The 57241-nt window shown below is 73.1% G+C and carries 49 protein-coding genes, 1 pseudogene and 1 riboswitch (1 of these 51 cut by a window edge); of the genes and pseudogenes, 24 read left to right on the plus strand and 26 right to left on the minus strand.

All coding sequences use genetic code 11. The features are described from left to right. Window positions 1-1019, plus strand: a 1019-nt coding sequence (locus LZ495_RS20440; protein WP_235053934.1) for an aldehyde dehydrogenase family protein, incomplete at its 5' end; no start/stop codon positions are given. 130 nt (window positions 1020-1149) lie between these two features. On the opposite strand, the gene LZ495_RS20445 is transcribed toward LZ495_RS20440, so the two are convergent. Both LZ495_RS20445 and LZ495_RS20450 read right to left on the minus strand, forming a co-directional pair. Further along, window positions 1150-2097: a hypothetical protein gene (locus LZ495_RS20445; RefSeq protein WP_235053935.1), complete on the minus strand. Its 948-nt coding sequence runs from the start codon at window positions 2095-2097 to the stop codon at window positions 1150-1152. Window positions 2098-2157: 60 nt separating this feature from the next. Next, entirely contained in the window at window positions 2158-2853 is a 696-nt protein-coding gene (locus LZ495_RS20450; RefSeq protein ID WP_235053936.1) for a hypothetical protein, read from the minus strand. A 287-nt stretch (window positions 2854-3140) separates the two neighbouring features. Between LZ495_RS20450 and LZ495_RS20455 the strand changes: the two genes are divergently transcribed. The 4 genes from LZ495_RS20455 to LZ495_RS20470 are packed head-to-tail and all read left to right on the plus strand — an operon-like array spanning window position 3141 to window position 6684. Beyond that, entirely contained in the window at window positions 3141-4355 is a 1215-nt protein-coding gene (locus tag LZ495_RS20455; RefSeq protein WP_235053937.1) for a sensor histidine kinase, read from the plus strand. 34 nt (window positions 4356-4389) lie between these two features. After that, window positions 4390-5133: a response regulator gene (locus tag LZ495_RS20460; RefSeq protein WP_235053938.1), complete on the plus strand. Its 744-nt coding sequence runs from the start codon at window positions 4390-4392 to the stop codon at window positions 5131-5133. A gap of 50 nt (window positions 5134-5183) precedes the next feature. Further along, complete coding sequence (locus tag LZ495_RS20465) at window positions 5184-6047, plus strand: alpha/beta fold hydrolase (RefSeq protein WP_235053939.1); 864 nt, start codon at window positions 5184-5186, stop codon at window positions 6045-6047. Between the two features lie 55 nt (window positions 6048-6102). After that, window positions 6103-6684 carry a nuclear transport factor 2 family protein gene (locus tag LZ495_RS20470; protein ID WP_235053940.1) on the plus strand — a complete coding sequence of 194 codons (582 nt, stop codon included), beginning with the start codon at window positions 6103-6105 and terminating at the stop codon, window positions 6682-6684. A gap of 5 nt (window positions 6685-6689) precedes the next feature. Here LZ495_RS20470 and LZ495_RS20475 read toward each other — a convergent pair whose 3' ends face one another. Then, the gene (locus LZ495_RS20475; RefSeq protein ID WP_235053941.1) at window positions 6690-7583 is read right to left on the minus strand and encodes a hypothetical protein; all 894 of its coding nucleotides are present in this window, start codon (window positions 7581-7583) and stop codon (window positions 6690-6692) included. Window positions 7584-7847: 264 nt separating this feature from the next. Then, window positions 7848-7938, plus strand: a riboswitch (cobalamin riboswitch). Between the two features lie 151 nt (window positions 7939-8089). On the opposite strand from LZ495_RS20475, the gene cobN reads away from it, so the two are divergent. From cobN to cobM, 3 genes and pseudogenes are all read left to right on the plus strand, one after another. Further along, window positions 8090-11734 carry a cobaltochelatase subunit CobN gene (gene cobN / locus LZ495_RS20480; RefSeq protein ID WP_235054199.1) on the plus strand — a complete coding sequence of 1215 codons (3645 nt, stop codon included), beginning with the start codon at window positions 8090-8092 and terminating at the stop codon, window positions 11732-11734. Between the two features lie 76 nt (window positions 11735-11810). Further along, window positions 11811-12395, plus strand: a pseudogene (gene cbiT / locus LZ495_RS20485) (precorrin-6Y C5,15-methyltransferase (decarboxylating) subunit CbiT); the annotation flags it as partial. Beyond that, window positions 12392-13147: a precorrin-4 C(11)-methyltransferase gene (gene cobM, locus LZ495_RS20490; RefSeq protein WP_235053942.1), complete on the plus strand. Its 756-nt coding sequence runs from the start codon at window positions 12392-12394 to the stop codon at window positions 13145-13147. The pseudogene cbiT and the gene cobM, both read left to right, overlap by 4 nt. A 56-nt stretch (window positions 13148-13203) precedes the next feature. Here the strand turns inward: cobM and LZ495_RS20495 are convergent, their stop codons facing one another. Both LZ495_RS20495 and LZ495_RS20500 read right to left on the minus strand, forming a co-directional pair. Next, window positions 13204-14382, minus strand: a complete 1179-nt coding sequence (locus tag LZ495_RS20495) for an agmatine deiminase family protein (RefSeq protein ID WP_235053943.1) — start codon at window positions 14380-14382, stop codon at window positions 13204-13206. Beyond that, a complete protein-coding gene (locus LZ495_RS20500) occupies window positions 14379-15935 on the minus strand; it encodes a purine-cytosine permease family protein (RefSeq protein WP_235053944.1) in 1557 nt (518 codons plus the stop codon). Before LZ495_RS20500 ends, LZ495_RS20495 begins: the two co-directional genes overlap by 4 nt. A 292-nt stretch (window positions 15936-16227) precedes the next feature. Here LZ495_RS20500 and LZ495_RS20505 point away from each other — a divergent pair, with 292 nt between their 5' ends. After that, window positions 16228-17046, plus strand: a complete 819-nt coding sequence (locus tag LZ495_RS20505; RefSeq protein WP_235053945.1) for an MOSC domain-containing protein — start codon at window positions 16228-16230, stop codon at window positions 17044-17046. Window positions 17047-17099: 53 nt separating this feature from the next. Here LZ495_RS20505 and LZ495_RS20510 read toward each other — a convergent pair whose 3' ends face one another. Next, entirely contained in the window at window positions 17100-18191 is a 1092-nt protein-coding gene (locus LZ495_RS20510) for a cobalt-precorrin-5B (C(1))-methyltransferase (RefSeq protein WP_235053946.1), read from the minus strand. A gap of 104 nt (window positions 18192-18295) precedes the next feature. Here LZ495_RS20510 and LZ495_RS20515 point away from each other — a divergent pair, with 104 nt between their 5' ends. Beyond that, complete coding sequence (locus LZ495_RS20515; RefSeq protein WP_235053947.1) at window positions 18296-19069, plus strand: cobalt-precorrin-6A reductase; 774 nt, start codon at window positions 18296-18298, stop codon at window positions 19067-19069. Window positions 19070-19171: 102 nt separating this feature from the next. On the opposite strand, the gene cobJ is transcribed toward LZ495_RS20515, so the two are convergent. From cobJ to cobG, 3 genes are all read right to left on the minus strand, one after another. Next, window positions 19172-20662, minus strand: coding sequence for a precorrin-3B C(17)-methyltransferase (gene cobJ / locus LZ495_RS20520; protein WP_235054201.1), 1491 nt, complete (start codon window positions 20660-20662; stop codon window positions 19172-19174). Window positions 20663-20887: 225 nt separating this feature from the next. Then, window positions 20888-21523 (minus strand): precorrin-8X methylmutase, encoded by a 636-nt coding sequence (locus tag LZ495_RS20525; protein ID WP_235053949.1) that lies wholly within the window; start codon window positions 21521-21523, stop codon window positions 20888-20890. Next, window positions 21508-23070 carry a precorrin-3B synthase gene (cobG, locus tag LZ495_RS20530; RefSeq protein WP_235053950.1) on the minus strand — a complete coding sequence of 521 codons (1563 nt, stop codon included), beginning with the start codon at window positions 23068-23070 and terminating at the stop codon, window positions 21508-21510. The genes LZ495_RS20525 and cobG overlap by 16 nt, the downstream gene beginning before the upstream one ends. 103 nt (window positions 23071-23173) lie before the next feature. On the opposite strand from cobG, the gene LZ495_RS20535 reads away from it, so the two are divergent. After that, window positions 23174-23695, plus strand: coding sequence for a Fur family transcriptional regulator (locus LZ495_RS20535; RefSeq protein ID WP_235053952.1), 522 nt, complete (start codon window positions 23174-23176; stop codon window positions 23693-23695). A gap of 74 nt (window positions 23696-23769) precedes the next feature. Here the strand turns inward: LZ495_RS20535 and LZ495_RS20540 are convergent, their stop codons facing one another. From LZ495_RS20540 to LZ495_RS20550, 3 genes are all read right to left on the minus strand, one after another. Beyond that, window positions 23770-25284 carry a hypothetical protein gene (locus LZ495_RS20540; RefSeq protein WP_235053954.1) on the minus strand — a complete coding sequence of 505 codons (1515 nt, stop codon included), beginning with the start codon at window positions 25282-25284 and terminating at the stop codon, window positions 23770-23772. Beyond that, entirely contained in the window at window positions 25281-26174 is an 894-nt protein-coding gene (locus tag LZ495_RS20545) for a SigE family RNA polymerase sigma factor (protein WP_235053956.1), read from the minus strand. The genes LZ495_RS20540 and LZ495_RS20545 overlap by 4 nt, the downstream gene beginning before the upstream one ends. 81 nt (window positions 26175-26255) lie before the next feature. Continuing rightward, window positions 26256-27434 (minus strand): serine hydrolase domain-containing protein, encoded by a 1179-nt coding sequence (locus LZ495_RS20550; protein ID WP_235053958.1) that lies wholly within the window; start codon window positions 27432-27434, stop codon window positions 26256-26258. Between the two features lie 267 nt (window positions 27435-27701). Here LZ495_RS20550 and tsaD point away from each other — a divergent pair, with 267 nt between their 5' ends. The 3 genes from tsaD to LZ495_RS20565 all read left to right on the plus strand — a co-directional run bounded on the left by tsaD (window position 27702) and on the right by LZ495_RS20565 (window position 30442). Then, window positions 27702-28760 (plus strand): tRNA (adenosine(37)-N6)-threonylcarbamoyltransferase complex transferase subunit TsaD, encoded by a 1059-nt coding sequence (gene tsaD, locus LZ495_RS20555; RefSeq protein ID WP_235053959.1) that lies wholly within the window; start codon window positions 27702-27704, stop codon window positions 28758-28760. A gap of 73 nt (window positions 28761-28833) precedes the next feature. Next, window positions 28834-29850, plus strand: coding sequence for an aminoglycoside phosphotransferase family protein (locus tag LZ495_RS20560; protein WP_235053960.1), 1017 nt, complete (start codon window positions 28834-28836; stop codon window positions 29848-29850). 49 nt (window positions 29851-29899) lie between these two features. Beyond that, window positions 29900-30442, plus strand: coding sequence for a DUF1697 domain-containing protein (locus tag LZ495_RS20565; RefSeq protein WP_235053961.1), 543 nt, complete (start codon window positions 29900-29902; stop codon window positions 30440-30442). Between the two features lie 24 nt (window positions 30443-30466). Here the strand turns inward: LZ495_RS20565 and LZ495_RS20570 are convergent, their stop codons facing one another. Beyond that, window positions 30467-31033, minus strand: a complete 567-nt coding sequence (locus LZ495_RS20570; RefSeq protein WP_235053962.1) for a DUF5134 domain-containing protein — start codon at window positions 31031-31033, stop codon at window positions 30467-30469. Between the two features lie 216 nt (window positions 31034-31249). Between LZ495_RS20570 and LZ495_RS20575 the strand changes: the two genes are divergently transcribed. Beyond that, window positions 31250-32380, plus strand: a complete 1131-nt coding sequence (locus tag LZ495_RS20575) for a S1 family peptidase (protein WP_235053963.1) — start codon at window positions 31250-31252, stop codon at window positions 32378-32380. A gap of 41 nt (window positions 32381-32421) precedes the next feature. Here the strand turns inward: LZ495_RS20575 and LZ495_RS20580 are convergent, their stop codons facing one another. Beyond that, a complete protein-coding gene (locus LZ495_RS20580) occupies window positions 32422-33084 on the minus strand; it encodes a response regulator transcription factor (RefSeq protein WP_235053964.1) in 663 nt (220 codons plus the stop codon). After that, entirely contained in the window at window positions 33081-34445 is a 1365-nt protein-coding gene (locus LZ495_RS20585; RefSeq protein ID WP_235053965.1) for a sensor histidine kinase, read from the minus strand. The genes LZ495_RS20580 and LZ495_RS20585 overlap by 4 nt, the downstream gene beginning before the upstream one ends. Before the next feature lie 248 nt (window positions 34446-34693). On the opposite strand from LZ495_RS20585, the gene LZ495_RS20590 reads away from it, so the two are divergent. From LZ495_RS20590 to LZ495_RS20600, 3 genes are all read left to right on the plus strand, one after another. Further along, window positions 34694-35503 carry an ABC transporter ATP-binding protein gene (locus LZ495_RS20590; RefSeq protein WP_235053966.1) on the plus strand — a complete coding sequence of 270 codons (810 nt, stop codon included), beginning with the start codon at window positions 34694-34696 and terminating at the stop codon, window positions 35501-35503. A 200-nt stretch (window positions 35504-35703) separates the two neighbouring features. Continuing rightward, a complete protein-coding gene (locus LZ495_RS20595; RefSeq protein ID WP_235053967.1) occupies window positions 35704-38235 on the plus strand; it encodes an ABC transporter permease in 2532 nt (843 codons plus the stop codon). 13 nt (window positions 38236-38248) lie between these two features. Beyond that, entirely contained in the window at window positions 38249-38761 is a 513-nt protein-coding gene (locus LZ495_RS20600; protein WP_235053968.1) for an NUDIX domain-containing protein, read from the plus strand. 114 nt (window positions 38762-38875) lie between these two features. Here the strand turns inward: LZ495_RS20600 and LZ495_RS20605 are convergent, their stop codons facing one another. Both LZ495_RS20605 and LZ495_RS20610 read right to left on the minus strand, forming a co-directional pair. Continuing rightward, window positions 38876-39433 carry a YceI family protein gene (locus LZ495_RS20605; RefSeq protein WP_235053970.1) on the minus strand — a complete coding sequence of 186 codons (558 nt, stop codon included), beginning with the start codon at window positions 39431-39433 and terminating at the stop codon, window positions 38876-38878. A gap of 104 nt (window positions 39434-39537) precedes the next feature. Then, on the minus strand, window positions 39538-40821 hold the full coding sequence (locus tag LZ495_RS20610) for a PucR family transcriptional regulator (protein WP_235053971.1): 1284 nt from the start codon (window positions 40819-40821) through the stop codon (window positions 39538-39540). A 216-nt stretch (window positions 40822-41037) separates the two neighbouring features. Here LZ495_RS20610 and LZ495_RS20615 point away from each other — a divergent pair, with 216 nt between their 5' ends. The 4 genes from LZ495_RS20615 to LZ495_RS20630 all read left to right on the plus strand — a co-directional run bounded on the left by LZ495_RS20615 (window position 41038) and on the right by LZ495_RS20630 (window position 45576). After that, on the plus strand, window positions 41038-43110 hold the full coding sequence (locus tag LZ495_RS20615; RefSeq protein WP_235053972.1) for a hypothetical protein: 2073 nt from the start codon (window positions 41038-41040) through the stop codon (window positions 43108-43110). 222 nt (window positions 43111-43332) lie between these two features. Next, window positions 43333-43635: a hypothetical protein gene (locus LZ495_RS20620; RefSeq protein ID WP_235053973.1), complete on the plus strand. Its 303-nt coding sequence runs from the start codon at window positions 43333-43335 to the stop codon at window positions 43633-43635. After that, a complete protein-coding gene (locus LZ495_RS20625; RefSeq protein WP_235053974.1) occupies window positions 43632-44153 on the plus strand; it encodes a DUF1203 domain-containing protein in 522 nt (173 codons plus the stop codon). Before LZ495_RS20620 ends, LZ495_RS20625 begins: the two co-directional genes overlap by 4 nt. 193 nt (window positions 44154-44346) lie before the next feature. Continuing rightward, a complete protein-coding gene (locus tag LZ495_RS20630) occupies window positions 44347-45576 on the plus strand; it encodes a hypothetical protein (protein ID WP_235053975.1) in 1230 nt (409 codons plus the stop codon). 37 nt (window positions 45577-45613) lie between these two features. Here LZ495_RS20630 and LZ495_RS20635 read toward each other — a convergent pair whose 3' ends face one another. Continuing rightward, the gene (locus LZ495_RS20635; protein ID WP_235053976.1) at window positions 45614-46924 is read right to left on the minus strand and encodes an amidohydrolase; all 1311 of its coding nucleotides are present in this window, start codon (window positions 46922-46924) and stop codon (window positions 45614-45616) included. A gap of 130 nt (window positions 46925-47054) precedes the next feature. On the opposite strand from LZ495_RS20635, the gene LZ495_RS20640 reads away from it, so the two are divergent. Next, on the plus strand, window positions 47055-47813 hold the full coding sequence (locus LZ495_RS20640) for an enoyl-CoA hydratase-related protein (protein WP_235053977.1): 759 nt from the start codon (window positions 47055-47057) through the stop codon (window positions 47811-47813). Window positions 47814-47881: 68 nt separating this feature from the next. Continuing rightward, window positions 47882-48625 (plus strand): hypothetical protein, encoded by a 744-nt coding sequence (locus LZ495_RS20645; RefSeq protein ID WP_235053979.1) that lies wholly within the window; start codon window positions 47882-47884, stop codon window positions 48623-48625. Between the two features lie 199 nt (window positions 48626-48824). Here the strand turns inward: LZ495_RS20645 and LZ495_RS20650 are convergent, their stop codons facing one another. From LZ495_RS20650 to LZ495_RS20685, 8 genes are all read right to left on the minus strand, one after another. Next, entirely contained in the window at window positions 48825-49718 is an 894-nt protein-coding gene (locus LZ495_RS20650; RefSeq protein ID WP_372498613.1) for an SGNH/GDSL hydrolase family protein, read from the minus strand. Window positions 49719-49969: 251 nt separating this feature from the next. Continuing rightward, window positions 49970-51820 (minus strand): LVIVD repeat-containing protein, encoded by a 1851-nt coding sequence (locus LZ495_RS20655; protein WP_235053981.1) that lies wholly within the window; start codon window positions 51818-51820, stop codon window positions 49970-49972. Between the two features lie 227 nt (window positions 51821-52047). Continuing rightward, window positions 52048-53310 (minus strand): kynureninase, encoded by a 1263-nt coding sequence (gene kynU, locus LZ495_RS20660; RefSeq protein WP_235053982.1) that lies wholly within the window; start codon window positions 53308-53310, stop codon window positions 52048-52050. Continuing rightward, window positions 53307-54350: a 4-hydroxy-2-oxovalerate aldolase gene (gene dmpG / locus LZ495_RS20665; protein WP_372498615.1), complete on the minus strand. Its 1044-nt coding sequence runs from the start codon at window positions 54348-54350 to the stop codon at window positions 53307-53309. The genes kynU and dmpG overlap by 4 nt, the downstream gene beginning before the upstream one ends. 110 nt (window positions 54351-54460) lie before the next feature. Then, entirely contained in the window at window positions 54461-55402 is a 942-nt protein-coding gene (locus LZ495_RS20670) for an acetaldehyde dehydrogenase (acetylating) (RefSeq protein ID WP_235053984.1), read from the minus strand. Continuing rightward, complete coding sequence (locus tag LZ495_RS20675) at window positions 55399-56433, minus strand: amidohydrolase family protein (RefSeq protein WP_235053986.1); 1035 nt, start codon at window positions 56431-56433, stop codon at window positions 55399-55401. The genes LZ495_RS20670 and LZ495_RS20675 overlap by 4 nt, the downstream gene beginning before the upstream one ends. After that, window positions 56430-57089 carry a 3-hydroxyanthranilate 3,4-dioxygenase gene (locus LZ495_RS20680; protein ID WP_235053988.1) on the minus strand — a complete coding sequence of 220 codons (660 nt, stop codon included), beginning with the start codon at window positions 57087-57089 and terminating at the stop codon, window positions 56430-56432. The genes LZ495_RS20675 and LZ495_RS20680 overlap by 4 nt, the downstream gene beginning before the upstream one ends. A gap of 53 nt (window positions 57090-57142) precedes the next feature. Continuing rightward, a protein-coding gene (locus tag LZ495_RS20685) for a RidA family protein (RefSeq protein WP_235053989.1) crosses the window boundary here: on the minus strand, window positions 57143-57241 show its 3' end. The gene runs 357 nt beyond the window's last position; 99 of the gene's 456 nt are visible here — the last part of the coding sequence; its start codon lies beyond the right edge, outside the window — the gene reads right to left on this strand; its stop codon occupies window positions 57143-57145.

Here is a 57241-nt window from a genome sequence, read left to right on the forward strand (position 1 = left end):
ACACGGTGGTGTGGAAGCCGTCGCCGACGCAGACGGTGGCGGCGTGGCATCTGATGCGGTTGCTGGAGGAGGCGGGGCTGCCGCCGGGGGTGATCAACATGCTTCCGGGCGACGGCATCGCCGTCTCGGACGTCGTGCTCGAGGACCCGCACCTGGCCGGCATCCACTTCACCGGATCCACCGCGACCTTCAGGCACCTCTGGTCGCGCGTCGGCGCGAACATCGACCGCTACCGCGCGTACCCGCGGATCGTGGGGGAGACCGGCGGCAAGGACTTCATCGTCGCGCACCCGTCGGCCGACCCGGCGGTGCTCAAGACCGCGATGGTGCGCGGCGCGTACGAGTACCAGGGCCAGAAGTGCTCCGCCGCCTCCCGGGCCTACATCCCGCGTTCGCTGTGGAACAGCAGCTTCCGCGACGAACTCGTCGCGGAGATCGAGGGCCTCTCGATGGGCGACGTCACCGACCTGTCGAACTTCATGGGCGCGGTGATCGACGACCGCTCCTTCGCCAAGAACAAGGCGGCCATCGACCGGGCGCACGCCGACGACCGCGTCGACGTGGTCGCGGGCGGCACCTACGACGACAGCGTCGGCTACTTCGTCCGCCCGACGCTGCTCGTGTCCGACGACCCGGAGCACGAGATCTTCCGGGACGAGTACTTCGGCCCGATCCTGGCCGTCCATGTCTACGACGACGCCGACTGGGAGCCGATGCTGCGCCAGATGGAATCGGTGTCGCCGTACGCGCTCACGGGTGCGGTGATCGCGCAGGACCGGGCCGCGCTGGCGCAGGCCACCGAGCTGCTGCGGTTCGCGGCGGGCAATTTCTACCTCAACGACAAGCCGACCGGTGCGGTGGTCGGGCAGCAGCCGTTCGGCGGCGGGCGGGCGTCCGGCACCAACGACAAGGCCGGGGCCGCGCAGAACCTGATGCGCTGGACCAGCACGCGCACCATCAAGGAGACCTTCGTCCCGCCCACCGACTACCGCTACCCGCACATGGGCGGCGGCAACTGATCCAGCCGGCAGGCCGGTTCGCGGCTGGCGGCCGCGAGCCGACCGGCGCCGCAACGCGCTGATGCGGGGAGGATGCCATGGGCATCCTCCCCGCATCAGCGCGTTCGGCTGTTCCGCAGCGGACCGGCTGCTACCCGGCGGCCTTGAGGTACGTGATGCGCAGGGACACGCTGAGCACGGACGTACCGAGAGGGCGGTTGTCGTTCGAGACGACGTCCGTGGCGTCCGGCTTCTCGATCGAGTCGGCCGAGACGACATCGAACTGCAGGGGACGCTGGCGGCCGTCGAACGGCACGCCCACGGACACGTAGTCGCGCAGCTGGGCGTCGAGTTGGCGCTCCATGACCTGCGCCCCGTTGGTGGACGGGGTGGGCTTCTTCGTCGGCCGGCCGGCCGCCTTGGCGGCGGCGATGGCCTCGGCCCGGGATATGAACTCCGCCTCGGGGGAGGTCTCGGTCAGGCGGCAGCCGGGCTCCCGGATCTTCTTCGCGTTCGCGTTGAGCCGGTCCGTCGCCACCGGCAGGCCGGAGACGGCCGAACCGGGCCGCGGCGGGCAGTCGCTCGCGTCGATGTCGTGCTCGGCCCGGTCGTGCGCGTACAGGCCGAGGGCCTGCAGCGCGTCCGCGACCTGGCCGATCTTCTCGGCGCGCGGTCCCGGGCCCACGTAGTACTGCACGACCTCGCGCTGGCAGGTCACCACGTCGTAGCGGGCCCCGGAGGCCAGCCAGCCGCCGAGCCGCTCGCTGCCGCAGACGTCCGAGACGCTGCCGGTGCGCGCCTGGAAACCGGCCGCGGCCAGCTCGCGGGCGAGCTTGGCGAACGCCTCGTCGATGTGCAGGGTGGCGGCTTCCCGGGCCTGCTTGGCGGCCGCCGACCGGGCCACCTGCTCGACGTCCGGCGGCGACTCGTCGGCCTGCGACTCCGGCAGGGAGAACAACCCGTAACCCACGAACGCCGCGATGGCCACCAGCATCGCGACAATGGCGCCGGTGGCACCTCGGGCGAAGCGGAGTTTGAGGCGGAGGTGTTCGTCGCGGCCCTTCGATTCAGGTACCGCGCGGTCGGCGTCGTTCACCATGGCATCCTGACATGCCGCCGTCCCTGGCGGGCCAGGGCCCCCGGACCCGGAAGGCCGCGGTCACCGCAGAAACCGGTCCGCCTTGCGGCGCTCCTGCTCTTGCCCCTGGCCCTGCTCCAGTTCCTTCTCGTGCCCTTGCCCCTGCCCCTGCCCCTGCCCTTGTCCCTGCTCTTGCTCGCGGTCCGGGCCCAGGTACACGTCCAGGTCCGGATTCTGCGGCGGGGCGGGGTCCTCCTTGGGCCACAGCGTGTACGTGAGCGCGATCAGGCCGTTGATGCCCGCGATGTAGAGCGTGCGCACCTGGGTCTCCGACAGGGCCTCGGTCCGCGACGCGTCGCCGACCATCCAGATCGCGCCTTGCAGCAGGGTCAGCGCGATCGCCGCGGCGAGGGCCGTCATACCGGCCAGCTTCCATTCGTGCTTGGCCCGGGCGGAACCGTAGCGCGGCGGCTTGGCCGGCTTGGGTCCGCCCGCGAACCGGTACGCGAAGTGCCGGTCCGCCCATTGCACCAGGTAGTGCCCGTACGCCACCGAGAAGCCGATGTACGCCGCGGCCAGCCCGTGCGTCCAGTCCGCCGTGGCCCCGCGGCGCAGGTCGGCGACCGTCGCCGCGAGCAGCACGACGTCGACGACCGGCACCGATGCGAGCACCACGTTGCTGACCTTGCGCAGCCGCAGGACGTAGCGGACCACCAGCCCGAGCGCGAGCAGAACCCAGAAGCCCACCTCGCATGCCACCACCACACTGACCAGCATCGCGGGACTCCTTGATCCATCGGGTTGCTCGGGTTGCTCGGGTTGCCCGGTCGGCGAACCGTTCGCCGTCCTGCTCTTCCAGGCTTCCGTCCGGACCGCCCCGCGGCGTCGTCGGCGGCGACGATCGTGCGCTGCATACTTCGATGTACGCCGCGTCACCTCGGACACGCCCCGCAGAGGACGGCCCGGCATGCCGGGCCGTGATGCGATGGGACCCGCACCGAACGGGAGCAAACGGGAGCACCGGACCGCAGCGCGCGGCGGCGGCACGAGACGAAAGAAGGGGCATGGCACGCACACGCCCGCATCGCCACGACTTCGCCATCGCCGCGGCCGGCCTGGTCGGCGGCCTGGCGCTGTGGGCGTTCGACATCATCAACGAGCAGACCGGCCTTCCGACCTCGTGGACGCTCCTGCCGCTCGGCGCCATGACGGCCGCCGAGGTGATGCGCCGCGCCGCCCCCCGCACGGCCCTCGGCATCGGGTTCGCGGCGCTCATCGCCGACCAGTTCCTCGGCTCGAACGTGGCGACCATCGTGATGTTCACCGACGTCGTCTACGCCGCCACCCTGTACGGCCCGATCAAGCTGGCCCGCCGCCTGGCCCCCGCCTCGGTGATCGTCACCGTGGTCGCCACCGTCGTCACGCTCGGCGTGGTGCGCAGCCCCAAGGGGCTCATCGTCGGGGTGTTCGCCGGGCTGGTCACGCTGACCCCGTGGTGGACCGGCTGGGTCGTCCGCTCGCACCGCGATGCGGCCGCCGCGGAGCGCCTGCGCGCCGAGCAGATCGCGCTGCTCGCCGAGATGGACCGCCGGGCCGCGGTCGAGCAGGAACGCGCCCGGATGGCCCGGGAGCTGCACGACGTGGTGGCCAACCACCTCTCCGCGATCGCCATCCACTCCACCGCCGCCATGTCGGTGGCGGCCGGCGACCCGGACGCCACCGCGCGGGCGCTCGGCGTGATCCGGGAGAGCAGCGTGCAGGGCCTGGCCGAGATGCGGCGGCTGATCGGGCTGCTGCGCACCAGCGGCGGCGGGGAGGCGGCGTTCGCCGGGGACACGGACGGCCCCGCGGCCGCCGTACCGCGGCTCGACGCACTCGACGGACTCCTGGCCCGTGCCTCGCGCAGCGGCGCGGACAGCGGCCTGCGGTTCTCCCTCGACGACCGGCGGCCGAACGGGCGGCCGCTGCCCGCGCCGGTCGAGCTGGCCGCCTACCGCATCGTCCAGGAGTCCCTGACCAACTGCCTCAAGCACGCCGCGCCCGGCCAGGTGACGGTACGCCTGACCGAGGGCGGCGGGGACCTGGTCGTCGTGGTGGAGAGCCCGTACGCACCGGGCCCGGTACCCCGCGCGCCGGGTGCGGGTGCCGGGCTGGCCGGCATGCGCGAGCGGGTCACGCTGCTGCGCGGCGCGTTCGAGGCCGGCCCGGCCCGGCTGGATTCCGGGGCCTGGCAGGTCCACGCCCGGTTGCCGCTGGGCGATCCCGAGGAGACGGCATGAGCCGCACGGGCACGGCAGAGGGAGAGGGGAAGGCATGAGCACCGCCGCGGAGGGAATCGTGCGCGTGGTGGTCGCCGACGACCAGGCCGCGGTCCGCGCGGGCCTCGTCATGATCCTGGGGGCGGCCCCCGGGATCGAGGTGGTCGGCGAGGCCGCGGACGGCGAGGAGGCGGTCCGGCTGGCCCGCGAGCTGCGGCCCGACGTGGTGCTGATGGATGTCCAGATGCCCCGCATGGACGGCGTGGCCGCGACGCGCGTGGTGGCCTCCGAAGCCCTTGCCGATGTGCTGGTGCTGACGACCTTCGACCTGGACGAGTACGTCTTCGGGGCGCTCCGCGCCGGTGCGGCGGGCTTCCTGCTCAAGGACTCCGATGCCGCGACGCTGACCGAGGCGGTCCGCCTGGTGGCCCGCGGCGAGGGGATGATCGCGCCGGCCGTCACTCGGCGGCTGATCGCCGCCTTCGGTGCCGAGACGGGCCGCGGCGGCGGCCGCGCCCGGGCCGAACTGACGGCAGCGGTCGCGGCCCTGACGCCGCGTGAGCACGAGGTCCTGGTGTGCCTGGGCCGCGGGATGTCGAACCTGGAGATCGCCGAGCACCTGGCGATGGCCGAGGCGACGACCAAGACGCACGTCAGCCGGATCCTGCCCAAGCTCGGCGTGCGCAGCCGCGCGCAGGCCGCGGTGGCCGCCCACGAACTGGGCCTTCTCGACGGCGCCGACGACACAGCCGGCACCCCCGGCATCTCCGCCGGCCCGGAGGAGCCCGGCCGGCCGTGAGCTGCCGGGCGGCGTGATCATCGGCCGACCCGAGATGGTTGACTGTGTTTATGAAACTGCCTGCCTCGGGCGAGGGTGACGTGTCTCCGGCCGTGCACCACCTGGTGAAGGGTTCCGCGGGCGGCGTGACCGCGTTGTTCGCGCACGCCACCGGCTTCCACGGACGCGTCTGGGAACCGACCGCACGCCGGCTCCCCGGCATCGACGGCCATGCCCTCGACCTGCGCGGACACGGGGACACCGTGATGCCGGAGGGCTACGACTACCCGTGGGCGGCGTTCGGCGACGACATCCTCGCGGCCGTCGACGGTCTCGGCCGCTCCGGCGCCGGCACCGGCTCGGGTCCCGTCGTCGGCATCGGCCACTCCTGCGGCGGCGCCGCGCTGGTGCTCGCCGAGGCGGCGCGGCCCGGCACGTTCGCGGGCCTGTGGCTGTTCGAGCCGGCCGCCTTCCCGCCGCCCGCGCCCGGCGAGGTCCAGCACAACCCGCTCGTGGAGCCGACCAAGCGCCGCCGCCCGGCGTTCCCCGACCGCTCCGAGGCGCTGCGCAACTACACGTCCAAGTCGCCGATGGACGCATTCGACCCCGAGGTCCTCGCCGCCTACGTCGAGCACGGCTTCACCGACGAAGGCGACCACGTCCGCCTCAAATGCCGCCCGCTCGACGAGTCGCAGGTCTACGTGTCCTCGCTGGTCGCGAACGTCTACGACGCGATGGCCGAAGTCCGCTGCCCGGTCCTCCTCGTCCAGGGCGCCGAGACCCCGTCCGGCCGCTTCGGGAAGCTCACCTCCCAGTTCCCGGACGCCCGGCTGGAGGCGCATCCGGACCTGTCGCACTTCGGGCCGCTCACCCACCCGGAGCGCATCGCCGCGTCGATCCGGGTGTGGCTGGAGGGGCTCGGCACCCGGATCTGATGGTGTGTCAGACTCGGGCGGTGGAGCGACGGGGGCCGAGCACGAGGAGTACGCGATGACGCCGACCAGCGCCGAGTCCCCGCAATCCCGACCGGGCGCCGCGGCCGCCGACGGTCCGGCCCGACTGGCCCGCCTGGAGGCTTACGAGGACATCAGGCAGCTCGCCGCCCGCTACGCCCTGGCTCTCGACAGCCGCGACGTGACCGCACTGACGTCGCTCTTCGTCGACGACGTGCAGACCGGCGACGGCGGCGTGGGGCGCGAGGCGCTCGCGACGTGGTTCGACCCGGTGCTGCGGCCGTACGGCATCACCTTCCACCTGATCGGCAACCACGTCATCGACCTGGTCGACGAGGACCACGCCACCGGCGTGGTCTACTGCCGCCCCGAGCACGAAGTCGGCGACCTGTGGGTGGTCATGCCCATGCAGTACTGGGACCGCTACGAACGCCGCGACGGCCGCTGGTACTTCCGCAGCCGCAAGCCCAAGGTCTTCTACGCCGCGGACGTCCTCGAACACCCGCTGCAGGTCCCCGGCCGCTACAACTTCCCCGGCAACCCGCTGATCACCGCCGCCGAGCTGCCCGAGAAGTGGGCGTCGTGGCAGGAGTTCTGGTCCCGCACCGGCAGCGAGTAGGCGCCTTACGCGACCCCGTCGTCCGGCTCACGCGGCAGTTCGCGGCCGGTGAAGTCGCGGACCGGGCCGTACCGGTGCCGGGCGGCGGCCGCGGCGCCGTCCGCGGCCGCGCGTACCCCGGCCGCCAGCAGCAGCGGGTCCCGGCCGGCCGCGCGCACCATGTGCAGGCCTACCAGCGTGGCCGCGTCCGGTAATTGCCCGGCCGGCACCTCGGCGCCGGCCGGCACCGCGGGCAGCAGGCCCCGTGTCAGGGACAGCCAGCTGCCGGCTATCGCCCGCACCATCAGCGCCTCGGGATCGACGCGGTCGGCCGGCCGCCGCGGCCACAGCCGGGTCTCCAGGATCGGGACATACGGAAGCGTCAGATGCCCGGCCGGCAGCCACGGCCCCACATGCGCAAGACCGGTCCGTGCCTCGGCCTCCGACAACCGCCCCTCGCGCACTTCACGGGCGGCGGCCGCCGCGGCGTCGAACCACCAGGTGAGCCACACCCCGGCGTACTGCGTCGCCAGACTCGGCCCCCAGGTCGCCGCGGTGAGCGGTGTGACCCGGTCGGACGGGTCGATGCCGACCGGGAGTTCGAACATCAGAAGCCCGCGCGCGGCGGGCAGCACCTCCGCGGCAAGGGGCAGGCGAAGGTCCACCGATGCGGACAGCAACGCGCGTACGGCGACATCGTCGAGGGCGTACGCCGGCCCCTCGGCGACCCGCTGGACCTGCACATGGGCCATGCGGGCGGCCTGTTCGGCAGGGGAGGCATCGCGCCATTCGGCCGGGGCCATCGACCGGGCGCCGTGCGCGATCATCGCGGCCCAGTGCCGGGGCGCGCGCTCCACCAGGTAGGCAAGGAAGCGCGCGCGCCGGTCCGCACACCGTTGTGCAGTCCAAGTACCGGGCATATCTATGAAGTTAGACCCAGATAGTTGCTCACGGGTAGTTTTCGCCCAATTTTCCTAATCGTTAGGCAAATGTAGGCAGTGCACGGCGGAACGGTCGTCGACTCCCGCCCACCGGGTCCTCCGCCCCGCCCGCACCGGGATCGGCCGGAATCGACGCCTCGTCCGTCGACTCGGACACATCGGGCGCCGGCGACTTGCAGGAGCGTCGCGGGCTACGCGATGCTGACCCCGCACCGGCCACCGCCGGTGCGGGGAGGGCGTGGCCAGGAAGCCGGTGCAAGTCCGGCACGGTCCCGCCACTGTGACCGACCGTGCGGCGTCCTCGGACGACCGCCCGGACGGGAGTCAGGAACTGCGCGTCCTACCCCTGTTGTCCGATGGGGCGAGGACCCCGGAGAGGCGCGCACAGTGACGGCTTCGTCGTGCCCGCAGGCCCGTATCCGCGTACGCATATCCGCGTGCCCGACCCGCACGGCCACCGCCGCCCGCGGCGCGGGGGTGGCGAAGTGATCCTGCTGCTCTCCACCTCCGACACCGACCTGCTGAGCGCCAAGGCGAGCAGCGGTGACTGGCGCCTCGCGAACCCCTCCCGGGTAGGCGTCGCCGACCTGCCCGCCCTCGTCGAGGGCACCGACCTCGTCGTGGTGCGCCTCCTCGGCGGCCGCCGGGCCTGGGAGGAAGGCCTCGACGCGCTGCTCGCCGGGCCGCGCCCGGTCGTCGTCGTGTCCGGCGAACAGGCCGCCGACGCCGCGCTGATGGAACTCGCCACGGTGCCCGCGGGCGTCGGCGCGCAGACCCACGCGTACCTCGCGCAGGGCGGCGCGGACAACCTCACGAACCTCTACCGGTTCCTCTCCGACACCCTCCTGCTCACCGGGCACGGCTTCGACCCGCCGGTCGAGGTGCCCAGCTGGGGACGCCTGGAGCGGACCACCCGCAACCCGGGCGCACCCGGCGTCGGGGTGCTCTACTACCGGGCCCACCACCTCGCCGGGAACACCGCCTTCGTGGCCGCGCTGTGCGATGCCGTCGAGGACGCCGGCGGCCGGGCCGTACCCGTGTGGTGCGCGTCCCTGCGCGGCGCCGACCCCGAACTGTTCACCGCACTCGCCGAGGTCGACGCGCTCCTCGTGACCGTCCTCGCGGCCGGCGGCGCCCGGCCCGCCGAGGCCTCCGCGGGCGGCGACGACGAATCCTGGGACGTCGGCGCGCTCGCCGCCCTCGACATCACCGTCCTGCAGGCCCTCTCGCTGACCACCAGCCGCGCCGAATGGGAGGCCGGCGACGCCGGGCTCTCGCCGATGGACGCCGCCACCCAGGTCGCGGTCCCGGAGTTCGACGGGCGCCTCATCACCGTGCCGTTCTCCTTCAAGGAGACCGGCGCCGACGGCCTGACCTACTACGCCGCCGACCCCGAACGCGCCGCGCGCGTCGCGGGCATCGCGGTGCGGCACGCCCGGCTGCGGCACGTCCCGGCCGCCGAGCGCCGGGTCGGCGTGGTGCTGTCCGCGTACCCGACCAAGCACGCCCGGATCGGCAACGCGGTCGGCCTGGACACCCCGGCCAGCGCCGTCGCCCTGCTGCGCGCGATGCGCGAGGCCGGCTACGACGTCGGCCCCCTCGACGGCCCGGACGCGCTGCCCGGCCTCGAACCCGCGGACGGCGACGCGCTCATCCACGCGCTCATCGCGGCCGGCGGCCAGGACCCCGAATGGCTGACCGAGGCCCAGCTCGAAGGCCAGCCGGTCCGCATCCGGGCCGCCGAGTACCGCGAGCGGTACGCCAAGCTCCCGGTCGGCCTGCGCGCCAACATCGAGGAGCACTGGGGCCCGCCGCCCGGCGAACTGTACGTCGACCACTCGCGCGACCCCGAGGGCGAGATCGTCCTGGCCGCGCTGCGGGCCGGCAACATCGTGCTGATCATCCAGCCGCCGCGCGGCTTCGGCGAGAACCCGGTGGCGATCTACCACGACCCCGACCTGCCGCCGAGCCACCACTACCTGGCCGCGTACTGGTGGCTGGACGCCGACCAGGCCGACGCCGACGGCGGGTTCGGCGCGCACGCGCTCGTCCACCTCGGCAAGCACGGCACCCTGGAGTGGCTGCCCGGCAAGAACCTCGGCCTGTCCGCCGAATGCGGACCGGACGCGGTACTCGGCGACCTGCCGCTGGTTTACCCGTTCCTGGTCAACGACCCCGGCGAGGGCGCCCAGGCGAAGCGCCGCGCGCACGCGGTCATCGTCGACCACCTGGTGCCGCCGATGGCGCGCGCCGAGACGTACGGCGACCTGACGCGCCTGGAGCAGCTCCTCGACGAGTACGCCAACGTCTCCGCACTCGACCCGGCGAAGGCGCCCGCCGTCCAGGCGCAGATCTGGACGCTGGTCCAGGCCGCCCGGCTCGACCACGACCTCGGTATCGACGACCGGCCGCACGAGGCCGAGTTCGACGACTTCCTGCTGCATCTCGACGGCTGGCTCTGCGAGGTCAAGGACGCGCAGATCCGCGAGGGCCTGCACATCCTCGGCACCGCGCCGACCGGCGAAGGCCGCATCAACCTGGTCACCGCGATGCTGCGGGCCCGGCAGGTGTGGGGCGGCCGCACCGCTGCCCTGCCCGGCCTGCGCGAGGCCCTCGGGCTGGTCGAGGGCGGCAGCGCGACCCGCCGCGAGACGGACGACGCCGAGGCCGCGGCGCTGGCCCTGGTCACCGCGATGGAGCAACACGCCTGGGACCCGGCCGCGGCACCCCGCGTCTGCGCGGAGGTCCTCGGTGCGGACACGACCGCCGGGCTCGACGCGGTCGCCGACGTCCTGGTGTTCGCGGCCACCGAGGTCGTCCCGCGCCTGGACCGCACCGGCGACGAGATCGGCGCGGTGCTGCACGCCCTGGACGGCGGATACGTGCCGGCCGGCCCGTCCGGCTCGCCGCTGCGCGGCCTGGTGAACGTGCTGCCGACCGGCCGCAACTTCTACACCGTCGACCCCAAGGCGGTGCCCAGCCGGCTGGCATGGGAGACCGGCCAGGCGCTCGCCGACTCGCTGCTCGCGAAGTACCGTGCGGACACCGGGGATTGGCCGCGCTCGGTGGGCCTTTCGGTGTGGGGCACCAGTGCCATGCGCACCAGCGGCGACGACGTGGGCGAGGTCCTCGCGCTGCTCGGCATACGTCCGGTGTGGGACGACGCGTCCCGGCGCGTCACCGGCCTGGAGCCGATCCCGCTCGCCGAACTCGGCCGCCCGCGCGTGGACGTGACGGTCCGCATCTCCGGCTTCTTCCGCGACGCATTCCCGCACGTTGTCCTCCTGCTCGACGACGCGGTCCGCCTCGCCGCCGGGCTCGACGAGGCCGACACCGACAACTACGTGCGGGCCCATGTCGGCGCCGACCTGGCCGCGCACGGCGACGAGCGCCGCGCCACCACGCGCGTCTTCGGATCCCGCCCGGGGGCCTACGGCGCCGGCCTGCTGCCGCTCATCGACGCCCGTACGTGGCGCGACGACGCCGACCTTGCCGAGGTCTACGCCACGTGGGGCGGCTATGCCTACGGGCGCGGCCTGGACGGGGTGTTCGCCCGCGAGGACATGGAAGGCGCGTACCGCCGTATCGCGGTCGCGGCCAAGAACACCGACACGCGCGAGCACGACATCGCCGACTCGGACGACTACTTCCAGTACCACGGCGGCATGGTCGCGGCCGTCCGCGCGCTGACCGGCACGGCGCCCGCCGCGTACATCGGCGACTCCACGATGCCCGACGCGGTGCGCACCCGGACCCTGGAGCAGGAGACCGCCCGGGTGTTCCGGGCCCGCGTGGTGAACCCGCGCTGGATCGAGGCGATGCGCCGGCACGGGTACAAGGGCGCCTTCGAACTCGCCGCCACCGTGGACTACTTGTTCGGCTACGACGCCACCACCGGGGTCGTGCAGGACTGGATGTACGAGAAGCTCGCCGCCGAGTACGTACTCGACCCGGAGAACCGCGAATTCATGCGCACCTCCAACCCGTGGGCGCTGCGCGGCATCGCCGAACGCCTCATCGAGGCCGCCGACCGCGGCCTGTGGGGCAAGCCGGAGCCCGCCACGCTGGAGGGCCTGCGCGAGGCGTACCTGGAGGTCGAAGGGGACCTCGAAGGCGGCGAGGATGTCTGACGGCCCGGCGATACCGGTGGTCACCGCGACGGCCGTGCCCGCGCCGGAATCACCGGCGCGGCCGGGCGCCGAGGTGACCGTCCCGGGCCTGCCCGACGAGGCGTACGACCACGACGGGCAGCTCACCAAGCGGGAGATACGCGCCGTCACCCTGGCCGCACTGGCGCCGCGGCCGGGGGAGTTGCTGTGGGACATCGGCGCGGGCAGCGGCAGCATCGCCATCGAATGGCTGCGCTCGCACGCGTCGTGCCGGGCGGTCGCGGTCGAGGCGCAGCCCGACCGAGCCGAGCGCATCCGCGGCAACGCGGCGGCGCTCGGCGTCCCGGCGCTCGCCGTGGTGGCCGGCTCCGCACCCGCGGTGCTCGACGAACTCGCCGCCGGACAAGCCCCCGACGTGGTCTTCGTCGGCGGCGGACTCACCATCCCCGGCGTGGTGGAACGCTGCTGGGCCGCGCTTCGTCCCGGCGGGCGCCTCGTGGCCAACGCCGTCACCGCCGAGACCGAAGCCGACCTCGTCCGCCACCGGGCGTCCCTGGGCGGCGAGTTGACGCGCATCCAGATCAGCCGGTCGACCCCGGTGGGCCGCTTCACCGGCTGGCGCACCCTCATGCCGGTGACCCAGTGGACCGCCGTCAAGCCGACCCCGGAGGAAATCCCGTGACCGTCCACTTCGTCGGCGCCGGCCCCGGCGCCGCGGACCTCGTCACGGTGCGCGGCCTGCGGCTGATCGAGAACGCCGCGGTGTGCCTCTACGCCGGCGCCCTGATCCCGCGCGAACTCCTGGACGCCGCACCGCCGCACGCGCGCCTCGTCGACACCGCGAACCTCACCCTCGACGAGATCGTCGCGGAGATCCGGACCGCCCACGAAGCGGGCTTGGACGTCGTGCGCCTGCAGTCCGGCGACACGTCCTTCTTCAGTGCGATGGCCGAGCAGATCCGTCGGCTCGACGCCCTGGGGATCCCCTACGACGTGACCCCGGGCGTGCCCGCCTACGCTGCCGCCGCGGCCGCGATGGGCCGCGAACTCACCGTCCCCGGCGTCGGCCAGACCGTCGTCCTCACCCGGGTGTCCAACAACTCCACCGCGATGCCGCCCGGTGAAGACCTCGCCACCCTCGGCCGTTCCGGCGCCCTCCTGGTCCTCCACCTCGCGGTCCGCGAAACCGCCCGCATCGTCGCCGAACTGACCCCGTCCCATGGCGCCGACTGCCCGGTCGCCGTCGTCGCCCGCGCCTCGCGCCCCGACGAACAGATCGTCCGAGGACGCCTCGCCGACCTGGAGTCCATGGTCCGCGACAACGGCATCAAGGCGGTCGCGGTCATCATGATCGGCAGGGTCCTGGAGGACAGCACCCCCGGTTTCTGCGAAAGCCACCTCTACTCGCCGCAGCGCAGCCGCGCCGAGAACTGAGAAGGGCGCCCGCCGCGGCGTGGTGCCGCGGCGGACGCCCCCTCGGGGGTTGTGCGTCAGACCTTCGGCTCCTGCATGGTGACGCAGTGCGCGCCGCCGCCGCCGTTGCCGTAGAGGGCGTCCAGGTTCAGCTGCACGACCGGGCGGCCGTAGGCGGCCGCGATCGCGGACTTCGCCGCGGCGTCCCGGGCGGTGTCGCCGAACTGGGTGGTGATGATGGCGCCGTTGGTCACCGTCCAGTTCATGTACGAGCTGAGGAAGTCCGCCCACTTGCCGCGCGAGATGCGGGGCAGGGTGTCCGGGCCCTGGATCGTCAGCACCTGGAGGCGGCGGCCCTTGGCGTCGGTGGCGTTCGCGAGCACGTTGCGGATCGCGTCGGCGTTGCGGTTCCAGACGTCCTCGCGGGCGGCGCCGCCGAGTTGGACCATCACCACGCCGGGCTTGATGTACCGCGCGGTGCCGTCGATGTGCCCGTCGGTGACGTCGTAGCCCTTGACGCCGGGCAGCCAGATCATCTTGGTGGCGCCGAAGCGGGCGAGGAGCTCCGCCTCGATCTGGCTGCGCGACTTGCCGGGGTTGCGGTTGCTGTTGATCCAGCAGCTCTCGGTGGCCATGAGCGTGCCGTCGCCGTCGTACTCGATGCCGCCGCCCTCGCCGACCACGGAGGCCTTGGCGAACGGGACGTCGATGTAGGTCGCGATCTTCCCGGCGACCACGCGGTCCTTGTTGTACGCGGAGGCGGGGATGCCGTAGAAGGACGTGGCGTTCTCGCCCCACGCGTTGAAGTTCAGGCCGAACGACGACAGGCCGCCGGTGCCGTCCACGGTGAACAGCGGGCCGGTGTCGCGCATCCAGCAGTCCGAGACCGGGATCGAGCTGACCACCGTGACGGTGGAGCCGCACATGGTGCGGGCCTTGGACGCAGCGGTCGAGCCGTCCGCGAGCATCATGACCGGCTCGTACTTGGCGACCTCCTTCGCCAGCTTGGCGATGTCGGCCTGGATCTTGGCGAGGTCGGTCGACCAGATGGTGGTGCTCGACGGCCAGGCCATCCAGGTGCACTCGTGCGGGGTCTCCTCGCCGGGGACCCGCCAGGTGCCCGCGGCGGCCGCGGTCGACGTCGGGAAGGCGCCGATCACCGGTGCGGCGGCGACGGCGGCCGCCACCATGCCGGTGCGGGCCAGCATCGACCGGCGCGTGATGCCCGGGTTGTCGCCACTGTTGCGGATGCTCATGCTTCGCTCCTGCTCGGGGAAATCGTGTCGGACACGGTCGTCTCGCCAAGTGGTGCAGTGCTGCGGGGGATTCCGCCTGCGACGGAGCCGCCGGCCCGGCTGTGGTGCGCCGTGGCGAGCAGGCCCTCCTCCTCGACCAGGCGGCGTTCGGTGGCCAGGTCGAGGCTGCGGGCGAAGAGGAAGTACGCGGCGCCTGCGACGGGCAGCCCGATGAAGATCGAGTAGTCGACGCCGTCGAGGGAGTCCACGGCGAAGCCGCGGTAGGTGTCGCTGATGACCATGAACGGGGCCATGGCGGCCAAGCCGATCACGTAGGCGAGGTTGCCCCGCCAGCCCCAGCGGCCGTAGATGCCGTCCGGGTTGAAGATCTCCTTCACGACGTACAGCCCGCGCCGGACGAAGAAGAAGTCCACCAGGTTGATGGCGGTCCAGGGGATGAACAGGTACGTCAGGATCACCACGACGTTGGCGTAGAACCAGTTGAAGTCGTCGATGCCGACGAACGACGAGATCGCGGCGACCAGGACCATCATGATCGCGATCGTCACGATGCGGATGTTCCGGGTCGGCTTGACCGGCCGGACCGAGTCCACGATCGAGATCATCGTGAGGCTGCCGCAGTACTGGTTCATGGCCATGATCGACAGCAGGCCGACGAACAGCACGAGGATCGCGATGTCGCCGAAGCCGTCGAACAGCCGGTCCGCGGAGGCCTGGAGGGCGGTGACCGGGTCGGCGCCCTCGGGAGCCCCGGCCGAGACCACGCTGCCCAGCAGGAAGACCCAGATGCCGGAGATCGCACTGGGCAGGTACGTCCACCAGAAGGTGCTGCGCACCGACACGTCGGGCCGCAGGTAGCGCGAGTAGTCCGACACGTACGGCGCCCAGCCCAGCTGGAAGCCCGCGATGAAGACGAACACGAGCATGAACGGCGCGAGTTCGAACGGACCGGGCTTCCACACGCCGTCCGGCAGCCCGCCGCCGAACAGCGCGGTGCCGGTGATGACCGCGAGGATCACGATGAACGGCCAGGTGAGCCACTGGTTGACCCGGTGGATCCAGGTGTAGCCGTACAGCGCGAGGACGGCGGCGACCACCGCCGCGATCAGGTAGCCGGCGGTGTTCGGCAGGTCCGTGAGGGTGTTCACGGCCTGGCCGGACAGCAGCGCGTTGGACGTGTTGAACGACACGTAGTTGACCATCGCGAACACCCACACCGTGAGTGCCGCACCGACGTAGCCGAACTGCGGCCGCGACTGGACGAGTTGGGGCAGGCCCAGCTGCGGGCCCTGGGCCGAGTGGAACGCCATGAAGAACGTGCCGAACAGCGACCCGAGCACGGTGGCGACAACCGTCCAGAGCAGCGAGGCGCCCATCGACAGCGTCACCACGCCCGTCGCCATGCCGGTGAGGTTGAGGCTGCCGACGAACCAGATCGCGCCGACGTCCCTGGGCTTGCCGTGCCGTTCCGAAAGGGGCACCCAGTCGATCGAGTGCTCTTCGATGCCCGAGGAGACAGGGGAGTCCGGTCTCTTCGGGGTGGTTGTCGCCATATGTCTCCCCTGAGGGTTTTCGGAGTACCGGGGCCCTTGGATTCGCGGGCGCCGGGATCCTCGGGCTTTCGGTTCTTCGGTGCCGTGAGGGTTCGAGCAGGGCGTGCGGTCCTGCCGGGGCCGGCCGGGCAAGCGAGGACCGGCCGGGCAGCGCTCACCTTAGGGACTGACTGGAAATTCAGTCAATGGTTACCCGGATGTCGATTCCCGGAGCACCGGTCGGGGACGCCAGGTCCCCCTACTGGCGCGAAAAGTCCGGTCGCCCGGCGATGTGGATCAATAGAGTGACCGCATGGCATCTGTGGTCGAACTGAACATCCACCCGGTCAAGGGCTGCTCCGCCGTGCCCGCGACCGAGGCCGTCCTCACCGACGCCGGCCTCGCGCACGACCGCAGTTTCCTGGTCGTCGACGAGCACGGCGTCTTCCGCAGCCAGCGGACCGACCCCCGGCTCGCGGTCGTCCACGCCGGCATCGACGCCGACGGCAGGCGCCTCACGCTGCGCGCGGACGGCGTCGAGGACTTCGGGCTGGACGTCGACATCGAGGCGCCGCGCGTGGACGTGGAGATGTTCAAGCTCCCGTACCGCGGCATCGACCAGGGCGCCGAGGTGGCCGCCTGGCTCACCGAGGCGCTCGGCGCCCCGAGCCGCCTGGTCCGCGTCCCGCCCGAGCACGACCGCGTCACCGGCGGCCTGACGGCCGGCACCGCCGCCTACGCCGACAGCGCCGCGATGCTCATGCTCTCCCGCGCCTCGCTCGACGAACTCAACACCCGCATCGGGGAGCGCGGCGGCGACCCCCTGCCCATGACGCGGTTCCGCCCCACGATCGTCGTCGACGGCTGGGACACCGCGCACCGCGAGGACGACATCCGGCGCGCCGTCATCGGCGACACCGAGCTGGGCTTCGCCAAGCAGTGCGGGCGCTGCGTGGTCACCACCGTCGACCAGCAGAGCGGCGTCAAGTCCGGCCCGGAACCGCTGCGCACCCTCGCCACCTACCGGCGCGGCGACAGCGGCGGCGTGATGTTCGGCGCCCTGTTCGCGGTCCTGCGCACCGGCAAGCTGGCGGTCGGCGACACCGTCGACGTCACGGAATGGGCGGACTGAGCAGACGGCGCAGCGCCCAGGGGCTTGTCCGGCCACCTCCGCGCGGTGCCCGGTCAGGCACCCGCCCGGCCGACGATGGTTCCGCCGCGGTCGATGGCGATGACGTCCACGGCGATCGGTGCGGCGGAGCCGGCCAGGACGTCGATTGCGGTACGCCGGGCGGCGGCGCAGACTGCGTCGCCCAGGGGGATGCCGGCGGCGCGCGACAGTTGGAGTGCGTGCAGGGCGGTGTTCGCGGCCCGGATCTCCGCGGCCAGTCCGGGCGGCGCGCCCAGCGCCTCGGCGCGTCCGGCCAGAGCGTCGAGGTCCACCTGGGAACGCCCCGAGTGCAGGTCCAGGTGGCCGTCGGCGAGCTTGGACAGCTTGGCGATGCCGCCGGAAATCGTCAGGCGCGGCACCGGATGGCGCCGCAGGTACTTCAGCAGCGCGCCGGCGAAATCGCCCATGTCGAGAAGCGCCGTGCCCGACAGCCCGTACACCTCGGCGGCCACCCGTTCGGACGTGGACCCGGTCGCGCCCACCACGTGCGTCTCGCCGGCCGCGATCGCCACGTCGACGCCGCGCCGGATCGAGTCGATCCAGGCCGAGCACGAGTACGGGATGACGATGCCCGTGGTGCCGAGGATCGACAGGCCGCCCAGGATCCCGAGCCGCGGGTTCCAGGTCTGCGCGGCGATCTCCTCGCCGTTGTCCACCGACACTTCGACCACGGCGTCACCGCTGCCCCCGCAGGCGGCCGCGACCTCGGCGAGGTGCTCGCGCATCATGCGGCGCGGCACCGGATTGACCGCCGGTTCGCCCACCTCCAGCGGCAGGCCGGGAAGGGTGACCGTGCCGACGCCCGGGCCCGCCCGGAACACCACGCCGGTGCCGGGTGCGCCGTGGCTTACCGTCGCGCGGATCAACGCCCCATGGGTCACGTCGGGGTCGTCGCCCGCATCCTTCACCACCCCGGCCATCGCCTGTCCGGGGGCGGACCGCTCGACGGCCAGCGCAAAGGCCGGAGTCTGCCCGCCGGGGAGGGTGATGGTCACCGGGTCGGGGAACTCCCCGGTCAGCAAGGCCTGGTAGGCCGCGGTGGCAGCGGCGGTGGCACACGCGCCCGTGGTCCAGCCCCGGCGCAGCGGACCCGAAGGGCGGGTCACTTGCAGCCTCCCGCGGCACCGGTGATGGGATGGGGGCGCGCGGGAGCCGCAGCGGACGCAGCGGCGGCGACCCGGGCACGGAAGCGGAACGGAGCGGCACAGCGGTGACCGGGCAGCAGGTGGTACTGATCCTCGGCGGGACGTCGGACGCCCGCGACCTGGCGGGGCGCCTCGACGGCCGCCCCGGGCTGCGCGCCGTGTCCTCGCTCGCCGGCCGGACCCGCGAACCCGTGCTGCCGGTCGGCGAGTCGCGGGTCGGAGGCTTCGGCGGCATCCCGGGCCTCACGACATGGCTGCGCGACCACCGGGTGGCGGCGGTGGTCGACGCCACGCACCCGTTCGCCGCCCGGATCTCCGCCAACGCGGTCGCGGCGTGCGCCGGGACCGGCATTCCGCTGCTCCGCCTGCAGCGGCCGGGCTGGACGCCGCGCGAGGGCGACGACTGGCGCGAGGCCGCGTCGGCCGAGGAGGCGGCCCGCCTCCTGCCTTCCGTCGGACGCCGCGTCTTCCTCACCACCGGCCGCATGGAGACCGCGCCCTACGCGGGGCTCGACGACCTGTGGTTCCTGCTGCGCAGTGTGGAACCGCCCGAGGATGCCGTCCCCGCCAATCTCGAAGTCCTGCTCGCCCGCGGGCCGTTCACCGTGGCGGACGAGATCGCCCTGATGCGCCGGCATGCCGTGGACGTGGTGGTCACCAAGGACAGCGGCGGCACCCAGACCGCCGCCAAGCTCGACGCCGCCCGCGAACTCGGACTCCCGGTGGTCATGATCACCCGTCCCGCGGTCGGCGCCGGGCCCCGCGTGGAGTCCGCCGCGGAGGCCGCGGACTGGGTGGTCGCCACGGTCCGGAGGCAGGCCGGGGACCCGGCCCGCTGACCCTCGCCCGGCCACCACCCGGGGCGATGTGAGCGCAGACATAAGGGCGGATCCTCCGAAGTGCGGCGTTTTGCGCTCACTGTCCCACAGCACCGCCCGCGATCAGGCCGGGTAGCGGCGCGGCGTGTACACCCCGAGGGTGCCGTCCGGCCGCGGATACGTCCGCGTCGTCGACGAACCGAAGATCAGCATGGTCCGCATGTCCACGATCCCGGGGTCGAGTTCGCCCAGCGGCACGATGCGCACTGCCTCGGTCGGCCCGCCCACGTCCCGCGCGACCACCACCGGCGTCAGGGGGTCGCGGTGCGCCAGGAACAGGTCCCGCGCCTCGGCCACCTGGTGCCGCCGCGTCTTGGACGCCGGGTTGTACACCGCCACCGCAAGATCCGCCTGCGCCGCCGCGGTGAGGCGGGCGGCGATGACGTCCCACGGCTTGAGCCGGTCGGACAGGCTGACCACGCAGAAGTCGTGCCCCAGCGGCGCCCCGGCGCGCGCCGCCACCGCCTGCATCGCGGACAGCCCCGGGATCACCCGCACCGGCACGGGGCTCTTGGTCTCGTCGGCCGCCTCGAGCACCGCGGACGCCATCGCGAAGACCCCCGCATCGCCCGACGACACCACCGCGACCCGGGCGCCCGCCTCCGCCAACGCCAGCGCGTGCCGGGCGCGTTCGGCCTCGACCCGGTTGTCGGTCAGATGCCGCCGCTGCCCCGGGCGCGGGGCGACCCGCGACACGTACGGCCCGTACCCCACCAGGTCGTCCGCGGCCGCGAGCGCGGCATGCGCCTCCGGGGTGAGCCAGGACGGACCTGCCGGACCCAGGCCCACCACGTCCACCGAACCGAGTTCGCCGGTCGGGACGGGCACCGCGTACGGGTCGTCGACCACGGTCGGCCCGGTGCGGTTCGTCGCGAACGGTGTTCCCGGGGCCGTCGAGGGCGCGATCACCAGCGAGAAGTACGGCACCGCATCCGCATCGACGTCCGCGAGCGGCGCGACCCGCTGCCGATCGGTGGTGGCCCGCTCGACGTACCACGTGCGCCCGGCCACGCCGGCCTCCTCGAACGCCGCGCGCACGTCCGGGAAATGCCGCCGGCCCAGCTTGATCACCGCGGCCGAGTCGGACGTGCGGAGCCGCGCCGCCAGCACCTCGGGCGGCAGGGTGCCGGGCAGGATCGTCAGCACCTCGTCATGCTGCACCAGCGGCCGCCCGAGCACGGCCGACGCGCCGCTGACCGACGTCACGCCCGGCACGACCTCGGTCGGATACCGGTCGGCGAGCCGCTCGTGCCAGTACATGTACGAGCCGTAGAAGAACGGGTCGCCCTCGCACAGCACGGCGACATCGCGCCCGGCGTCCAGGTGCGCGGCGATCTCGGCCGCGGTGTCGTCGTAGAAATCGGCCAACGCCCCGTCGTACCCGCCCGGGTGGTCGGTCGTCCCGGTGGTCACCGGATACTCCATCGGCAGCCGGATCTGCCCGTCCTGGAGGAAGCGCGACGCGATGGTGATCGCCACTCCGGGCGCACCCTTCTTCACCGGATACGCGACGACGTGCGCGGACGTGATCAACCGGTGCGCTTTGAGCGTCATCAGCTCCGGGTCGCCGGGCCCGAGGCCGACACCGTAGAGACGCCCTGTGCGCGCGGCGGCGGGGGCAGGGGCGGCGTCGGCTCCGGGCACGGGGGAGGCTTCGGGCACAGGGGAGGCTTCGGTCACGGTGGGCTCCGGCAGGTCGGTGCGCTGTGGTGCAGGGCGGGGGGCGAGGCAGAGACGAGGGCGGGGGAGGCGGGAGGCCGGCGGGCCGGGGCCGCCGCGTCAGGCGATGATCTCCGCCTCGGTGGCCACCGCGTTGAGTGCGGCCGCGGCCATGGCGCTTCCGCCGCGCCGCCCGTGCACCACCAAGTACGGGATGTCACCGGCCCGTTCGGCGAGCGCCTGCTTCGACTCGGCGGCGCCGATGAAGCCGACCGGGACGCCGATGATCGCGGCCGGCGCCGGAGCTCCGGCATCGAGGAGTTCGAGCAGCCGGAACAGCGTCGTGGGCGCGTTGCCCACCGCCACGACCGCGCCCGCCAACTCGTCGCCCCACAGGTCGACGGCCGCGGCGCTGCGCGTGGTGCCCTGTTCGGCGGCGAGCGCCGGTACGCGGGGGTCGGACAGCAGGCACTTGACCTGGTTGTCGCGCGGCAGCCGGGCGCGCGTGACGCCGGAGGCGACCATCTGCGCATCGCACAGGATCGTCGCGCCCGCGCGCAGCGCCGCACCGGCCGCCCGGGCCACGTCCGGATGGAAGCCGACGTCCTGCGGCAGATCGGTCATGCCGCAGGCATGGATCATGCGGACGACCACCCGCGAGACGTCCTCGGGGAACCGGTCGAGATCGGCCTCGGCCCGGATCGTCGCGAACGAACGGCGGTAGATCTCGGCGCCGTCCTTCAGCCAGTCGTCCACGGGTGCCTCTCTGATGGCGGGGGAGTCGGGGGAGTCGAGGGTGCGGGGGAAAGCGGGGGCGGACCGGGCGCGGCAGCTTCCGCAGCGCCCTGACCTGCGACGGAGTCCAGGACCGGTTGCAGAGCAGTGGTCAGGCGGGTCCAGGCCGCCCCCGACTCCTGGTCGGCGGAGACCGCGAAGCCCGGGTGCCCGGCGCCGACTTCGCCCCGCGGGACGACCGGGCCGCCGGGCGCATTGCCGAGCGCGTCGTCGGGTGCGTCGTCGGGGGCGCGGCCGGGTGCGTCATCGTGGACGCCGTCGCGTGCGACGACCAGCGCGGCTCCGGCCGGCCGTCCGCACGCGCGCTCGCACGCGGCGAAGTGCACCGGCAGCTCCGGCGCCGGCGAAGCCTCGCCGCCCGCGGAAAGCCCATGGGCAGCGAACTTCCGTGCCACAAGACGAATATCGGTTCGCGCCCGGCGGCATTCGCCGAGCCCGCTGCAGGCGGTGACGCGCAGCCACGGCGAGTCGGGGGAGACGGCCAGCCCGGCGGCGGCCAGACCGTCGAGCAGCGCGGGGGCTTCGTCCCAGGGGACGTCCGTGACCACGACGCCCCGCCAAGGGGCGATCCGCAGGCGTGCGGTGTCGTCCGCGGGCCCGACCACGTTTGCAAGGGCTCGGAGTTGGCGCGCGGTGACGCGGCCGAGCGGCGCCACCACCGAAAGGGCGGCGCGTCCGTCCGCCTGCGGGACGATGCCGACCACCGGCCCGGTCGGGCGCGTCTTCGCGGACGCCGCCGCTCCGGATGCGCTCGGATCGACCGGACCCGCCGAGCCTGTACCTGTGGGCGCCGGCTGCCCGGCAGAGCGGCCGGTGAGGTACGCCGCCATCGCCGGATCAAGGCGTACCGCACACGCCAACTGCGCAGGGCCACCCGGAAGTTCACGCACATGCCAAGCACCGCTCGGTCCGCGGAGGCGCAGGAACGCACGCGCGGCGGCCAGTGCCAGATCGGCGGACGCCTCGGGGGAGTGCGCCCGCAGCCCGGTGTCGGTGCCGGCCACGTGCAGGGCTGCCGTCCCTTCGGCCGCGGCCACCAGCGCGACGTCGTGGCGGCGGGACGCGACGCGGAGCGCCCCGTCGTCCACGGCGAACTGGAACCGCCCGGGAAGCGCGGCCAGTTCGGGGTCCGCGCACAGCGCTGCGTCCAGGATCTCGACGATGCGCGCAGCGTCCACGAGGGCGCCGCGGTCCCGTCCGGCGAAGGGGCCGGCCAGGATGTTCCGCACCCGGTCGTGTGCGGGCGACGGCAGGAGTCCGGCCGCGGACAGCCGTGCCGCGAGGGTGCGCAGGCCGGCGTCGTCCAGGCCGCGCAACTGCGCATTGGCCCGCACCGTCAGATCGACCGATCCGGTCCCCAAGTCCTCGGCGCACAGGGCGAGTTCGCTGGCCTGCGCGGCGGTCAGCCGACCGCCGGGAAGGCGTACGCGCGCGATGAGGCCGTCGTCGCCGACCGCGGCGTCGATGGTGCCGGGGCAGGCGTCGTCCCGGTCTCGTACGCGTCCCACCACCGCTCCACCACCCCTCCGCGCCGCAGCGCCGCATCACCCGGACCGCCGACCGGGCAGCCCGGCTCGCCGGACCGCAGGTCTAGATGCGACACTGTTGCATATGGACCGCGGAACGCCACAGCCCACCCCCACCCCCGACCCCGGCGGGTCCGGGCTGCCCGACCCGGTGGACGAGGCGGTCCGCCGGATCCGCGCCCACGGCGAACGCGTCACGATCGCCCGTACTGCCGTCCTGCGCGTCCTGGCCGACAGCAAGGCGTATCTGACCGCCGATCAGATCTTCGTCGAGGTCAGCCGCGCCGCCCCCGGCGTGCACCGCACGACGATCTACCGGGCGCTGGACGCGCTCGAACGCCTCGGGCTGGTCGTCCAGACCAGGATGGGCCAGGACGCGGCCGCCTACCAGCTTGCCGCGTACCTTCTGGGGGAATCCGACCCGCGCCTGCACGTCGTGTGCCGCGCCTGCGGCCGGGTCCAGGAGGTGGCCGGGGACCTGCTGGACGCCGTCGCCCGCCGCCTCGCCGCCGAGTACGCGTTCCGGCTCGACCCCACCGGCGTGGCGCTCACCGGCCACTGCGACACCTGCACCCGCAACCCGCTGCCGACCCGCGGCAGGGCCTGACCCTCCCGTACCGACGGGGAGAGCCAGGCCGCCACGTACGCGGTCTCGCACACCGCTTCCGGGGCGGCCCCGGACTACGACCGCAGGTCGAACGGGTCGCTGTGGGTGGGACCCCCGGCCGCCGTGCCCGGGCGCCATACGCCCTCGGCGATGGACACCTGGACCTCGACATCCTTGTCCTTGATGTCCGACGGCAGCTCGTACCGGCCGAAGCCGATGGCGTCCAGGAGCGTCTCGCCGACCACGGTGTTCCCGGTCAGGAGCCGGGCCTGCTGCCCCTTGGCCGCCGGTGCGGCGATCACCACCTGGCCCTCGTCGTACCAGGCCCACACCCGGTTGCGCACCATCTCCTGCGAGGATCCCCCGGCATCGTCGCCGCCTGCGACCGCCGCAGGGGCGGCCGTGAGCAGGAGCCTGTGTGCCGGCGGTGCGCCGGGCGAGTAGAAGGTGTGCAGGTACGCCACCAGCAGCGCACCGCTCGGCAGCCGCACCGTGTACATCGCGTACCAGTCCCCGGACGGCAAGCCGTTGAGGATCACCGGCCGCGTGTTCTCCATGGTGAGCGTCCCGGGCGCCAGGCCCAGCGGGAGTTCCAGCCGGCGCTGCAGCCACTCGATCTGCGGCAGTTCGTCGATGGCCGGGTCGTGCGGCAGGAAACTCGGGTCGCCCAGGTCGCGGCTGTCCTCGATCACCGGCTGCGCCGCCGTGGTCACGCCGCCCCGGGTGAGGACGATGCGTGCGGTGACGGCCCGCCAGGGTGCCGCGGTGAGCACGATGCCGTCGTCGACGGCCAGTTGGGCCCACTGCCGCGGTGCTCTGCCGTGCACCCCGTACTCGGGGCGCCACGACACCCGGCCGCCGTCGATGCCCGGCGGTGCGACGGCCAGCAGCCACCATGAGCCGTCGGGCCCGGGCACCAGCCGCGAGACCGTCAGGTCGTCGGTCAGCGGCTCGCCGACGTTGCCGACCACCGTGAGGGCGGACACCGGTGCCCCTGACGGCCCGGCCCAGACCCGGATCTCGGTCCGCGTCCCGCGCGTGCCGGCGATCGGCGCGTCCACCACGCCGGCGACGATCCGGCCGGCCGGGGTGTCGCCGGCGAACCAGACATGCGCGACCGGTTCGTTCTCCCCGGTCGGCACGGTCCCTTGGCCGCGGCGGACGGCGGTTTCCGCGAGCAGCCGCTGTTCGGCGGCGGCCAGCAGCGCCCGGTCGCCGGCCAGCGATCCGCGGGTCGGCCAGCGGAGCGCATCGGCGGCCTCCGCGGGGAGGAGCCGCGCGGCTCCGTCGGGCGGGGCGGGCAGGCTCGGGTCGGGGGACGCCGGCATCTTCGTGCCCTCCGGGGGGCCGACGGTCGGCGCCGGCCGGGCCGGACTCCGTTCTTCCGACCGGTTCATCGCCGAAATACCGCCCACCACAAGGGCGGTCACCACGGCCCCGGCGACCGATGCCAGCACCGCCCGCCGCCGCCGTCGGGCCGATCGGGCGCTCTGCGCACCGATCGCGGTCAACGGCGCCTCCCCGAACGCGGCTTCCTCCGCCTCCGCGGCGAGGAACCCGGCAAGGCGCAGCTCGGTGTCCCCGGTCATGACAGCTCCGCATCCGGCCGGCGCGTGAGCGCCGACGTGTCGTCGAGTTCCGGCAGGGAGACCGCGCCCGTCGGCTGGTACGACCGGTCGTCCGGGCGCCGGAACGGCGGCAGGCCGCGACCACCGGCCGACGGGCGCTCCGGGGCGCCGGCGTCCCGGCGGTCGTGGCGACCGTGCGGACCGGGCAGAGCACGCGGATCCTGGGGATCCTCCCCATCCCGATGACCGTCCCCGTCCCGAAGGCCACCCGCATCCTCCCGGCGCAGCGCACCGGGCCGATCCGCACCGAGCACCGCCGGGGCCGACCCGTCTGCTCCCGCCGCCGAACCGGCAGCCCCGTACCCGGACCGCCCCGGCGGCAGCCCGCCCGCGGCCACCCCGTCGCCCGCGTGCAGCAGCCCCCGCAGCCGCTGAAGCCCCTGCGCGGTCTGGCTCTTGACCGTCCCGACCGCGCAGTCCAACGCGTCGGCGGTCTCCCGCTCGGTCAGGTGCTCGAAGAACCGCAGCACCAGCACCGCCCGCATCCGCGGCGGCAGGCGGCGCAGCGCGCGCCACAGCTCGTCCCGCTGGTCGACGCGCGCGTAGCCGTCCTCCGCGACGGCCTGCGGCGGCTGCTCCTCCGCCACCTCGTGCCGCAGCTTGCGGGCCTGCCGGATCGCCAGGTTCACCACGATCCGGTGCACATACGCGTCCGGGACGCCCTGCGCACTCACCCGCCGCCAATGCCGGTGCAGGCGGACGAACGCCCCCTGCGCCAAGTCCTCGGCCGCGGCCCGATCCCCGCACACCAGATAGGCGGTGCGGACGACGATCGGCCAGCGCCGCGACACGTACCCCGCGAAGTCGGCGTCCAAGGCCTGTGCGTCCTCGGAACGCGTGCGATCCGCCACGCCTGCCCCCTCTCCCCTCACCGGGAAGACAGACCTGGCCCCGGGCAAAGGTTCAGTACCTCCTCCGAAGTGTGATGCAGGTCACATGAGTTCGGCGGCCCGCACGATCGCCGCGGCGAACCGGTCGTTCTCCGGCGCTCCGCCGGACGGCGGGTAGTGGAAGCGCCGGCGCGTGTACCCGTACGCCACACCGCTCGCCGGATCGGCGAACGCCTGCGACCCGGCCGCGCCGCTGTGCCCGAACGCGGTCCCGCCCAGGAACGGGTAGCGCAGCCCCGACGTCTCGAACCCCAGGCCGAAGTGGTCCTGCTCGCCGGTGACCAGGTCGGTCCCCGGAGTGTGCAGCCGGGAGAACTCGGCGATGGTCGCCGCGGTGAGCAGCGGCGGCCTGCCGTCCAGGCCGTTCGCCGCGGCGGCGTAGAACCGCGCGAGGCCGCGCGCATTGCCGACACCGCCCGCCGAGGTCGGGCCCAGCGCCCGGACCTTGCGGTTGTTGAGGAACGCGGCGAGGTCGGTCGGCTGCTCGGCATGCAGGTTGAACGCGATGGCCAGCGCGCTGTCCGGGGCCGGCCGGGCCGCGGCCAACTGCGCCGCGATGTCCGGCGGCGGGGCCATCGGGCGGACCTCGCGGAACCGGGCCTCCTGCTCCTCCGGCAGCCCGATGTAGAAGTCCAGGCCGTACGGGGCGCGGATGCGCTCCTCCCAGATCTCCTGGACCGACTGCCCGGTCACCCGGCGCACGACCTCGCCGACGAGCGCACCGATGACGTACGCGTGGTAGCCGTAGCCCTGGCCGGGCGTCCAGAACGGCTTCTGCCCGGCCAGCCGTGCGGCGATGACGCGGTCGTCGGCCAACTCGTCCTCGGTGAACCCGCCGTCCACGCCGATCACGCCCGACCGGTGCGCGACCAGGTCGCGGAACGTCAGCGCGCCCTTGCCCTCGGCGGCGAATTCGGGCCAGTAGTCGGCCACCTTCCGCTCGAGATCGAGCACGCCTTCCTGCACCAGAAGCGCGACCACCGTGTGCAGCGCGCCCTTGGTGTTGGAGAAGACGGCATGCAGCGAATCTCCCGTGATGCCCTCGCCCACCCACAGGTCGACGACCTGGCGGTCACCCGCATAGGCGGCGAGCTGCGCGCCCGGCTCGTTGTACTCGGCGGCGGCAAATGCCTCGAACTCGGCCCGGACTTCCTCGAAGCCCTCCGCGACTGTCCCGAACACCTGGCGGTCGGCCGCTGCCTGCTGCGCTTCCACGCTCATGGGTCTCTCCTCCTCGATGGTCGAACCGGTTTCGTGTCGGACAACCGGTCCCCGGAGACCCCGATTCCGGGTCAGGGTGGGACTGCTGATCCCCCTTTGATCCCCCTTTTGCGACCTGCTTCTCGGGCCCCTTCGTCCGCCCGGCCGCACCCGTCCCCGCCTGCGCAGACGTCGGACCCGGCGGCGAGCCGACTACCATCGGGCCGGTACGCCGAGCCACGACGCGTACGACGGAAGCTGGGAAAGGGCGGTGCCGCGGTGGGTCCGGTGGTTCTCGGGATCGAAACGTCCTGCGACGAGACCGGCGTCGGCCTGGTGCGGGACGGCGTCGTCCTCGGCCAGGCGGTCGCGTCGAGCATGGACGAGCACGCCCGCTTCGGCGGCGTCGTCCCCGAGATCGCCGCCCGTGCCCACCTGCACTCGGTCACGCCCGTGGTCCGCGCCGCACTGGCCGACGCCGGTCTGACGCTCGCCGACGTGGGCGCGGTCGCCGTCACCGCCGGCCCCGGGCTGGCCACCGCGCTGCAGGTCGGCGTCGCGGCCGCCAAGGCGTACGCGGTCGCACTGGACGTCCCGCTGTACGGCGTCCACCACCTGGCCGGCCACGTCGCCGCCGCCACGCTGGACGGCGAGCCGCTGCCGAACCCGTCGATCGTGCTCATCGTGTCCGGCGGCCACACCTCGCTGCTGTACGTCCGCGACCTGGCCACCGACCCCATCGAGCACCTCGGCGACACCGTGGACGACGCGGCCGGCGAGTGCTTCGACAAGGCCGCCCGCGTCCTCGGCCTGCCCTACCCCGGCGGACCGAACGTCGACCGGGTGGCCCGGGACGGCAACGCCTCCGCGGTGAAGTTCCCGCGGCCGATGACCGGACCGCGCGACGACGCGTTCGGCTTCTCCTTCTCCGGCCTCAAGACCGCCGCCGCGCGCTGGGTCGAGAACGAGCGCCGCGCGGGCCGCGAGCCGGCCGTCGCCGACGCCGCGGCATCGCTGCAGGAGGCCATCGCCGACGTGCTGACCCGCAAGGCCGTCGCGGCCTGCAAGGCGCGCGGCGTCGACACCCTCGTGGTGGTCGGCGGCGTGGCCGCCAACTCGCGCGTGCGGGCGATGGCCGAAGAGCGCTGCGCCGCGGCCGGCATCACGCTGCGCGTGCCGCCGCTGAGGCTGTGCACCGACAACGGCGCGATGACGGCGGCGGTCGGCGACCTCCTCATCCGGGCCGGCCGCCCGCCGGCCGAACTCGACCTGACCATCGACCCCTCGGCACCGCTGCTGGACGCACTCCTGCAGCCCCGGCCGGCCGAGTTCGCCGCGGCGGGCTGAACCCGGGCAAGGACCGCAGGACCGCAAGCAGGCAACGGGTAACGGGTAACGGGGACTCGGGAGGCCGCAGCACATGCGCGACGACTGGAAGCCGCCGAAGCGGTTCCGCAGCATCATCAGCAGCATGTACGGCGCCGAAGGCCGCGCGTGGCTGAAGGAACTCCCCGGCCTGGTGGCCGACTTCACCGCGCGGCACGGCCTCGTCGCGGGCGAGCCGTACCGGGACCTGTCGTACAACTTCGTCGTCCCCGCCGACGCCCCCGATGCGGACGGCACCGGCGGAGGCCGCGTCCTCAAGATCGCGCCGCCCGGCGCGGGCGCCGATCTCGCCCGCGAGGCGAGCATCCTGCGGGCCTGGGACGGCGACGGAGCGGCCCGCCTGTACGACCACGACCCCGAACTCGCCGTCATGGTGGTGGAACGCGCCGACCCGGGCGGCTCGGCCGCGGCGCTGGGCGACGGCTCCGCCGCGGACGACCGCGAGGCGACCGCGGCCCTGGCCCGCAGCATGCGCGCCCTGTGGCGTCCGGTGCCGGACGGCCTCGACGTACCCCTGGTCTCCGACTACGCCGAGGACTACGCCTGGTACGCCGACACCTTCGGCACCGGAGGCGGCGGCACAGCCGGCACCGGCGGCCTGATCGACGCGAAGCTGTTCGACACCGCGTACGGCATCTTCCGCGAACTCTCCGCGGACCCGCACACGCCCATGCTGCTGCACGGCGACCTGCACCACGACAACCTCCTGCGGGCCCGCCGGAACGGCGAACCCGGCTGGCTGGCCATCGACCCCAAGGGCTTGAGCGGGGACCCGGGGTTCGAGACCTCGGTGATGCTCTGGAACCCGGTCGACCTGCCGAACCGCATGACCGGGTGCAGCCTCGGCGCGATGCTCGACCAGCGCCTCGGCGTCCTCGCCGAGGAACTGGACGGCGCGGTCCCCGGAGCTGCCCTGGACCGCGACACGCTGCGCCGGTGGGCCATCGCCCGCGGAGTCCTGGCCACCGTGTGGGACATTCAGGACGACGTCGCCGAAGCGGACCGCCCGGCGGCGCTGACCGTGGCGGCCATGCTCGCCCACGAGGCCTGACCGGCACGTCCGAGCACCTGGCCACCCGAGCACCTGGGAAGGGAACAGCGTGAGCCGCTACATCGCCTTGCTCCGCGGCGTGAACGTCGGCGGCGGCAACAAAGTGCCGATGGCCGAACTCCGGGCACTGCTCGCCGATCTCGGCTACACGTCCGTCAAGACGCTGCTGCAGAGCGGCAATGCCGTCTTCACCGTGCCCGCCGGGCCCGCGGACAGTCCGGGGCAGGTGACCGAAGCGGTCGAGAAGGCGTTGGAGAAGCAGTACGGCAGGACCATCAGCGTCATGGTCCGCACCCCTGACGAGCTGCGCGCGGTGATGGCGGCCAACCCGCTGACGGTCGGCCACCCGTCCCGCTTCCTCGTCAACTTCTACGCCGGGCCCGTGGACGCCGAGCGGCTCGCCGGGTTCGACGCCGAAGCGCACGCACCCGACCGGTTCGCGGTCGCGGGCCGCGAGATCTACTACGACTTCCCGGACGGTATGGGGAACTCCAAGCTGCCCGCGGCGATCGACCGCACGCTCAAGACACTGGGCACCGCACGGAACTGGAACACCGTCACCAAGCTCCTGGCCATCGCCGACGAGGAGTAGGCGGCCTGGGCACCGGTTCCGGGTTCAGACCGCGAACGCCATCATTGCCATGGACGCGATCATGGCGGCCGAGCACGCCGACGACACGGAAGGCCGCGCGGCACCTTCTGTCGCTGCCGCCGACGACGGCTGGGAGGCGAGGACGAGGTTGCGATTGCGGTGCTCCGCGGCCGCGAGGGCCAAGCGTGCTGCCGCCCACACGATCAGCAGCACGGCGTAGGGCGCGGACCACCAGTCCGACGCCGCCGCCGCGCCCTGCCCCGAAGCGTGCCCCGATCCGTGTCCGCCGCCGTGCACGGCCGGCATCAGCAGCGTCAACACACCCATGGCATATAAGTCCAAGGCCGCCGCAGCCCGAACCCGGCCCGGCCGTACGCCCGGCCGCCCCAGCGACCAGGCGGCCGCGCAGCCCAGCACGAGCATCCAGCCCGCCGGTCCCAGCGGATCATGCTCCGGGAGCGCCATCGCCGCCATCGCCGCGGCCATGAACACGTGGGGCAACCACCCGCGCGGCGGACCCTGCCGGTGCACGTATGCCCCGGCGAGACCTGCGGCGACCCCGAGTTGCGCGGCGATCAGCTGAGCATCCATCTCCGGATTCTTCCCGGGTACCTGCCGGTAAGACCCCTCCAGAGGCTGACATCACCGGGTGATCCGCATCATTTCGCGCGCGTTTCCGTTCGCAACTGCCAAGCGGAAAAGCGCATTCCGGGCGTTCGGTCGGACCATCGGTGCGCGCTACCGTGGCCATTGAGGTCCACGGCGCGGGCGAAGGCGCCTGCACCGCACGGGAATCAGGTGGCCGCCATGGCGTCGGACGAACAGCCGGAGCACCTCGGACCACTGCGCGGACTGGCGAACGCCGTGGATACGGTCGGGCGTTCGAGCGCCGCCGCGATCTACTCCGGAATCGCCCTGGACGTCGACGCCGGGTGCGTCGACGTCTACCTGACCGACCTGGGCCAGGCCAAGACGGTCCTGGACGCCGCGCGCATGCTCGACGGCACCATCGACACCGGCCTGGCCAGGTTCCGCCAGGGCCGGCACACCAAGGCGGAGATGTGCCAGGCCCGGGACCGGGTCTTCCGCGCCCGGCGCGAACTCGGCATCGAGAGCATCGCGGTGCCGGTCGACGGCGGTGCGCTGAAGGTCCGGGTCGCGGACGTCGAGGCGGCCCGCGAGGCGGCCGGGCAGCCCACCGCGACCGGGCGCTCGACGGCTGCCGAGGCCGGCGTCGAACTCGCCTTCGAACCGGCCGTCGAGGGCTCGGACATGTCCCGGCTGGCCGACACACCGCCCTGGGTCGCGGGCGCCGCGCTCACCGACCGCGCGTGGAATTCTGCCGCCGAGCCCTGGATGTGCACCTCCGGCGTCCCCACTCGGCGCACGTCCGACGACCGGCCCTTCCTGATCACCGCCGCGCACTGCTTCAGGAACGGCCACAGCATCTACTCGGGCTGGTACCGCGACAGTTCCGGTGCCTACGTCCGCAACTACATCGGCCGCATCGCGGCGCGGGCCGGCCTGCTGGACGCCGTCGCCGTCGACACCTCGGGCACCGGTGTCACCGCCGGATGGGAGTGGGACGGCCCGCGGCAATCGTCGTTCCTACTCGAACTGACCAGCTCGGCCTACTCGTTCCAGGGCGACTACGTCAGCCACGACGGCTACACCTCGGGCGTGGTCGGCCGCATCGAGGTGGTCGCACCGGACGTGTACTGGACCGGCACCGACGGCGTCCTGCACCGGGGCGTCGAAGGCCGCCGGAAGGGCGGCGAGGCGATCCGCGAGGGCGACAGCGGCAGCCTGGTCTTCGGCGTCACGGACGGCACCCGGCAGGCCCGCGGCATCAGCAGCTGGGGCGGCGGCGGCGCGATCCGGTGGACCGAAGTCGTCGACATCTACCGGCACTGGGGGCTGCGCCTGGCACCGCCCTGAGCGGTCCGGCGCCGGGTTCGGCTCCCGGTTCGGCTCCCGGGTCAGCGCCGCCCTGGGCGGACCAGGCCCGTCTCGTAGGCGAACACCACCAGCTGCGCCCGGTCGCGCACCGCGAGCTTGACCATCGCGCGGCTCACGTGCGTCTTCGCGGTCAGCGGGCTGACCACCAAGTGCTCGGCGATCTCCTCGTTGGACAGGCCCTGCCCGACCAGGCCCACGACCTCGCGCTCGCGCGTGGTGAGGAGCTCCAGGTCGGGGGTCTGCGCGGGGGCGGTGGCCTGGGCGGTGTACTCCTCGATCAGCCGGCGGGTCACGCCGGGGGAGAGCAGCGCGTCGCCGCCCGCGACCGACCGGACGCCGTGCAGCAGTTCGGCCGGCTCGGTGTCCTTGACGAGGAACCCGCTGGCTCCGTTGCGCAGGGCCTCGAAGACGTACTCGTCGAGGTCGAAGGTGGTCAGGATGATGATGCGCGTCGCGGCCAGCGCCGGGTCCGCGGTGATCTGCCGGGTCGCCTCCAGGCCGTCCCCGCCGGGCATCCGGATGTCCATGAGCACCACGTCGGGACGGTGCTCGCGAACCGCGGCGACCGCCGAGGCGCCGTCCGCGGCCTCGGCGACCACGGTCATGTCCTGCTGGGCGTCCAGCAGGGCCCGGAACCCGGCCCGGACCAGGGCCTGGTCGTCGGCGAGGACCAACGTGATCACGCGGAATCCCTTTCGGAGGCATGCTCGGCAGGATCCCCATCTTGGCCGGTCAGCGGCAGCAGAGCCACCACCTCGTAGCCGCCCGCGGGGCGCGGGCCGCTGTCCAGGCGGCCGCCGAGCGCCGCGGCGCGCTCGCGCATGTTGCGCAGGCCTTGCCCGCTGCCCGGGGACGGGGAGGCGGCGAAACCCCGGCCGTCGTCCGCCACGACGACCCGCAACGCCTCTGCCGTATCCGTGGCCGTATCCGTGTCCGTGTCCGTGTCCGCGTCGGCCGTCGGGGCCGTCGCCGCGGGCGGCATCCGGTCGAGGCTCAGCCGTACCGTCACCATCGAAGCACCCGAGTGCCGGACCGCGTTGGTCAGCGCTTCCTGCACGATCCGGTACGCGGCCGGCCCGACCGGGCCGGGCAGCCGGAGTACCGCCTCCTCGCACTCGAGCCGCACCGCGAGGTGCGCGGTGGAGGCCCGGGCGACCAGGTCGTCGAGATCGGCGAGTCCGGCGGTCGGCGTGCGCGGGGCCGATTCGCCGTCGCCCTTCAAGATGGCCAGCACGCCGCGCAGTTCGCCCAGCGCCTCGCGGCTGGCCTGCTTGACCGCGGTCAGCGCGGTACGCGCCTGCTCGGGGTTGCCGTCCATCAACTCCAGCCCCACGGAGGCCTGGACGTTCATCATCGAGATGTGATGCGCCAGCACGTCGTGGAGTTCGCGGGCGATGCGCAGGCGCTCCTCGCCCGCGCGGGCCCGTTCGGCCTCGAAGCGGGCGCGCTCCGCCTCCTCGCGGGCGGCCTGCTCCTCGGCCGCGCGGCGGCGTTCCGCGGCCCGGTACGCCCGGCGGGTGCGGACCACTTCGCTGAAAGTCGCCAGCACCAGCAGCCACGCGGCGACCCCGCCCGCCCAGGCCGCATCGGGCAGCTCGTCGTCGCGCAGCCACGGCCCGATCCAGCCCATCGTGAGGTAGCCGACCGCGAGCGACGCGTACGACACCGCCCGGTGCCCGGCCGTCATGGCGGTGAACAGCGCCACGATCAGGGACAGGAAGATCGGTCCGGGCGGATAGTCGCGCAGCGTGTAGAGAATCGGCGGCAGCAAGGACGCCGCGAGCACCTGCACCGGGTAGCGGCTGCGCGCCAGCAGCAGCACCGGGCCGACCCCGATCAGCAGGTACGCCAGGATGTCCGGATCGCGCAGCCCGGCCCGGTCCTGCTGGTTGTGCATCGCGGCCAGCGTCCCGGCGATCTGCACGGCCGCGACCACCGCGGCGACCGGGATGTCGCGCGGGATCCGGCCGAACAGCGCAGGCCAGGGCGGCGAGGGCAACGTGGCGCCGAACCAGGGGGCCTTGTCGCGGGTGGGAGCGTTCACGCGCTCACCCTAGGACCGCGGCACCCCCGGGCACGTCCCGCCGGGGGCGGCGCTCCGCCGACTCCGCAGGGCGCAGCCCACCTGGTCCGGCTGCTCCCGGAGGAGTACGCCGCGGGCCTTCCCGGGCCTGCCGCGGCCTCCCGCGGAAGGCCTCCGGGTGCCTCCTGGCGAGGGACGCAAGCGCGGGCCGGCGGCGGCAACGTGGAGCCCATCGAACCGCGCCCCCTCCACCGAACCTGGAGTCCGCCATGTCCGCTCCGCTTTCCGCCCCCGACGAGACCGAGGACGCAACGAACTCGATCACCCGGCCCGGCCGTTACGCTGCCTGCGCGGTGCACGCCGTACGGGCGTACGGCACCGGGGACACCGAGGTGCGCGCACTGGACGACGTCACCATCGGGTTCCCGCGCGGCCGCTTCACCGCGGTGATGGGTCCTTCCGGATCCGGCAAATCCACGCTGCTGCACTGCCTCGCGGGCCTCGACACCCCCACCGGCGGGCAGGTCTTCCTGGGCGACACCGACCTCGGGACGCTGTCCGACAAGCAGCTCACCAGGCTGCGCCGGGACCGCATCGGCTTCGTCTTCCAGGCGTTCAACCTGCTGCCCACGCTGACCGCGGGGGAGAACGTCACCCTTCCGGCCGCACTGGCCGGCACCCGCCTGGACCAGGAGTGGGTGGACCGGGTCGTCGTGTCGGTCGGGCTCGCGGACCGCATCGGCCACCGGCCGAGCGAGCTGTCCGGCGGCCAGCAGCAGCGCGTCGCGGTGGCCCGCGCGCTGGCCGCGCGGCCCGAGCTGATCCTCGCCGACGAGCCGACCGGGAACCTCGACTCGCGCAGCGGCGCCGAGGTGCTGGGCCTGCTGCGCGACGCGGTCGACTCGCTGGGCCAGACCGTGCTCATGGTGACCCACGACCCCGGCGCGGCCGGCTACGCGGACACCGTCGTCTTCCTGGCCGACGGCCGCATCGCGGACCGGATGGACGCACCCACCCCGCAGGCCGTCCTGGACCGCCTCAAGGCATTCGAACGCCCCGCGCGCACGGCAAGCCGCTGACCCGCGGTCGACCACCCGCGGACGGCCCGCAGACCCGACCGCCGTCCGGCCCCTGACCACGTGACCACGTCACCGCCCAAGGCAGGTGCATCCTTGTGAGTGCCGACATGACGTCCCCTGATCCTTCCTCCGGCCCCACCCGCAGTCCCGGCCCTACGTCCCCGCCACGCAACCGGCAGTCCCCTCCCGGCCGGGTCGGCATGGGCCGCCTGACGGTCCGCAACCTCCTCGCCCACAAGCGCCGCGTCGCCGGACTGGTCATCGCGGTCCTGCTCGGCACCGCGTTCCTGTCCGGCGCGCTGATCCTGTCCGACACCGTCAAGTCGTCCATCACGGGCTTGATCCGGGACAACGGCGCGGGCACCGACGTCGTGGTGCGCAACGCCACCGACGTGACCGACCGGCCCGGGACCGACCGCGCCGCCATCCCGGCCGGCACCGCCGACCTGGTCCGCAAGGTCCCCGGCGTGGCCTCGGCCAGTCCGGTGGTCGTCGGATACGGCCAACTCGTCGACACGGACGGCGAGATGATCACCGGGAACGGGCCGCGCATCGCGGGCAACTGGATCGACGACCCGGCGCTCAACCCGTACCGGCTCACCGAAGGCCGCGCTCCGCAGGCGGCCGACGAGATCGTCGTCGACCGGGCGTCCGCGAAGCAGGGCGGCCTCGAACCGGGCGACCGCATCACGGTGCTGACCCCTGAGCCCGTCCCGGTGACCGTCGTCGGCATCGCGACGTTCGGCGAGGCCGACGCCTTCGGCGGCGCGTCGTACACCGCCTTCGACCTGGCCGGCGCACTGCAGCACGTGGCCCGCGACCCGGGCCTGATCAGCTCGGTCTCCGTGCGGCTGGCGCCCGGCGCCGACCAGGAGGCCGCCGCGGCCGCGATCCAGCAGGTCCTGCCGCCGGGCGTGCAGGCCGTCCCGGGCAGCGCCGCCACGCAGGAGCAAGTGGACGCGGTCTCCGACGGGTTCCTCGCGATCTTCCGCACGTTCCTCACCGTGTTCGCGGTCATCGCGCTGGTGGTGGCGGCGTTCTCGATCAACCACACCTTCTCGGTCGTCACCGCGCAGCGCATGCGCGAAGGCGCCCTGCTGCGTGCGCTCGGTGCGTCGCGGCGGCAGATCCGGAGCCAGGCGCTGGGCGAGGCGGCCCTGATCGGCGTCACCGCATCGGTGCTCGGCCTGCTCGCCGGGGCCGGTCTGGCGGCCGGACTCAAGGCGATGTTCGCGGCGTTCGGCTTCGCGTTCCCCGTCGAGGGCCTGCAGTTCCGGACCGAGACCGCACTGATCGTGCTGCCCGTGGGCATCGTGGTCACGTTGGTGTCGGCGCTGATCCCGGCCGTGAAGGCCTCGCGCGTGCCGCCGGTCGCGGCGCTGCGCGATGCGGCGGTCGAGTCCGCGGGCGTCCCGGTACGCCGCACCGCGACCGGAGCGGTGCTCATCGCGGCCGGCGTCGTGGCGACCGTACTGGCCGACGGGTTCCTGCTGCTCGGCCTCGGCGCTGCGGCGACCGTCGCGGGCGTGCTCGTGGTCGCCCCGGCCGTCGTCCGCGTGCTGGGCAGTGCCCTGACCGCGCCCTTCGCCCGGTTCGGCGCGGGACCGATGCTGGCCCGCGGCAACGTGCTCCGCAGTCCGCGCCGCACCGTCGGCGCGGCGACCGCGATGGTCGTCGGGATCGCGGTGGTCACCGTCTTCGCGGTCTTCGCGGCCTCCCTCAAGAGCGGCGCGGAAGGCGAGACCCGCGACACCCTGGTCGGCGGACTCACCCTCGGGGACTCCTCGTCGGCCGGCTGGGCGGGCGGCGGACACAGCCCCGAACTCACCGCCAAGGCAGCCGAAGTACCCGGTGTCGCCACGGCGGTCGGCCTCCAGCGCGGCAACCTGCTGGCCTTCGGCTCCAGCCGGGACATCATGGCCGCGGACACCGCGCGCCTGGGCACCGTGCTGGACCTCGGCGTCGAGGACGGCTCCGTGGAAGCGCTGGGCACCGGCTCGATCGCGGTCTCCGACACAGCCGCCGACGACCACGCCCTGAAGGTCGGTTCGCGCGTCCCCGTCACTTACCCGGACGGCACCAAGGCCGAACTGACCGTGGCCGGCGTGTACGACCGCACGACGCTGGTCGGCGACTACCTGATCGACCGGCAGGCCTGGGCACCGCATTCGGTCGCCGACCTCGACGCCCTGACCGTGCTGGCGCTGGCCGCCGGGGCGCAGGCCGACCAGGTCAAGGCCGCGGTCGAGAAGGTGGCCGAGGCGTACGGCAACCCGCCGGTCCGCGACCGGGACGGCTACGTGGACGCCTCGCTGGCCATGGTCGACCAGTTCGTCACCATCGTGTACGTCCTGCTCGCGCTCGCCCTGCTGATCGCGCTCGGCGGCATCGCCAACACCCTGTCCCTGGCCGCCCACGAGCGGCGCCGCGAACTGGGCCTGCTCCGCGCGGTCGGCGCCGAACGCGGCCAGGTGCGCGCCTCGCTGCGCTGGGAGTCCGCCTTCGTGGCCGCCCTGGGCGCGCTCACCGGCCTGGTGCTCGGCGCGTTCCTGGCCTGGTCCGCGGTCGGCGTCCTGGCCGGCTCCGGCGACCAGCAGGTGCCCGTGACGGTACCGGCCGTCCAACTCGCCGTGCTGTTCGCGGCCGGCACCCTCGGCGGCCTCCTCGCCGGCACCCGGCCCGCGGCCCGGGCCGCCAAAATGGACATCCTTCGTGCAGTCTCCGTCGAATAGCGAGGAGCGGATCTTGGACGAGACACGGACCGACGCACTTGTCCCGCAGCACGTCAAGGACATGGTCGCCGAGGAGACCGGGGTGCTGCACGCGGCCGGGGCGGTCATCCTCGACGCGGCCGGGCGGCTCGTCGTGGTCAATCCGTCGTACAAGGACGACTGGGAACTGCCGGGCGGAATGGCCGACGACGACGAAGACCCGTACGCGGCCGCGCGCCGCGAGGTGGTCGAGGAGATCGGCCTCGACCTGGAACTCGGCCGTCTGCTCGTGGTCGACGTGACGCCCGCCCGGGTCTACGGCCGCATCATCACGCACTTCATCTTCGACGCGCCGGTCCTCACCGACGAGCAGGTGCGCGACCTGAAGGCGTGCGACGTCGAACTGCTCGGCGCCGCGGCGCTGCCGGTCGAGGAGGCCTTGGCGGCGCTCCACTCCCGAGTGGCGCGTCGCGTGGAGGTGGCGCTGCGCATGCGCGGGACCGGCGGGTGCGCGTACCTGCTGGACGGGCGGCCGGCGGCGGGCTGAGACCCGGTCCGCGCCGACACCGCCGCATAGCGGCGAAGCCGCCTGGCCGTGACCCGGGACTCCGGGGCCGGCCAGGCGGCTTCGCCGCCTGCGGGGCAGGGATGCGCCGGTGCGTCAGCCCGCCAGGGCGGCCTGGATCTCCAGCTCGATGACCGTCTTGTCGCCGATCGCGAGCTTGCCCGAGGGCAGCGAGATGTTCGGGCCGACGCCGAAGTCGCTGCGCAGGATCTCGGTGACCGCGCTGAAGCCGGCCTTGTCCGCGCCGCTCTGCGGGTCGGTCTCGGTGCCGTTGAAGTGCAGCTCGAAGTCGACCTGCCTGGTGACGCCCTTGAGGGTGAGCTCGCCCTGCAGGGTGTACTTGCCGTCGGCGACCTCGGTTATGCCGGTCGAGGCGAACGTCGCGGTCGGGTGCTTCTCCGCATCGAAGAAGTCGCCGGTGAGCAGGTGGCCGTCGCGGGCGCCGTTGAGGGTGTTGAGCGAGGCGATCGAGATCTCGGCGCGCACCGCGGAGGCGAGCGCGTCGTCGCCGACCGTGATCTCGCCGGAGAACTCGCCGAAGCCGCCGCGCATCGCGGCGAGGTTGAGGTGCCGGACGGAGAAGGACACCGCGGAGTGCACGGGGTCGATGACCCAGGTGCCGGCGGCGAGTCCGGGGGCGGAGGCGCTGGTCATGGATGCTCCCAGGGAGAAAGGGGGATGCGGCAGAGGGCGCGGGGGCCGGGGGTTCCCGCGGCAAGGTGGTCGTTGTGAATTCAACCAGCATTGTCGTTTAGGTTTCAACCATTTGACCGAGGAAGAAGCGGACGTTCGCCTTCCGGTCGGTCGCCGGCGCGCCGTGCGACGAGTGCCGCGCCGATCCGCGGCAGGTCCGCGGCGTGCGCCGCGTTCAGGCCGGTCAGCTGCGCGATGCGGCGCAGCCGGTAGTCGATGGTGTTCGGATGCACGTGCAGGCGCCCCGCGGCCCGCCGGCGGCTCAGTCCGGTCTGCAGGAAGACCTCCAGGGTCTCCAGGAGTTCCGGGCGGCCGGCCAGCGGCTCGAGGAGCGCGGCCAGCCGCTCGCGGGCCTCGCCGGGGCGGCTCAGCTGGTAGTCCAGCAGGACGTCCGCGAGCCGGAACAGGCCGGTGCCGCGCCCGGTCCGGCGGACCAGTTCGACGACCTCCGCGGTCTGGCGTACCGCCTCCGGCACTCCCGCGGGCGGCGCGACCGCCCCGGCCGCGGTGATCTCGGCCCCCGCGACACGGGCGGCCCGGTCGATCAGCGCGCACAGGACCGGCCACGCGGGCGGCTCCCCGGCTGCCGGGAGCAGCACCGTGCCGCCGCTCGCATCGATCACCGCGAGCACCGGATCGTCCACGAACCGGTCCAACTCGGCGTGCACGCGCCGCAGTTTGCGGCGCGCCGCGATCTTCGGACTGCCCGAGCCCGCGCACTCGTCCGGATGCGGCCCGATGACCAGGGTCAGGACGATGTAGTGGGGGGCCGGCCGCAGCCCGGCGCGCTCCGCGAGGTCGTCCACCGGGTCGCCGGCGATCAGCGCCGCCATCAGCGAGCGCCGCCCGTGGTGCTCCTGCGTCTCCAGCATGCTGCGTTCCTCGAGGTACGCCGCACTCACCGCCACCGTCACCTGCCGCAGCATGCCCAGCAGCAGCGTCAAGGCCGCCTGGACGTCCGCGATTTCGTCGGGCCGCGCATCCGCGGACACCTCCTCCCAGGCGGCCAGCATGCCCACGTGGTACGCCCCCAGCACCGCATCCAGCGGTACGCCCTCCTCGGCCCGCCGCGCCGCGGACAGCCGCTGCATGGCCAGTTCGTCCGGGGTCGCCTCGCGCCGCTCGCTCAGCACGTGCGCCAGGATCCGCAGATTGTGGTCGATGATCTCGGCGATCTCGCCGTGCACTTCCTCGCGCGGCAGCAACCGGTAGACCGGGAGCTCGTCGACGATGCGCCGCACCACCCGGCCGGTGAGGCGCGCCGCCCGCCCTTCCAGCCAACTCCCGACCGGGCGCCCGCCGATGGTCAGCGGCGCCGGGGCCGGAGCCGCGGTTTTGTGACGGGTCACAGGGCACCCCGCTTAAGTCTGCGTGACTTCCCAGGTGGCAACGTGCCGTACGACCAGCAAGATGTCAGTGAACCACTGCCGTGCACCGGTCCGACACCCCGAACCGGGCACGGTATTCCGGCCATGCCGCACTCCGCCCCGGGTCGACCGCCGCGACCCGGGGCAACTCGTGTCCCCGTCCCCGGAGGTGGCCCGTTGCGTTCCCGAATCGGCGTCATGCACCCTCCCTCGCGCCCCCGATCGCGCCCGCGGCTCTCGCGCACGCTCACCGCACTGGCCGGAGCACTGCTCCTGTCCGTCCCCGCGCTGCCCGCGGCCGCCCACGACGGGACGGGAGGCGACGGCGGCGACCGGCCCGCACCGCTGTCCGCCGAGGAGCGCGCCGCGGCGCCCGCCTGCGACCCCATCGACCCGGCCGCCTGCCTGCTGCCGTTCCCCAACGACTGGTTCACCGTCCGGGACCGGAAGACCGGGACCGGCCGCCGGATCGCGTTCACCCCGCAGACCCTGCCGGCCAACGCCCTCGGGCAGCCCGCGGACCCGGCCGCCTGGAACCGCGGCGACGGCTTCTCGCCCGGCTCGGCGCTCATCGCCAAGATCCCCGGTATCGACCTGGCCAAGTCCGGCGCCGCCCCGATCACCGACATCGCACGCTCGCTCTCCCGCGACGCGCCCATCGTCATCGTCGACACCACCACCGGGCAGCGCTGGCCCTACTGGGCCGAGCTGGACGCCAACGCCGCAGACCCGGCGCGCCAGGCCCTGTTGGTGCACCCGGCCCGCAACTTCATCCCCGGTCACACCTACGCAGTAGGCCTGCGGAACCTGCGCGACGGCTCCGGGACCCTGCTCGCCGCGAACGAGGCCTTCAGCCGCATCGCCGGCCGCCAGCTGCCGCGTGAGGACCCGCTGTGGGCCCGGCAGAAGCAGCTGCGCTGGGTCTTCGACGAACTCGCCGACCACGCCCGCATCGACAAGCGCAGCCTCTACCTGGCCTGGGACTTCACGGTCGCCAGCAGCGAGAACACCACCGGCGACCTGTTGGAGATCCGCGACGACGCTTTCGATCAGCTCGGCCGCAAGGCCCCGACGTACACCGTCACTTCGGTCGTCGACTTCACCCCCGAGCAGGACGCCCGCATCGCCCGCGAGGTCAAGGGCTTCGTGAGCGTGCCCAGCTACCTGAACGCCCCCGGCGGACCGCCCGGCTCCGCGTTCAACCTCGGCCGCGACGGCAAGCCCGAGCAGCTGCCCGGCAATACGCAGCAGGCGCCGTTCCAGTGCGAGATCCCGCGCAGCGCGCTCACCACGCCCTCGCAGGCCTCCCTGTACGGACACGGCCTCCTCGGCCGGGAACGCGAAGTCGCGGCAGGCAACGTGAAATCCATGGCCGCCGAGCACAACTTCAGCTTCTGCGCCACCAAGTGGATCGGCATGAGCGACGAGGACATCCCCGTCGTGATCTCCGCGCTGACCGACATGTCGAAGTTCCGGGCCGTCGCCGACCGGCTGCAGCAAGGCGTCCTGGACACGCTCTTCCTCGGCCGCCTCATGGCCCACCCCAAGGGCTTCGCGGCCGACCCGGCCTTCCGCGGCGCCGACGGGCGGCCGCTGCTCGACACCCGCAAGGGCGTCGTCTACGACGGCAACAGCCAGGGCGGGATCATGGGCGGCATCACCGTGGCCGTCTCCCAGGACGTCAAGCGCGGCGTGCTCGGCGTCACCGGCATGAACTACAGCGTGCTGCTCAACCGCAGCAGCGACTTCGTGCAGTTCCAACCGCTCATCGACCGCGCGTACCCGGACAAGCTCGACCAGCAACTCGTCCTGTCCCTCTTCCAATTGCTGTGGGACCGCGGCGAGACCAACGGGTACGCCGCACACCTGACCGACCGGCCGCTGCCCGACACCCCGCGCCACCAGGTCCTCATGCAGATCGCCTTCGGCGACCACCAAGTGGCCAACGTCGCCGCGGAGGTCCAGGCCCGCACCATCGGCGCCCGGATCGCCACCCCTGCGCTGGCCCCGGGCCGCAGCCCGGACGTCACGCCGTACTGGGGCATCGCCCCGATCACCCGCTACCCGTACCGCGGTTCGGCGATGGTCGTCTGGGACAGCGGCACGCCGGCACCGCCGCAGACCAACACCCCGCCCTTCGAGCCCGACTACGGAGAGGACCCGCACTCGGCTCCGCGGAACACCGCCGCGGCCCGGCAGCAGAAGGCCGAGTTCCTGACCACCGGCAAGGTCGTCGACGTATGCAGCGGGCAGCCCTGCCGCTCGGGCTGACCGGCACGCGCACGACCGGCCGACGGCCGGACCGCACGCCCCGACCGGACCGGTTCCCCCGACCGGCCCGGCCGGGGACCGGCCCGGTCACCGGCCCTGCCGCACCCGGGCGGAGCCGCGGCGCGGCAGGGCCGGTGAGAGCTGCCGGGAGCCGATGAGAGGATGCCGCCGGGCTGCGGGCCACGGCACGCAGCGGTCCGGCGGCGAACCAGGGAGACGGCTGTGAGTGCGACGGCATCGGGCGGCACGGCCCACGGCCCGGTCGAGTGCCCGATGTGCGGGCTGGCCGACGTGGCCCGCTACCGGATCGCCGCCACCGGCGAGTCCTTCACGATGTGCCCCGAGTGCGAGTCGCTGTGGCGGGACGGCGCCGACCCGCGGCGTACGACCGAGGCGTACCTGTCGATCCACCTCGAGTCGCGCGGGCTCGGCGCCGAGGACGTCGCCGCCGCCTCGGATGCCGCGGATGCTCCGTCCGAAACCCGCCGGACCTCGGCAGGGCCGCGCGGCAGCATCGGGGCATGACCGACAACCCGAACGACTCTTTCCTTTTCCACGCGCTGCCTGCCGACCTGCTGGCCGCCATCCGGGCCGGCGGGCCCGACGCGTCCGGCAATCCGGCCGACCGGGCCCGCCACTGGGAGGCCGGCCGCCCGCTGCGCTGCTGCCTGCGCTACTCCGAAGCCGGTGACGAACTGCTGCTGTTCGGCGTCGCCGCGCCGATGCCCGGCACCAGCCCCTACCGCGAGATCGGCGCCGTCCTCGTGCACGCGGACGAATGCCCTGGGCCGGTGCGCACCGACGGCTATCCGGAGGAGTGGTACGGCCGCCCGCAGATCCTGCGCGCCTACGACGCGCGCGGCTGGATCCACGGCGCCACGCGCATGCACGACGGCAGCGACCCGGAACGCGAACTCGCCGAGATGTTCGCGCACCCCGAGGTCGTCCAGGTGCACAGCCGCAACATCTCCTGGGGCTGCTACATGTTCGCGGTGACCCGCAGCGGCAGCCCGGCCGAGACCGTCTGGACCCCGGCGGTCTGAGCCGGCGCGTCGGCTCCGCGCCGATGGACGGACGAATGGGCCGTCGGGGGACGGCCGGATGGGTGAAGTTGGCGGCGGGCCGGGGGTTCCGGGGGCCGAGAGGGCGCGGCGGGCGTGCGCCGGTCGGTAGCGTCTGCGCTTCCCGACCAGGAGGAACGGCAGAATGCGCACGGGGCTGCGGACGCGGAAGCCGATGCGGACGACACGCGGCAGGGCGGCCTTCGCGGCCGCGACGGCACTGGCGACCCTCGCGCTCGCGGCTCCGGCCCTCGCGACCGGCGCACGCGCCGACGAGGCGGACTGGCACACCTGGCCCCTCGGAGCGCCGCGCGACGACCAGGAACTGCGCGCGGTGGCCGCGCTCGGGCCGCGGGACGTCTGGGCCGTGGGGTACCGCGGCGAGGCCGCCGACGGACCGCCGCTGGTCCAGCACTTCGACGGGCATGCGTGGCGTGACATCCCGGTCGAAGTGGCTTCCGGAAACGGCCAGTTCGATGCCGTGGCGCCACTCGCCGCGGACGACGTATGGGCCCTCGGGCACTGGAACGAGGCCGCCGCGTCCAACGACCGGGCCTTGGCGGTGCACTTCGACGGGCACACCTGGCGGCAGACGCCGATGCCGCCCGAGCCGCGCAACATGTCGGCTTACCCGTTCGGCGCAGCGGCCATCGGGCCGTCCGACGTCTGGGCGGTGGGTGCGCTCGCCGAGGACCGGATCGCCGACCCGCACCCGCTCGCGTACCACTGGGACGGCACGTCCTGGACCTCGGTCACCACGCCCGACACCGGCGGCAACGCGATCCTGTTCGCCGCCGCGGCCGACGGGGCCGGCGGCGCCTGGGCAGTCGGCGTCGCCTACACCGGCGGGGTCGGACGCCCGCTCGTGGAGCATTGGGACGGCACCCGGTGGCGCATCGTGGACGTGCCCTTCGACACCGCGCAGGCGCACAGCCTCGAAGGCGTCGCGGTGCTCGGTCCGGACGACGCCTGGGCGGTGGGCAGCAGCAGCGGTGCCGACGGGGTGTCGCACCCGACCGCGTACCACTGGGACGGCACGGCCTGGACACCCGCCGCGATGCCGCCCGTCGAGGCCAACCTGCACGGCGTCTCGGCCGACCCGGTCAGCGGCGTCGTGTGGGCGGCCGGCACCCGGCCGGACGAGAAAACCCCCGCGGTCCTGATGCGCTGGGACGGCACCGCATGGGTGCAGGTCCCCGCCGCCGAGGACCCGGACGCGCGCGGCGCCTCGCTCTTCTCGGTCGCCGCGGTGCCGGGCGCCGACCCGGCACTGCCGTCCGCCTGGGCGGTCGGCTCCACGCTCCCGACCTTCCAAGAGCCCTGGCACGCGGTCATCGAGGGCTACGGACCGCCCCCGGGCCGGCAGATCGACGACCGCGGCCCGCAGATCGGCCCGCAGCCCTGACGCGCCCCGCGAGGCGGCCCTGTTGTCACCCCAGCCGTCACCCCGCGGGGGCGAGCCATGCGAGCGCCGCGACCGTCATCGCCGCGACCCCGACGTCCAGCGTCGGCTGCACGACGGGCGCGAACAGCGGCGAATGATTGGACGGGATGTCGCGCGCCACGGTGCCGGCCTCGAGCGCGGCGGCGAACTGCTCCCGGTCGGTGCCGCCGAAGAACCAGAAGCACAGCGGCGCGCCGGACGCGGTGGCGAAGGTGCCGCAGTCCTCGCTGCCGGTGGCCGGCCCCGGGTCGAAGACCGCCTCGGGGCCGAAGTGCGCGGTCAGCGCGCCGACCGTGCGGCCGGTCGCGTCCGGGTCGTTGACCAGGACCGGGAACCGGCCGATCGGCGAGATCTCCGGCTCGCGCGGCGCGCCGCTCGCGGCCGCCTCCGCCTTGACGATGCGTTCGACCGCGGCCAGCACGGTCCCGCGCACCTCGTCGGTGTAGGTGCGGATGTTGAGCTTGAGCTCGGCGTCGTCCGGGATGATGTTGTCCTTGGTGCCGGCCCGCATCGAGCCCACGGTCACCACGGCCGTGTCGCCGCCCGCGATCTCGCGGGACACCACCGACTGCAGCCGCACCACCGTGTGGGCGGCCATCAGCACCGGGTCGATCGCCGTCTCGGGCCGCGAGCCGTGCCCGCCTTTGCCGAACAACTGCACGCGCAGCGCATCCGTGGCCGCCAGCGCCGGGCCGGGATGGGCGCCGAGCGCGCCGGCCGGGAACGGCCCGACATGCTGGCCCAGGACGACATCGGGCGTGCCGAACCGCGCGAACAGCCGGTCGTCGACCATGGCCTGCGCGCCCTTGCCGATCTCCTCGGCGGGCTGGAACAGCGCGACGACCGTCCCCGACCACGACGCCCGCGCGTCCGCGAGCAGCCGCAGCGCACCCAGCAGGCACGTGACGTGCATGTCGTGGCCGCACGCGTGCATGACCGGGACCTGGTGGCCGTCCTGATCGGCGGCGGTCGCGGTCGAGGCGTACGGCAGCCCGGTGCGCTCGGCAACCGGCAGCGCGTCGAAGTCGGCGCGCAGGAAGACGCGCGGCCCCTCGCCGTTGGCGAGGACCCCGACCACGCCGGTACGCCCGACCCCGGTGGTGACCTCGTAACCAAGGTCCCGCAGCCGCTCGGCGACGATCCCGGAGGTGCGGACCTCGGCGAAGGACAGCTCGGGGTTGCGGTGCAGGTCCTTGTAGAGGTCCTCGAGATCGCCGCGCTGCGCGGGATGCCCGTCCAGTGCCTGCCGGATCACGTCGGCGGTGGCCGCCCCGTCCGCCGGGCCGGTGTCTGCGTGTGCGTCGTGCATCGTGGCCTCCTGCCCGTGCGCCCGCCGCACGGCTTCAGGACGGATGCCACGAATCGTCCGGATCATGCACGCCCCCGAAGAAGTTGACGTGATCAAGTAGTCTGACCGGCGACGAGAGGCGGCAACAGGTATGGCGACGGAACTGGTCACGTACGAGCGGCACGGGCACGTCCTGGTCATCGCGCTGCGCCGCGAGGACAAGCGCAACGCGATCGACCAGGAGCTGAGCGACGGCATCGAGGCCGGCCTCGACCTCCTGGAGGACGACCCCGACCTGTGGGCCGGCATCCTGACCGGCACGGCCACGGTGTTCTCGGCCGGCACCGACCTGTCCGCCGGCTACGCGCCCAAGACCGAACGCGGCGGTCAGTACGGCATCATCCGGCGCCCGCGCACCAAGCCGCTCATCGCCGCGGTCGAAGGCGTCGCGTACGGCGGCGGCTTCGAGATCGTGCTCGCCTGCGACCTGGTCGTCGCCTCGCGCACCGCCGCCTTCGCGCTGCCCGAGGTGCGCCGCGGGCTGCTCGCCAACTGCGGCGCGATCTTCCGCGCGCCGCGCACTCTGCCGCTCAACGTGGCCCGCGAAATGCTGGTCACCGGCGACCCCGTGGACGCGGCCCGGCTGCATGCCCTCGGCGTCGTCAACCGCCTCACCGAACCCGGCGAAGCGCTCGCCCGAGCGCGGGAACTCGCCGAGCGCATCTGCGTCAACTCGCCCACCGCGGTGGCGCAGACCCTGCAGGCCGTCGACCGGGCCACCACGGGCGACGACGAACTCGGCTGGCAGGCCACCACCGACGGCTTCGCGGCCATCATGGCCTCCGAGGACGCCAAGGAAGGCATCGCCGCGTTCCTGGAGAAGCGCCCGCCGCAGTGGACCGGCCGCTGAACCCGCTCGATATGCAACGGTGACGGCGCGGAGACCTGCGGCCTGCCCGTTCTCCCTACATTGGCGCTGTGGAGGAACGACCGCACGAAGACGAGCGCGTCGGGGATCCGCCCTGGGTCCAAGCGAGTTGCCTGGGCGGGGCCTTCGTGTGGCTCGTCGCGATGGCGGTCGTGGTCGTGCTGTTCTTCCCCAGCTGCACGTTCGACCCCGGTAAACACCTCAAGTGGTGGGGGTCACCGCCCGGGCCGACCGGGGAGCAAGCCAAGCAGGCCGCCCGTGCGCGCGCGATCGCATCGGCGCACGAGCAGGCCGTCCGGGCCATGGAGATGCGGCTGCCGCCGGTCGACCCGGTCACGTGGACGGCCTATCGCCTGGACAGCCGCACCGGCGAGGTGTGCGCCTACGACCTGCCGTTTCCCGCGGACCGGAAGACCCCCGGTGTTCCGGCAGCCTGCATCCGGGTGACCACGGTCCACATCATCGGCAGGTCCGGGGCCGACGCGCACGGGATCACGGCGATGGCCGCCGACGTGCTCGCCGCGGTCGAGATGCCGGAGATCGCGACGACCACCGAGATCGCCATCGCGCCCGGGCACTCGCTGCCGGAAGTGGCTCCGGCAGCGTACTTCCCGGACGGAACCGGGGAGTTGACGAAGCAGTACTCCTCGCTGCCGGTACTCGGCACCGCACGCCCCGAGCCGCTCCCGCTGCCCCGGCTCGAGGATGGCGGTCTCCTCGTCCGGATCATCCTGCGCGCCGAGTACCCGCTCACCGTCGCCGACCCGCGCTCAAAGGCCACCCCCGCACCCTGAACCGCCCGGCGGTCACGCCGAGCCGATCCGGCCCGCGCGCACGAATGCCCGATCCCTGACGTCCACCGCATTACGCGGCCCCGACGACCCGAGCGGGGTTCGGGCGTGCCGACCTGCGGACGGGCCGGTCCCGCCCGCCGTGGCCCGGGTGCGGGTCTGCGGCGGACGGGACTGTGGAGGGTCACAACGCCCGGGGGCGTCAGCTCATGGACTCCTGGATGATGCGGGCGTAGTTCCATTCGCCGCGCTCGTTCGGGTGCAGCGGGGCGGCCAGGTTGGTGGGGACGTAGCCCTCGACCCAGCGGTCGGACGGCGCCCGGCAGGCGTCGTGGCCCAGACTCGGGGTGCGGACGTCGACATACTCGGCGCCGTGCGCGGCGGCCTGGGCGGCGATCACGCCGTTGAGCCGGTCCACGTTGCCCTGCAGGTAGTTGGCATCGGTGTTGAGGATCGGCTGGATCGGCCAGCAGCCGCCGGCCTTGATGTAGAGGCCGTAGCCGGTGACGACCACGCGCGCGTTGGGGGCCTTGGCGTGGATGCCGTCCAGCACCGCGGCGAGCTTCGGGCCGACCGCGTCCACACGCTGCGCGACCTGGTCGACGCCGCCCGCGGTGAACCTGCTCTTGCAGGTCGCGGCGAACGGGTTGAGCTGCATGCAGTCGTTGGCGATGCCGACCAGCCCGGCGTCGTTGCCGCCGATGGTCAGGGTCACCAGGGTCGTGTCGGTGCCCAGCGCGTCGAACTGCGGGGGAGCTTCGCCCATGTCGACGTCGAGGAGCGAGAGCGGCTGCGGCGAGGTCATGTCCTTGGTGTCCGCGCCGCTGCAGGTGACGTCGCGGAGCTCGTCCACGCCCAGCCGCTCGGCGAGTTCGTGCGGGTAGTTGTTGGTCGAGCGGGCGCAGGCCACGGGCCCGGTGATCGGCAGGATCAGCGGGCCGGACGCCATCGAGTCGCCCAGCGCGACATAGACCTGGCGCGGCTCGGCGGCGGTCGAGGTGCCCGCTTGGGTGCCGAAGACGAGACCGAGCAGCGCGGCGGCCGCCAGGACGCCGCGGCCGATACGCCGGAACCCTGGCCGGTGCGAGGACTTCACATTGCCTCCTGCGGTGTGGCGGGTCAGCGAATTGCGCTGTCGCACATCATGGCGGCTCGTGATCCCCGGCTTAACTGGCCGGTAACGTAGAGTTCGGCAGCCTGCTTTGTGACCGGTGACAAGCGAACCGCCCTGGCGCTTCGCAGAGTTGCCGAAGCATCAGGGCGGCATGTCCGCGGCGCGCGAACGCCGGAGCCCCGGGCGGCGGGTACGCCGGCCCGGGGCCCCGGTTCTCCGAACAGCCGCAGGGGTCAGAACTGGCTGTTGCGGAAGGGCTGTTCCGGTCGGCCGAGGTTGGGCTTGCCGAGCACGTCACGCGACGAAAGCGCGTAGATGCCGTGGTTGGTGAACACCCAGACGATGTTCCGGTCCCACTCCGTGTAGACGCCGTGCGTCTGGTTGCCCTTGGCCCAGTCCGGGAACGATCCGTCCTCGCTGGGCCAGTCCTGGGTCTTCGTGCCGTACGCCTTCGGCACGAAGTACGCCTCGATCTCCGGGCGGGCCGGGTTCTTCACGTCGAAGAACTGCGCGCCCGCGTTGTAGAACCCGTAGACCAGGGTGCCGTTGTCCGGCTTGCCGGGGTTCGTGTAGTACCCGGTGCGCTTCGGCCCGAAGCTGCCGCGCCGCTGGCAGTAGTCGGTGATGCCGGACGTCTTCGGCGGGGTCGGCCGCGGAAGCTGCCCGACCACGCGCGGCTTGGCGGGGTCGCGCGCGTCGATCTGCCAGATCGGCTTGTACGGCTCGTAGCAGTCCTCGGTCAGCGGGTAGCCGGACACGTAGATCATGCCGGTCTTCTCGTACTGCGACACGTCGATGTTGTCGCCCTCGGTGCCGGCCACCGACGGCGGCAGGTCGAGGTGGCTGACCTGCTTCATGTCCGCCGGGTTCGAGATGTCCAGCACGGTCAGGCCGAAGCCGCCCTGGATCGCGAAGCCGTACTTGCCGCCCTGCTCCACCGGCTTGGGGATGAACAGCGGCATGCGCGCGCCCATCCAGCTGGTGCGGTTGCCGCAGCGCGGGTTCTTCGCGTACGCGGCCTCCTCACCCTTGACCTGGCCTTCGAGGTGCCAGGTGTCGAGCAGCTTGGGCTTGGCCGGGTCCGACATGTCCCACGACTGGTAGCCGGCCGAGTGCAGGTTGGTCGGGTACTCGGTGTTGGCGTAGGTGTCGTTCGGTGCGACGGCGATGAACAGGTACTTGCCGCCGTCCCAGTAGGGCACGTCCAGCGAGCCGGAACCCTGCTGCGGGTTGGCCAGGTCGCTGTTGAGCGGGTCGGCCTGCGTGGAGTCCGTGCTGACTGTGGACAGCAGCTGCCAGTCCTTCTTGGTCGGGCCGTTCAGCTTGAAGACCTTGAAGCCCTTCAGGCCCTTCTTGGCGCGGACCGCGGCGACGCCGGCCGGGTTGTCGAACTTGTCCTGGCCGGGCTCGGGGTGCAGCTCGGAGATCTGCCGCTTGTCCTCGAACGACATGACCATGACGTACGAGTTGAGCTTCGCGCTCCACTGGATCGTGGTGGCGCCCCAGTAGTCGTACGCCGCCCACGAGCCGTTGGCCTTGGACTCGTCGCCGTCCACGTCGTTGCGGCTCATGCGCTCGACGACCTGGACGTTCTTGACGTCGGTGATGTCGTAGACGCGGCCCTCGGACCGGTCGTACTGGAACATGTACCGGCGGCCGCCGAAGTCGACGATGTTCTGCCACGTGTGGAAGAAGTCCGGCGTGAAGGCCTCGCCTTCGTAAGCCGCTTCGATCTTGACGTTCTTGCTGTACGACCGGGTGTCGTAGTCGTCCATGCGGCCCGGGAACGGGTGCGGGTTCTCCTCGTCGACCGGGGTCGAGGCGGGGTGCAGGAAGCTGCCGTCGAGCTGCATGCCGTAGCTGCCGGGGTCGGCGGCCTGCGGACGGCTGTTGTCGCACACGAACGGGATGTTCGGGTCGTTGGCGGCGCTGCCCGGTGTGGCGGCCGCTGGGGCGGCGTCCGCGGCCGAGCCGCCGGTCGGGGCGAGCAGCGCGGCCGTGGTGGCGGTGGCCACGGCCGCGGCCACGAACGCCCCGGATCTGCGGGACAGCGGGATGCCGGGGATGGTGCGGGGGACGCGCATAAGGACGGGTCCTTCCGTCGCGGGACTCCTAGGGGACATGTGCGGTGGTGCAGACCTGCGGTCGTGCGCGGCATGTTGCGCTCACCTGGCAGGTACGAACTCGGGGGAATGCCGCGTATCTGGAGGAATTGCAGGAATGTGGGGTGTGTTCGGCTCGGGGATCGGCCGGTCGGCGGTGCCGGACCGATCCCCGAGCCGGGTCCGAGGGGCCGGGTGGGAAGGCCCGGTCAGGTGACCGCGGAGCGGACGGCGAACCTCTCGTCGGTGTACTCGCCGGTGGCGGTGATCTCGCGCAGCGCCTCGACCGCCGCGAACACGTCGCGGTGCGTCACGTACAGCGCGTTGAACCCGAAGCGCAGGATGTCCGGCGCCCGCATGTCGCCGATGAACCCGCGTTCGATGTGCGCCTGCACGATCGGGTACGCGTGCTCGTGCCGCAGCGAGACCTGGCTGCCCCGGCGTTCCGGTTCGCGGGGCGTGGCGACCGTGAAGCCGAGGCCGTCCAGCATCGCGTCCGCGCAGTCCAGGAAAAGCCCGGTCAGGGACAGGGACTTCGCCCGCAGCGCGGCCATGTCCACGCCGTCGAAGGCGGTGAGGGCCGCCTCCAACGCGAGCATCGACAGCAGCGGCGGCGTACCGATCCGGGCCCGCGCGATGCCCGGGGCCGGCGCGTACGTCGACTGCATCGCGAACGGCTCGGCATGCCCATGCCAGCCGGTCACGGCGTGGTCGAACGCGTCCTGGTGGCGCTCCGCGACGTAGATGAACGCGGGCGCTCCGGGCCCGCCGGACAGGTATTTGTAGCCGCAGCCGACCGCGAGGTCCGCGCCGATCGCGTCGAGGCCGACCGGCAGCGCGCCGGCTGCGTGGCACAGGTCCCACAGGAACAGCGCCCCGACCTCGTGCGCCGCCGCGGTGAGCGCCGCCATGTCGGCGAGTTCGCCGGTGCGGTAGTCCACCGGGCCGTACGCGGCGACCGCCACCCGGTGGCCCTCCGCGGCCAGCACGTCGGCCAGTTCGCCGACCGGCACGCGGCGCACGGTCAGCCCCAGCATGCGGGCCACCGAGTCGGCGATGTACTGGTCGGTGGGGAAGTGGTCCGGGTCGGTCAGCAGCACCTGCCGGTCCGGGCGCAGCCGGGCGGCCGCGGTCAGCGCGTTGAACAACTGCACGCTGGTCGAGTCCCCGCACGCCACCTGGCCGGGCGCGGCGCCGATCAGCCGGCCGATGGTGTCGCCGATCCGCAGCGGCGCACCCCACCAGTCGTTGTCGTTCCACGACCGGATCAGGTCGGTGCCCCACTGGCGGCGCACCGCGTCCTCGACCGCCGCGGGCACGGCGGCCGGCAGCGCGCCGAGCGAGTTGCCGTCCAGGTAGACGACGCCCTTCGGGAGCAGGAAGCGGTCGCGCAGCGCGGCCAGTCCGTCGGCCGCGTCCAGCGCCTCGGCGCGGGCCGCGAGGGCGGCGGGCCCGGTTTCGGTGACGGTCACTTCGCCTCTTCCTTCGGTGCGGCGTTCTCGGCGGCGCGGGCCGCCAGGTCCAGGGCGACGTCCGGCAGCAGGTCCTCCTGGCCGCCGACCATGCGGCGCGCCCCGACCTCGACGAGGATGTCGCGGGTGTCCACGCCGTACCGCGCCGATGCCGACTCGGCATGCCGCAGGAAGCTGGAGTACACCCCGGCGTAGCCGAGCGTCAGCGTCTCCCGGTCCACCCGCACCGGGCGGTCCTGGGTCGGCCGGACCAGGTCCTCGGCGGCGTCCATCAGCGGGAACAACGCGCAGCCGTGCTCCCAGCCGAGCAGGTCCATGACCGCCACGAACGGCTCCAGCGGCGCGTTCCCGGCCCCCGCGCCCTGGCCGGCCAGCGACGCGTCCACCCGCCGGACGCCGTTCTCGACCGCGACCACGCTGTTCGCCACGCCGAGCGCCAGGTTGTGGTGCGCGTGGATGCCGATCTCGGTCTCCGCGTCGAGCACGTCGCGGTACGCCCGCACCCGGTCGCGCACTCCGTCCATGGTGAGCCGGCCGCCGGAGTCCACGACGTACACGCAGTTCGCGCCGTACGACTCCATCAGCTTGGCCTGCGCGGCCAGCCGCGCCGGTTCGGCCATGTGCGACATCATCAGGAACCCCGAGACGTCCATGCCCAGTTCGCGGGCCAGGCCGATGTGCTGCGCGGAGATGTCCGCCTCGGTGCAGTGCGTCGCGATGCGGATCGACACCACGCCCAGGTCGCGGGCCCGGCGCAGATCGTCGGCGGTGCCGATGCCGGGCAGCAGCAGCGAGGTCAGCTTGGCCCGGGTGAGCACCGAGGCCGCGGCCTCCAGCCATTCCCAGTCGGTGTGTTCGCCCGGTCCGTAGGTGAGGGAGCCGCCGGACAGGCCGTCGCCGTGCGCGACCTCGACCGCGTCCACCCCGGCGGCGTCCAACGCCGCGGCGATGGCCCGCACTTGGTCGAGGGTGTAGCTGTGCCGGATGGCGTGCATGCCGTCCCGCAGGGTCACATCCTGCACGTACACCCGCGGCGGCAGCGCAGCGGCGGTATCACCCGTGGCTGCGTTCTCCTGGGTCCCCTGGTTCTCCCGGTTCGCCCGGTTCTCCTGACCGGAGTCCGGGCCGGACGGGGCTATCTGTTCGGCGGTCACGCGGCGACCCTCCCGGCGGCCAGGTACTCGGCGGTGCGTAGCGCGGCCGCCGTCATGATGTCGAGGTTCCCGGCGTACGCGGGGAGGTAGTGCGCCGCTCCCTCGACTTCGAGGAACACGCTGATCTGCCAGCCGCCTTCGGCCAGTCCGGCGAGCTTCGCCGCGGGCGCGCCCGCGGGCACCGGCAGGAACTGGACCTCCTGCTTGAGGCGGTAGCCCGGGACGTACTCGCGCACCCGCTCGACCATGCCGTGCACGGACGCCTTGACCTGCTCCGGATCGCAGTCCGGGACCAGGCAGTGCACCGTGTCCCGCATGATCAGCGGCGGTTCGGCCGGGTTGAGCACGATGATCGCCTTGCCGCGCCGCGCGCCGCCGAGTTCCTCCAGGGCGCGGGCCGTGGTCTCGGTGAACTCGTCGATGTTGGCGCGCGTCCCGGGGCCGGCCGAGCGCGACGATATGGACGCCACGATCTCGGCGTACGCGACGGGCGTGACCGCGCTGACCGCAGCCACCATCGGCACGGTCGCCTGGCCCCCGCAGGTGACCATGTTGACGTTCACGCTGTCCAGATGGGCGCCGAGATTGACCGGCGGCACCACGTAGGGGCCGATCGCGGCCGGCGTCAGGTCCACCATGCGCTTGCCCAGCGGCACGAGGGTGTCGTGGTGGTGCCGGTGGGCGCGCGCCGAGGTGGCGTCGAAGACGAACGCGATGTCATCGAACTCGTCCAGCTTGACGAGCCCTTCGACCCCGGCTGCGCTGGTGGCCACGCCGAACCGGCGGGCCCTGGCCAGGCCGTCGGACTCCGGGTCGATACCGATCATGGCGGCCACTTCGAGCGTCTCGGAGCCGCGGATCACCTTGATCATCAGGTCCGTGCCGATGTTGCCCGAACCGATGATCGCGACCTTGGTGCGCGGGGTGCGCGTCGTCATCGCGAAGCCTCCGTGGTGGCGAGAGCGGGACCGACCAGGTCCTCGAGGCCGAACAGGCGTACCGCGTTGCGTCCCAGCAGGGCGCTCTTCTCGTCCGGCGACAGGTCGCTGGCGCGGATCAGCGCACCCGGCTCGGCCTCGCCGAGCGGGAACGGGTAGTCGCTGCCCAGCAGCACCCGGTCGGTGCCCATGACGTCGACCAGCAGCCGCAGCGACCGCAGGTCGAACACCGCCGAGTCGACATGGAACCGGTCCAGGTAGGCGGACGGCGGACGCGGGCTGTCCTTGCGCACGATGTCGCGCCGGTGCCACGCGTTGTCGGCCCGGCCCATCAGGTACGGGAACGCCCCGCCGCCGTGCGCGAAGAGCAGGTTCAGCTCGGCCGGCACCCGCTCGAACGCCCCGGACAGCATCAGCCGCAGGATCGACAGCTGCGTCTCGGCGGGCATGCCGACCAGCCAGGCCAGCATGTACTCGCTGGTGCGCGGGTCGTCGGCCATGTCCCATGGGTGCACGAGCACGGCCGCGCCCTCGCGGGCGCAGTGCGTGAGGAACTCGGTGACCGCACCGTGGTCCAGATCGCGCGGGCCGACATGGTTGCCCAGGTGGACGCCGCGGTGCCCGGCACGCACCGCCCGCGTCACCGCCTCGCACGCCGCCTCGGTGTCCTGCATCGGGACCTGGCACAGCGGCACCAGGCGGTCCGGTGCGGCCGCGCACAGCTCCAGCATCTGGGCGTTGACCCGGTCGCACCACTCGGCGGCCCGGGCCACCTCGGTGTCGTAGCCGAACATCAGCGGCGTGCTCGACACCACCTGGATGTCGACGCCCTGGCGGTCCATCTCGGCGACCCGCACGGCGGGGTCCCACAGCGACTGCGTGACCGGGCGGTACTCGGCGTCGCCGAGCATCATCATGCCGGTGCCGTCGCCGTGTTGGCGCAGCCACGGGCCGTCCTGGTCGCGCAGCACGCGCGAATCGGCCCGCGAGATCGGGGGGAAGACGTGCGCATGCACGTCGATGACGGTCATGGGGCCTGGACGTCCTGACTGTGCGGGTCCTGCGGGTCGTTGGTGCCTTCGGCAGCTTCGGCAGCTTCGGCGGCTTCGGCGGCGGCGCGGGTGCCGGCGGTCTGCGGGCGCAGCTCCTCGGGCCAGTCGCGGCCCGGGTGCACGGCGCCGCAGTGCGGGCAGACGCGTGCCGCGTCGTCCGCGTAGAAGCCCGCGAAGATCGGCGGCAGGTCGTCGACGATGGACTGCAGCTGCACCTCGGCGCGGTGCACCAGCCGGTGGCAGGACATGCAGTACCACTCGAACGCATCGCGCACCCCGGCCGGCCGGGCGAACTCCACGACCAGGCCGATGCTGCCCGGCTCGGGGCGCTGCGGCGAGTGCCGCAGGTGCGCCGGGGCTAGGAAGACGTCGCCCTCCCTTATCGGGATGTCGCGCGGCGGCTTGCCGTCCTCCTCCATGACGCGCAGCACCATGTCGCCGCGCAGCTGGTAGAAGAACTCCTCGATGGGGTCGTCGTGGAAGTCGGTGCGCCGGTTGGGCCCGCCGACCAGGGTCACCATGAGGTCGGCGTCCTGCCAGACCTGCACGTTGCCGACCGGGGGCTTGAGCAGGTGCTGGTTGGCGTCGATCCAGGCGTTGAGGTTGAACGGGGCGCGCGGCGTGCTGCCGGACATAGGCGCTCCTTGGAGGTCTGGTGACGTCATGTCGATGCCGGGGCGTACGTGGGTCAAACGGTCGTTTTGTCCGAAACCGGAAGGTACGCGGTGGCACTGATCTCGATCAAGAGATGCGGGTGCGGCAACTGGTGGACCGCGACCGTGGTGCG

It is taken from the genome of Yinghuangia soli (genome assembly GCF_021502675.1).
In the GTDB taxonomy this organism is placed as follows: Bacteria; Actinomycetota; Actinomycetes; order Streptomycetales; family Streptomycetaceae; genus Yinghuangia; species Yinghuangia soli.

What these genes read in the sequence shown, in the direction of transcription:
- LZ495_RS20445 (WP_235053935.1), bottom strand. Translation starts at nt 2,097, where the DNA reads ATGGTGAACGACGCCGACCGCGCGGTACCTGAATCGAAGGGCCGCGAC.
- LZ495_RS20450 (WP_235053936.1), bottom strand. Translation starts at nt 2,853, where the DNA reads ATGCTGGTCAGTGTGGTGGTGGCATGCGAGGTGGGCTTCTGGGTTCTG.
- LZ495_RS20455 (WP_235053937.1), top strand. Translation starts at nt 3,141, where the DNA reads ATGGCACGCACACGCCCGCATCGCCACGACTTCGCCATCGCCGCGGCC.
- LZ495_RS20460 (WP_235053938.1), top strand. Translation starts at nt 4,390, where the DNA reads ATGAGCACCGCCGCGGAGGGAATCGTGCGCGTGGTGGTCGCCGACGAC.
- LZ495_RS20465 (WP_235053939.1), top strand. Translation starts at nt 5,184, where the DNA reads ATGAAACTGCCTGCCTCGGGCGAGGGTGACGTGTCTCCGGCCGTGCAC.
- LZ495_RS20470 (WP_235053940.1), top strand. Translation starts at nt 6,103, where the DNA reads ATGACGCCGACCAGCGCCGAGTCCCCGCAATCCCGACCGGGCGCCGCG.
- LZ495_RS20475 (WP_235053941.1), bottom strand. Translation starts at nt 7,583, where the DNA reads ATGCCCGGTACTTGGACTGCACAACGGTGTGCGGACCGGCGCGCGCGC.
- LZ495_RS20495 (WP_235053943.1), bottom strand. Translation starts at nt 14,382, where the DNA reads ATGAGCATCCGCAACAGTGGCGACAACCCGGGCATCACGCGCCGGTCG.
- LZ495_RS20500 (WP_235053944.1), bottom strand. Translation starts at nt 15,935, where the DNA reads ATGGCGACAACCACCCCGAAGAGACCGGACTCCCCTGTCTCCTCGGGC.
- LZ495_RS20505 (WP_235053945.1), top strand. Translation starts at nt 16,228, where the DNA reads ATGGCATCTGTGGTCGAACTGAACATCCACCCGGTCAAGGGCTGCTCC.
- cobJ (WP_235054201.1), bottom strand. Translation starts at nt 20,662, where the DNA reads ATGACGCTCAAAGCGCACCGGTTGATCACGTCCGCGCACGTCGTCGCG.
- LZ495_RS20535 (WP_235053952.1), top strand. Translation starts at nt 23,174, where the DNA reads ATGGACCGCGGAACGCCACAGCCCACCCCCACCCCCGACCCCGGCGGG.
- LZ495_RS20540 (WP_235053954.1), bottom strand. Translation starts at nt 25,284, where the DNA reads ATGACCGGGGACACCGAGCTGCGCCTTGCCGGGTTCCTCGCCGCGGAG.
- LZ495_RS20550 (WP_235053958.1), bottom strand. Translation starts at nt 27,434, where the DNA reads ATGAGCGTGGAAGCGCAGCAGGCAGCGGCCGACCGCCAGGTGTTCGGG.
- LZ495_RS20560 (WP_235053960.1), top strand. Translation starts at nt 28,834, where the DNA reads ATGCGCGACGACTGGAAGCCGCCGAAGCGGTTCCGCAGCATCATCAGC.
- LZ495_RS20570 (WP_235053962.1), bottom strand. Translation starts at nt 31,033, where the DNA reads ATGGATGCTCAGCTGATCGCCGCGCAACTCGGGGTCGCCGCAGGTCTC.
- LZ495_RS20575 (WP_235053963.1), top strand. Translation starts at nt 31,250, where the DNA reads ATGGCGTCGGACGAACAGCCGGAGCACCTCGGACCACTGCGCGGACTG.
- LZ495_RS20590 (WP_235053966.1), top strand. Translation starts at nt 34,694, where the DNA reads ATGTCCGCTCCGCTTTCCGCCCCCGACGAGACCGAGGACGCAACGAAC.
- LZ495_RS20595 (WP_235053967.1), top strand. Translation starts at nt 35,704, where the DNA reads ATGGGCCGCCTGACGGTCCGCAACCTCCTCGCCCACAAGCGCCGCGTC.
- LZ495_RS20605 (WP_235053970.1), bottom strand. Translation starts at nt 39,433, where the DNA reads ATGACCAGCGCCTCCGCCCCCGGACTCGCCGCCGGCACCTGGGTCATC.
- LZ495_RS20615 (WP_235053972.1), top strand. Translation starts at nt 41,038, where the DNA reads ATGCACCCTCCCTCGCGCCCCCGATCGCGCCCGCGGCTCTCGCGCACG.
- LZ495_RS20625 (WP_235053974.1), top strand. Translation starts at nt 43,632, where the DNA reads ATGACCGACAACCCGAACGACTCTTTCCTTTTCCACGCGCTGCCTGCC.
- LZ495_RS20630 (WP_235053975.1), top strand. Translation starts at nt 44,347, where the DNA reads ATGCGGACGACACGCGGCAGGGCGGCCTTCGCGGCCGCGACGGCACTG.
- LZ495_RS20635 (WP_235053976.1), bottom strand. Translation starts at nt 46,924, where the DNA reads ATGCACGACGCACACGCAGACACCGGCCCGGCGGACGGGGCGGCCACC.
- LZ495_RS20640 (WP_235053977.1), top strand. Translation starts at nt 47,055, where the DNA reads ATGGCGACGGAACTGGTCACGTACGAGCGGCACGGGCACGTCCTGGTC.
- LZ495_RS20655 (WP_235053981.1), bottom strand. Translation starts at nt 51,820, where the DNA reads ATGCGCGTCCCCCGCACCATCCCCGGCATCCCGCTGTCCCGCAGATCC.
- LZ495_RS20670 (WP_235053984.1), bottom strand. Translation starts at nt 55,402, where the DNA reads ATGACGACGCGCACCCCGCGCACCAAGGTCGCGATCATCGGTTCGGGC.
- LZ495_RS20675 (WP_235053986.1), bottom strand. Translation starts at nt 56,433, where the DNA reads ATGACCGTCATCGACGTGCATGCGCACGTCTTCCCCCCGATCTCGCGG.
- LZ495_RS20680 (WP_235053988.1), bottom strand. Translation starts at nt 57,089, where the DNA reads ATGTCCGGCAGCACGCCGCGCGCCCCGTTCAACCTCAACGCCTGGATC.